The organism is Parabacteroides sp. AF17-28, from assembly GCF_003479205.1.
In the GTDB taxonomy this organism is placed as follows: Bacteria; Bacteroidota; Bacteroidia; order Bacteroidales; family Tannerellaceae; genus Parabacteroides; species Parabacteroides acidifaciens.
The window spans coordinates 1-51,787 of the sequence record NZ_QUGV01000011.1; the positions used below are offsets into that span (position 1 = coordinate 1).

The window sequence follows — 51,787 nt, forward strand, 5'->3', positions numbered from 1 at the left end:
TTGAGCAAAAATAATTATTTTTTGCTTTCTCCACAACTTTTCGGGGTGAGCCAAAATAATAGGATTTGATGAGAAAAACCACCGAAAATGCACAAAAAAAGCAGTCACATTTTACTGTAACTGCTTGATTTTCAGTGGAGCCACCAGGAATCGAACCGGGGACACAAGGATTTTCAGTCCTTTGCTCTACCAACTGAGCTATGGCACCGTTGTTTTGTTTAACGGGTGCAAAGGTAAACATTATTTGTTACAGTCCAAATTATTTGATGAAAAATATTCAAAGAAATTGGAGATTGGGTGGTGGGGCGAAAAAAATCACGACAGAAATGAAAAAAAACAGCAAAAGTATTTGTCGTTTAAAAATTAGTTGTACCTTTGCAGCCGTAATCAAAAACGGGATGTAGCACAGTTGGCTAGCGCGCCACGTTCGGGACGTGGAGGTCGGAAGTTCGAGTCTTCTCATCCCGACTACAAAAGAGGATATATCGAAAGATATGTCCTCTTTTTTTATTCATTTATCCCGGTAGTCAGTATCTTTACCGGAACATTCAAAAATCTTTACCCGGACATTCAAAAAACAGACATCATATGAAAATTACACAACCCCGTTTGGCAAGTACGCTGCACGAAGATATAGACATACAGGCAGCGTTAAAGAAGAACGACGAAGATTTGACCGAGTATTCTTTCAAGAGCCTGCGCATAGAAGGGCTGAAGAAAGATAATCTTTCGGTACAGTCCTGCGTTTTTGCCAACTGTAGCTTCGGAGAGTGCAGTTTCAGGAAATCACAGTTCAGCGACGTGGTTTTCAAGAACTGTGACCTGTCGAACGTCAACTTTACAGGCTGCGGCTTCCACCGGGTGGAGTTTCTCGGGTGCAAACTAATGGGAACCAATATGGCAGACGGGATATTCAATCATATCACGTTTGACGAATGCCGGGGAGAATATATGAATCTTTCGATGAGCAAGCTGCGCTATATACAATTCGTCCGCTGTAACCTCCGGGGAGCCGGAATAGAAGGATGCCAACTTACAAGTGTCACTTTTGAGGCCTGCAACCTGATCGAGGCCGAGTTCTACCGGACTTCCTTGAAAGGGATCGACCTGTCGGATTCCGAAATATCCGGCATCCGTATCAGCAGCCTTGCCGGTAGCGAACTGCGGGGCGCTTCCGTCTCTTCCTTGCAAGCACTGGATTTGGTGCGGATGTTAGGTGTCGAAATCAAGGACTGACCTCTTCTATCCGGCATACTCCGGATGGCGGTGCAGCCAGGCAACGGCATACGAACAGGTCGCCAACGGCTTCATTCCGTGTTCGATTGCATAATCATAAGCGTATTTCACTAAAGCGGCAGCCACTCCACGGCCTTCAATGGCCGGGGGAACGATTGTGTGGATAATATCCAGTTTATCGCCGGACAGACGATACTGTACAAAGGCCGTTACGCCATCCAACTTCGTTTCGAAACGATTCTTTTCGGGATAATGAGTAATTGTGTAATCCATATTTTTAATTATTTACCGGTTCAAATTCCAATGATAAAGTATCTTCTTTATTCCCTTCCGGAACGGTTTTCTCCGTCGCCTTCTTTTTACCGCGGAAGAAATTCTTCACCTTTGTAAAGAAAGTCGCGACGTGTTTAGCCGCATCCTGTTTCTTTTTGGAGACACCGACCGATTCGATCAGCGGCGGCCTGAGTATCTGCCACAAATAGTTGAAGGTGGAATGATAAGGATCTCTTATTATTGAAACATTCGAATGACGCGGATTGTTATAACCTTTCCTTGTTTTATCCGGATTATCATGTTTTAAGATGCGGTTGACAAGGCTTGTCAGGAACTTCTTGTCCGTCAGTTCCCCGTCCTTCTCCTTCAACAGGGCTGCTTTCAGATCATTATACAGGAAAAGCATCTCTACGGTTGCACCTTTGCTGGATGCTTCCGTGCTGAACGTCATTTCCCGGACATGCCCGCTCTGGACCTCGGCCGAAGCCAAAGGGACAATCAACTCATTCAAGGCCGTCAGGTCAAAACTATCCAGACGGGCATTCAACAGAAAGCGGTCGTTCAACGAATCGACAGGCAATTTCCATGTCGCAGTAAACGCCCCCTGCCCCATCAGCTTGCCGTTGGCATCCAGCCGGATGTATTGGTCCGGACGGGAAACAAGGTTCGTGAAGCCGGAAAACGTACCGTTCATATCCGTAAAGAAGAGCTTGCCGGGCGTCTTCCCCTTCTTTGCCAACTCTTCATAAACAACAGAGAAGTTCTTCACCCCTACCCGTTTGAAATCCAGTTTGACAGGCGCCTTCTGGAGACCGGAATAGATCATTGGAACGATATGCCGGGGACCCGGAATCTGCTGGTTCTTGAAGTTCTGCAACACGGCGTCCGATACTTGCACATCGTCGATCCGGAGCACTTTATCCGTGAAATAAGAAGGCAGATCGATACCGGTCAGGGAAACGCTTCCTACACTCACATCAAACCAATCCGCATGACGCGGCTGCAAATAGGCAAACTCCATCTTCGGGTAGGGAGAGACAAGACGGATATGCTCGACAAGCGCACTCGATTTAGTCAAGTCCACACCGCCCACCTGCAAAGTGTAGAAACCGTTATCTAACGGGAACACTAAGTTACGGGTTGAAAAACGGATATCATCCAGTTTATAGGAACGCCGGCGATTGTCTACCGTCAATCCTTCCACAAACAGGTTCGTCGTATCCAGCTTCTGATGCTGCAACGAATCGCTTTTACCATAATAAGCATACTGTATATTCGCATCGGTCAGGCTGAACCTGTCCAAAGAAATCTCTCCGGCGATCTTTCCCAACGTCGCATACAAATCCACTGGGGCCGCTTTCGCCTTACGGGACAAGGTATCCGGATAACGGCCGGGATAGATATCCGCAACCGGACTTTCCAACCAGATTGTCCCCAACTTCAACGACGTGCTGTCCCAGGAAATACCATCCAACGCTAAACGTCCGAGCGAAGCCGACAGTCCGCCGCCATCCGGTTTGAGCACCCGGATATCGGGCGAATCCACCTGAAACGAAGTCAGCCGTATGTTCCGGTCCGGACGCTCCGGTATGCGTTTCAACCCGCTTATACGGAGTTCGGGAGACGAAAAGCGGACGAATGTTTTTCCCTTCTGCCTGTCCGTTTCCTCGGGAAGCAATTTGATATCCTGCAATTGCAAAACGCCTTTTACAGTTGAGAACTCTCCTTTCCGGATCGAAAGGCGGTATTCTTTTCCCGGCAGGTAATTATCAAAATGGCTGAAACGAAAACCCATATCCTGGTAATCAAAGAACAGCCCTTTGCCCTTCCCCGTCTCCCGGTCCACTAAAATATCCGTGGCAAAGAAGTTAAAGTCGTTCAGTTTGTAAATGACCGGCTCGGCAGCACTTTTGTCTTCCACCGCCACATTCCCGTTATTCAGGCTCACCCGTTTAACGGAAAGATAGCGCAGGAACGGATTCAGAATTGCTTCCACATCCACCCGGCTATTCATAGGGGCCGCTGCTTTCACTTCCTTCTTATGAGAAGAAGGAGCCACCACATAATGAAGAGCCGGCCGATCGACCTTCAACAACCGGGCACTGATCCCTTTGTCATACAGCAAACCGCGAATGCCAACCGTATCGATACTGCCGGACATATAATCATTCCGGCTCCGGACCGACAACGGACGCAAACGGACCTGTTCCAGATTAAAGTCCCCGCTTTCCGTATCCAGTGCCATGCGTTTCACCGTAAACTGATGATTACGGGCTGTCATCATGCCCTCGATATCATTCGCCTCGAACGAAAAGTTGCGTGAATACCAGAGGCCATGCCGGGCTTCCGAGACGGAGTCCACCCGGAAATCGTACGCATGAAAGTCGAAGTTTGCCAGTTTATAAACCTCTACTTTATCTTTTACGGCAAGGGAATATTGCAGCTTCGCCTTCTCGATCCCGATCGTCCCGATGGAAACGGAATGCAGGACCGGAGAGATCACATCATATAGCGACAGGGAATTTACGAGGGAATCTGTTTGCACGGGCTGGCTTTCATCCGCCAGATTAAAGGCCTGTATATCCGAAGACGTAATATCGAACGAGCGTGCAGTCAGGTAGTTCAGTGCATTTTCGCGCCGGAATTGTATCCCCCGCACCTCGACTGCCCTGATCAGGGCATCCAGATAGCTGTCCGGCCGCCGCCGGCTTTTCTCCCACAATTCGCCTTGCGGGGTAAGACGGATATCGGAAATAGAGATAACCGAATCTTCCGTACTCAACAAGATACGCTCCGTTTGCAGGCGGAAGTCATTGTTCGTCAGCAGCGTCTGGGGCTGGTTGGTAATAAAGTCGAAGTTATCGCAATAAAGAAGTTTCCCGCTTTCGGACGAGTTCTCATCCAGCCGGAAACCATACGCATGGAAACTCACATTCGTCAATGCATATATTATAGGTAAGGCGGGATTCTGGACGGAATAGGAAACGCTGGCATTTTCGAGGTTGAGCCTGCGAACCGTTAATTCATTAATATAAGGAGAGATCACCTCATACAAAGTCTTGGCTTTCGGCTCTTTCTTCACCTTCACCTCGGTCCGTGCCGAATAATACGGGCTGAACACCTGTATGTCCGGTTGCCGGATTTCAAACGAATCGAAATGCAACTGTTTGTAACTCCACCGCCAAGTCAGGTTCACCCCTTTAAAGTCAATCATGCCGACCTGTGCCATTACATAGACAGAAGGCAGGCTGTCCTTCTTTTCCCAATTCCGGAAGACTGCCGGTTCGGGAAACAGCTTCACCCCTTCGAGCATCAACTCTCCTTTGAAGAAGCTGATGGAAAGATTATCGAAGGAAAGGGTATAAAAGCCATCCGTCGCCTCCGCCGTCCGGTGAATCAGTTCCTTGCGCAGGTAGCGTTCAAGGCGTTTGGTCAGATGAAGATTCAGCAGGAAGAATCCGGCAGTCAGCAACAACGCGACTCCCAGCATATACCCTATAACTTTCTTCGTCTTCCCCATAAAACTGCAATTTAACTCTGTCTATATAAATCAACAAAATAAACAGAGTTAAGTTGCAAAAGGCTGTAATTACCTTTCAGTCTTCAAACAAGCCTTTTATCTCTTTATCGAAGTCCGATTCGAACAGACGATCCTGAACGATACGATACTTCTCGAACTCTGCTTCGGCATGCATCTTCGCCGCCTCCGCGCTGATATGTCCACCATCGGTCAGAAGCTGGCGATCGTCTAATTGTAGGAAGCGGTCGATATGTGTCGCCCAATCCTCCATCGTCATGGGAATATGCCGTTTAGCGCGGCTTTCCGCCAGGTCAAGAAAAGCATTGACCAGATGCCCCATTTCGTCCAGCTCATTTTCCCGAAGATAGTTCTTTGCAATGCTAACATCGGTCTTCACAATCTTTCCATTCGGGCTGTTTTCCCACGTAGTCAAGCCCATGTGCTCCTTGCCGGCGTCTGCGCGCGACATGATTAACTCGGCCGCCGTATGCCCGTGAATGGCGTAATGCATCTTGTTCTGTACCTTCTTAAAGAACAGACGGGTGGTCGGCGCATCCCTGTTGTAGTCGATGCTGGTCGCATAGATATCGGTCACCTTCTGATAGAAACGCCGTTCGCTCAAACGGATCTCCCGGATCTCGGCCAGCAGATGCTCGAAGTAATCTTCCCCGATAAAAGAACCGTTCTCCATCCGTTTCTTATCCACCACATAGCCGCGAATGGCAAACTGGCGGAGCACGGAAGTACACCATTGCCGAAACTGGGTGGCACGAATAGAGTTGACGCGGTAGCCGACAGAGATGACGGCATCCAGATTATATATATCGACATTACGAGAAACCTGCCGGCTGCCCTCTTGTTGAACTATTAAGTTTTTCTTAATAGTTGCTTCCTGCTGCAATTCACCTTGCTCATAGATATTCTTCAAATGCTGGTTAATAGCAGGAACGGAAACGTCAAACAACGTAGCCATCGCCTTCTGCGTCAACCAAAGCATCTCATCCCGGTAAAGCACCTCCACTCCTTCTTCTTTATTCTGAAGCTGGAATATCAGGAACTCCGCCGTGCTGTTACGGATCTGCAACTTCTTGTTTTTATCTTCATTCTCCATTTTCCGTACTGCTTTCTTTCTGTTTCGCCAGCCCGTATTGTGCGTTCGAGCGATAGCCCAAACGTACGATTTTTCCTTCTTCCCGCAACTCCCCGAGGTCTTTCAAGGCCATATATTTGGAGCAACCGTTCAAGCCACGGCAGGATGAAGACGAGATCGTCTCGTTCGCCTGCAGGTAGTTCAGGATATTCGCTTTCCGCTTGTCGGCGGATAAACCTTTCAGGCGGCTTTTCTCTCCGGAACGCTCCACTTCCATGTGCTTCAATTCCCTACGCAACTCTTTGGCGCAACGGAACACCACTTTGTTAAACTGTACGTGCTTCGGCTTGATGTCCTTCTCCTCCATAAGCGCCGGGCATTTCATCGAGACCGTAAACGTGCCGAGCCCTTCCAACTCGATAATCGCTCCGTGCTTCAAGCCGGTTGCCAGGCGATTCTTCAAGGCTTCCAACATTCCTTTCACGTCAGCCGTACTGAAAGAGCAGCTATCCGATATGTATTCGGCCAGTTCTTCCGTGCGAATGATACGTTGGTTCACTAAACGGGCGTGCAAGGTGGGTTTTCCATTTTTTCCTTCTTCGCCGGGATTTTTAAATAGGCTGTATTGTGCCGTCATCTGCTGTGTTTTTTTGTTTTTCCTGCTTCCTGATTTTGCTCACCCTGCTTCCGTTTACAGGAAGCGTCCATGCAATCCTTGTTCGACCCGGGTCGGACAGCTGTCCGACGGGAGTCAAACAGCTGTTCGACGAGGGTCAAACAACTGTCCGACCTTCGTCGAACAAGGATTATATGAAACTAAATCTATATTACGTCCGAGTGGATGCTATTTTTCATCCCTACTCACGCAAATTTACTGCGCAGCCCACCGCTTCAAAGTCGGGAAGAACTCTTTCATGCCTGCAATCGCCTGTTCTTTTGTGAGGGCAAGGCCTGAACCTTTATTGAACTCGCTTACAAACTCCGCGCAGTGCATGATCATCTCATCCATCGTGCAATCCGAAGTGAAGGCACCGTCCTTATAGCAATAGCAGCAATACTCGTCGTTCTTGCTCCCGTCGCTATTCGTCCCCATCTCTTCGGGGGTTTGCAGTGGCATACCACAACTCTGACAAAACTTCTTTTCCATGACAATTAACTTTAATGGTTTATCTACTTTAATACTTAAAGCCTCTGTTTACGGCCCTGTCCCCAAACATTCTTGTCCCCGCGCTTGACGCGGGGCCGCAAAGGCACAAGCCCTATCAATCAATTCTTTAAACGGCCGGTTCTGATGCGTTCCCGCGTCAAGCGCGGGAACGAGGTTCTTTTGGTTCCCCAAACACCCTTTCCTGGCTCAACAAATATAGACAATCTATATGGACTGCGCGTCATCCAATCTTGCCAAAATATTTGTTTATTCCAGGAATTATCGCGAAAATTGCAAGAGCATTTTGTTACTGCCGGTAAAAACTTACCGCAGTGGCACCCAAGAGAACCGATAAGATTGTAATTTACTAAACAAAAGAATAATGGGAAAAGTAGTTATCAACTCGTATGCAGACTTTGAAAAGCTGGTAGGCCAGCAGATCGGGACATCCGATTATATCGAATTGACACAGGAACGTATCAACCTTTTTGCCGACGCGACGCTGGACCACCAGTGGATTCATGTGGATGCAGAACGCGCCAAAGTGGAAAGTCCGTTTCACAGCACAATTGCGCATGGCTATCTGACATTGTCGCTTCTTCCGCACTTGTGGGACCAGATTATCGAGGTGAATAACCTGAAGATGATGATTAATTACGGTATGGACAAGATGAAGTTCGGCCAGCCTGTCCTGACCGGCCAGAGCATCCGCCTGACCGCCAAGCTCCAGACGTTATCCGACCTCCGCGGGGTCGCCAAGGCAGAGATTAAATTTGCCATCGAAATCAAGGACCAGCCGAAGAAAGCATTAGAAGGCATTGCTATCTTCCTGTACTATTTCAAATAAGCGAACAAGTATATGAATAAATCAAAATGGGCCGCAATAGCCCTTTGTGCAGGTATTGCCTTTTCCTGTTCACCCGGAATATCGGAAGTCAAAGGTGTCATTACCGATGCTACGATGAACACGCTGACGATCGTTTCAGGGGAAGGCGACACCCTGTCTTTCAGCACACTGGACGCCAAAAGAGAAGTAATGGACGGGATTTTGCTCGACGACACGGCGACTGTCTATTTCCAGGGAAAATATAGCTTCGGGATGAGTGCGCAAAAGATTGTTGTCGTACCTAAAGAGAGGAACAAGGTCGGTGGCGACCGGGACGAACATGGTTGCATCGGCTCGGCCGGCTATGAATGGAGCGAAGTATTGCAGGATTGCATCCGTATTTTCGAGAAGGGGACACGGCTGCAAGCGGTCGAGGGCGACCGGTCCGTTTTCATCGTCTTCAGCCCGGACTCTTCCAAAGTAGAATTGTTTTTCTCTTCCGGGGACAGGAGCGAGATATTGGACAGACGCTCGCTTCCGGCCGGCGGATATGCCTGGAACGTAGAAGATGACGACACAAAGAACCTGCGCCTCGTCGACGGACACTGGACGATCAGCCAACGCGGGCAAACGATTTATCGTCAAATCGGCAACGATTTACCCAGCCGGTAAATCCAGCCGGTCGAGAGACGATGCCACAGAGAAGAGGGAGTTTCTTCCAGAAGCACGTCTGTACGAAATTCGCGCAAGATCAGCCAGTCGGCCTGTTTGACCCAATGGGCAAAAGAGGTATTCGGCTGATGAGTCTGGGAAAGGCGGAGCAGAGCATCCAGGTCGAACTGTTCCGAGACGACGCCAGCTCCGGACAGAGTGGCATCGAATGCGTTGCAAGCCTGCTCGATATGCGTCGGAACCATCAGGACCGGTTTGCCTAAATACATGGCTTCGCAGACAGACTCGAAACCGGCAGTCGTGGCATAGGCTTTCGCGCCTGCCATATAGCGGACAAACAGGGTGTCGTTTAATTGGTGGAAGGAAAGGTGGTTATCCACTTTTACTTCGGGGCGGACATCCTTTTTATCCCAGAATATATGCAATTTGACGGCAGGATGGGCCTTGTGCCAGAATCGTATCTCTTCGCTAAACCCACTATTCAGCAGATAGCCATGCAAATAATCCCCGTTTGTCGGCGTCACTTCTAAAACTTCCCTGCGCAAAAGAGGAGGGACAACGACGATGCCTTCGGACGGAACTTCACGCATCTTGCGGAAAGACAGGGCCAGCTTCTTCGCCGCGCCGATAGCTGTGATCCGGGTAAAGAACTTTAACGAGGCAAGCGACAACCGGCTTTCTTTCGGGAAGACGAAATCAGGATGCAGGAATAAATACTGGTGCGCGATGCAGACCATCAGGGCTTTCGGACGGAAGAAGAGATAAGTCAGTCCGGTTAGTAGCTCGTAGAAGTTTACGACGACATCCGCTTCGGTCTCTTTTATCATCCGGTTGATATAGCGGATGCCGGACATATACCGATGTGACCGGAGCACATTATAAATCACGCTCTTAGCCAAATTGACCTGTTTATTCTTTGCGGAAGGCAAGAAGTTGGGGCTTTCAAACAGATAGACAGGAGCTTCAATCTTTTCAAAGAAAAAGTCGGGAAGGCGGCGGACCGGACTTTTGCCTACCAGGACGCCAATAATCTGATGCCCTTCGCCTGTCAGTTTCTGACGAAGAGAAAGCGCCTGGGTCAGATGGCCGCGCCCTTCACCTTGTATGATAAATAGTATTTTCATATTACTTCGGCATAAAGCAGGTTAGAGGATTGTGTTTCTTCCTGTCCATATTCCTCCTTGCTGTAGGAAACGATATTCCATTCTCCCTGCTCATTCTCGATAAGAGCCGTAAGGCTTTCGACCCAGTCGCCGGAGTTCAGATAATGGATATTGCCGTACCATACATTTGCAGCCTGGTGGATATGTCCGCAAATAATACCGTCCAGCTTCTTCACTTCAGCCAGCTTGACCAGTTCTTTCTCAAAGTCGGAGATATAAGAGACGGCGCTTTTCACCCGGTGTTTGACGTGTTGGGAAAGTGAGAAGTAAGGCTTTCCGGCCTTTTCCCTCCGCAGGTTGTATATCCGGTTCAGCCAGAGCAGGAACGTATAACCCATATCGCCGAGCATAGCCAACCAGCGCATATTGGTCGTGATCGTATCGAAAATATCGCCGTGCGTCACTAAGTAACGCTTTCCGTGGCTGTTCAGGATATAATCTTTTACGATAATAAGATTCGAGAATGAGAAAGGAACCAGGTTATCCAGGAAGTCGTCGTGGTTGCCGCGAACGTAAACGATCTCCGTTCCCTGCTTCTCCATCATCTTCATCAGGACTTTAAAGAAATCGGTATGCTGTTGTTTCCAACGGCGTCCCGGCTTTTGAAGTTGCCAGCCGTCGATGATGTCTCCATTCAGTATCAGGCGGTCACAATTGACGTGTTTAAGGAAATTAGTCACTTCTGTAGTCCGGGAATGCTCGGAACCCAGGTGAATGTCCGACAGGACAATAGTTGGATAGTACTTTCTTAGTTTCATGTTGTCTTTATTAACACGATACAAAAAAAGCCACTTCCTGTTACAGCACGACAACAGAGCTATTAAAAAACAATGAAGGCCACTCCTTCACAGGGGCAGCCTTCATACAATTTATAGAAAATCCAAATCAATCTTCCGCCTGAGTTGCCTCGTAAGCTTTTAACAGCTTATCCTGAACATCCGACGGAACCAGTTCATAGCTGGAGAACTTCATCGTAAACGAAGCACGTCCACCTGTGATGGAACTCAAGGATGTCGAGTACGTAGACATCTCTTTCAAAGGCACTTTAGCCAACAGCTTTTCGTAGCCTTTTTCGCTATTCATACCCATGATAATGGCGCGACGTCCCTGTAAATCACTCATCACGTCGCCCAGATAATCAGCCGGCACTGAAACCTCTACATCATACACGGGTTCCAGGATCTTGGGACCGGCTTCTTTAAAGGCAGTGCTGAAAGCATTACGGCCGGCCAGCATGAAGGAAATTTCATTACTGTCTACCGGGTGCATCTTTCCGTCGTAAACGATGATGCGCACGTCACGGGCATACGAACCAGTCAACGGTCCCTGCTCCATACGGGCCATAATACCTTTCAGGATAGCCGGGAGGAAACGGGCATCGATGGCTCCACCGACGATACTGTTTATAAATACTAACTTTCCACCCCAATCCAAATCTACCACTTGCGTATCACGTACGCTGATTTTAAACTCTTGTCCGCCGAAACGATACATATCCGGTGCCGGCATGCCTTCGTAATAAGGCTCGACAATCAGATGTACTTCACCGAACTGGCCTGCACCACCGGATTGTTTCTTGTGACGGTAGTCTGCACGGGCGGCTTTCGTAATCGTTTCACGATACGGGATCTTCGGTTCGAAGAACTCGATCGGCAATTTATCGTTGTTCTCGATTCTCCATTTCAATGTGCGGAGGTGGAATTCTCCCTGACCGGAAATAATCGTCTGTTTCAGTTCTTTGGACTGTTCGATTACCCATGTCGGATCTTCTTCACGCATACGCATCAGGATTTCCATCATCTTTTCCGCATCCGATTCGTTCACCGGCTTGACAGCGCGACGGAACTTCGGTTCGGGATATTTAATGAAGTCGAAACGATAGTCACATCCTTTGCCGTTCAAGGTATTGCCACGGCGTACTTCTTTCAGCTTGACTGTCGCTCCGATATCGCCGGCAACCATTTCCGACACCTCGTTACGGGTCTGTCCGGCAACCGAGAACAACTGTGCGATACGTTCTTTCGAACCACGGTCGGCGTTCAGCAAATCGTCTCCTGCTTTTACTTTACCTGATATCACTTTAAAATAAGAAACCTGGCCGATATGCGGCTCTACGGTCGTTTTGAAGAAGAACAGGCTTGTCGGACCGTTAGAATCCGGTGTTACTTCCACTCCTTCGGTTGTAACCGGGCGCGGCATTTTGTCCGTACACGGAACAACATTACCCAGGAACTCGAGCGTACGGCGCACGCACATATCGCGGCCTGCACACACACAGAATACCGGGAACATTCCACGGATCACCAATCCGGCACGGATACCGGCACGCATATCGTCTTCGCTCAATGTACCTTCTTCAAAGAACTTCTCCATCAACATATCGTCGTGCTCTGCGGCCGACTCTACCAATGCGCGGTGAAGCTCCATCGCTTTATCCATTTCTTCCGTCGGGATGTCCAGTACTTCAGGAACACCGCCTTCGGGTTTCCAGCGATACATCTTCATCTTCAGCACGTCTACGACTGCATTGAAAGATGCTCCCGTAGATACGGGATACTGGATAGGAACAATCTTGCCGCCCCACTGGTCGCGCAATTGAGAGATTGTTCCGTCATAATCAGCCTTGTCGTTATCCAACTGGTTCACCACGAAGATAACCGGCTTATGGAATTGTTCTGTATACCGGAACTGGTTGATTGTTCCGACCTCCACTCCGTACTGTGCGTTCAGCACCATCAGAGCGGTATCTGTCACGTTCAAAGCGGAAACCGCCCCGCCGACAAAATCATCCGAACCCGGACAATCAATAAAATTCAGCTTTCTATCCTGCCATTCTACACTGAAAACGGTCGAGAACACCGAGTAACCATACTCCTTCTCAACCGGGAAATAATCGCTCACAGTGTTTCCGGAATCAACACTTCCGCGACGTTTTATAACTCCACCCTCGTAAAGCATCGCTTCAGCGAGAGTGGTTTTCCCAGAGCCCGAACTTCCCAAGATAGAGATGTTCTTAATTTCGTTTGTTTGGTATACTTTCATGATATCAAGGTATAAATTTGTGTTTAACAATAAAGATTGCTCCCGCAAACCCTTTATTCACGGGACCGCAAATTAGATATTGTAAAGGAGAAAAGCAATTCAAGGCCCGGTGTTTGAGAACTATGTTGTTTAGCAGTTCGAAGATAACAAGCGGAAAGAAAAGGAGATAATAAAAACTTACTCTTAAGAAAAAGGAGAATATGTTTGTCCATATGTTACTTTTAAGTTACCTTTGTCCAAACTAAAAACCATACAACTATGGAAAGATTTAGATCAATAACTGTTTACAAAAACTATTTTGAAGACTTTCTAAGGTCTCAGGACGAGAAAGTCCAAAATAAGATCTATAAAATATTAGAGATCATAGAAATGCAGCAATACATACCTTCGCAATACCTCAAATATATTAAAGGTACGCAAGGTTTATACGAAGCTCGCATTCAATTAGGCAGTAATATATGGAGAGTTTTTTGTTTCTTTGAGAATGACAAGCTCATTATCCTCTTAAACGGATTTCAAAAGAAATCACAAAAGACTCCTACGTCAGAAATAGAAAAAGCAAAACGACTAATGAAGGAATACTTTAAAGAAAGGAGAATGACAGATGGAAAATAACATAAAATCATGGAATGAAATAAAAGATGACGTATTCGGTAAAAAAGGTACGACACGCAGAGACGAGCTCGACAGGGAAGTGGAAACCTTAAAAATAGGGTTGCTACTTAGAGAAGCCCGTTTAAAAAAGACGATGACTCAAGAAGATCTGGCACATATACTAAACAAAAAACGCAGTTATATTTCACGTATAGAAAACGACACAAGCAATATAACCCTCAAAACTCTTTTTGATATCGTTGAAAAAGGATTAGGCGGTAAAATAAAACTAAGTATAGAACTATAAGTGGCAGGTTTATACATTCACATTCCCTTCTGCGCCAAACGGTGCCTGTATTGCGACTTCTTTTCCAACACGGATATGAGGTTCAGGGAGCCGTATGTCGATGCCGTTATCCGGGAAATGGAGCTGCGGCAGGAATACATCGGGCAGGAACCGCTCGAAACGATTTATTTCGGGGGCGGCACGCCTTCGCAACTCCAAGCCGGCGACTTCAAACGGATATTTGATGCAGCCGCCCGACTATTCGATACGACCGGTTGCCGGGAAATCACCCTCGAAGCTAACCCGGACGACATGACACCGGAATATGTAGCCTCTCTCCGCGACCTTCCATTCAACCGCGTCAGCATGGGCGTCCAGAGCTTTCAGGAGAAAGACCTCCGCTTCCTGAACCGCCGCCACGACCGCGAGCAGGCGCTCCGTGCCGTCGATCGCTGCAAAGAGAACGGTATCCGGAATATCAGCATCGACCTGATATACGGCCTGCCGGGACAGACTCCGGACGAATGGGAAAGCAACCTGGACGAAGCCATCCGGTTGGACATCCCGCACATCTCCGCTTACCATTTAATATATGAAGAAGGGACAGCCCTCTACAAACTGCTGGAAGCCGGAAAAGTCACCCCGGCGGAAGAAGAACTGAGCGTATCCCTTTTCTCTACATTAATAAATAAGCTGACCGATGCCGGATACCTCCATTACGAGATTTCCAATTTCGCACGGCCCGGCAGCTTCTCCCGGCACAACAGTTCCTACTGGACAGGCAAGAAATATCTGGGCATCGGCCCCTCCGCCCATTCCTATAACGGGGAAAGCCGGCAGTGGAATGTCTCCTCCCTCCCGCTCTACCTGAAAGCAATCGCCTCCGGTACGCCCGACGTCGAGATAGAAAAGTTGGACCTCAACACCCGGTACAACGATTTCATCATTACCGGACTGCGTACCATGTGGGGCATCCGCCTTAGCGACATTCGGGAGCAGTTCGGAGAAGAAAAACAGGCCTACCTCGAGCACCAGGCCGCCGCTTATCTGCGCCGGGGACTGATTATCCGTGAAAACGACACCCTGACCCTCTCGAAAGAAGGAATCTTCATTTCCGACGGCATCATGAGCGATCTTTTATGGGTATGACGGTATATTGCAGCCAATTGACAAAGCCATTAAATTACACCAAACCGCCTGTTTTTACAACGAACCGGAGGGTTATGCGTACATTTTCTGCACATTTTTACTATTTTTGAGAATAAAATTAACCAACATATTAAACTATTCTCTATATTTGCCCCAACAAAAGACAGTAAGTAGTGCCATATTTATACATGATATCGGGGTGCAACGGGGCAGGAAAAACGACCGCCTCCTTTACAATTCTTCCAGAGATGTTGAAATGTAAGGAGTTTGTCAATTCCGACGAGATTGCCAAGGGGCTTTCCCCTTTTAATTCTGATAGTATCGCGGTAGCCGTAGAAGCCAGTCGGATTATGTATAAGCGTATTAAGGAACTAATCGCCGCAGGCGAAACATTTGCGATGGAAACTACACTGGCCACCCGTTCAGGCGCAAACCTGATCAGGGAAGCACAAAGGGAAGGGTATTATGTGACATTGTTGTATTTCTGGCTGAATACGCCGGATCTGGCAGTGGAACGGGTTAAAATGAGAGTGGCCGCCGGAGGGCATAACATTCCGGAGAGTACTATCCGCAGGCGTTATGAAGCGGGTATACACAATCTCTTTGAACTATATATCCCCATTTGTGACTATTGGATGATTGCAGACAACTCGATGTCGCCGATGGAAGTAATCGCTAAAGGCTTCAAGAGTGATAAAAAAGAGATATATAATTCGGATATTTATACAAAACTTGAGCATCATGAGTGAACAAGAGGTTAGAGAATTTGAAGAGAATATAGTTAAAGGTGCCAACATCGCTTTCCAGCGATTAGTAAACCAGAAAAAGAAAGAAGACGGCGAATTAGTCTTCTCGCGCAACGGATACATCTTCCGTGTAAAGGCAGCTGATTTAGAAAAAGGAATGTTTTAACTATTAATCGAAAAATACAGGGGAGGCTGATGAATATGATTCGTCAGCCTTTTTTGTGCCCGCCCGCTTCCGGTTCCGAATTATATGATTACTTTTGGATGCAGACGAGAAAGTATAATAACAGATATGGAAAACATCAAAGTTACAGGCGCTTACGAAAACAACCTCAAACATATATCATTAGAAATACCCAAGAAGCAGATCACCATCTTCACCGGGGTTTCCGGTTCCGGGAAATCTTCTTTAGTATTGGACACGATCGCGGCCAGCTCACGCCGGGAACTGAACGAAACGTTTCCCAGCTTCGTCCAGCAATACCTGCCCAAATACGGCCGGCCACATGTGGACCGGATAGAGCATCTCCCGGTAGCTATCGTGATAGACCAGAAGAAGCCCGCTCCGAACGCCCGTTCGACGGTCGGGACCTATACGGACATCTATTCGCTGCTCCGCCTGCTGTTCTCGCGGGTCGGCAAACCGTTTGTCGGCTACTCCGACACCTTCTCTTTCAATCATCCGCAGGGACGATGCCCGCGTTGCGACGGATTGGGCGAGGTGCGCGAACTGGACGTCCACAAGCTGGTCGACTTCAACAAATCGCTGAACGATGAAGACACGATCCACTACGTGGCCTTCCACCGTGGCGGATGGAGATGGATCCGTTATGCCTGTAGCGGCCTGTTCGACCTGGACAAAAAGATTAAGGATTACACGCCGGAAGAGCTGCAACTCTTTCTCTATTCCCCGCAAATCCGGCTCAAGAACCCGCCGGCCGACTGGCCGCGTACCGCCAAGTACGAAGGATTAGTCAACCGTATGTACCGGAGTATCATCAATTCCGAAGAAGGAAAGTTGCATCAAAAGCTGCTGGAACCTATGGTGACAATGGGTATCTGCCCGGATTGCGAAGGTACACGACTGAACCGGACAGTACTCTCCTGCCGCATCGGAGGAAAGAATATTGCGGAAGTCACGCGCTTAGCTATTCCCGACATCCTGAACTGGCTGCAGGAAATCGACGACCCGCTGGCCGGCGACCTGAAACAGGCCATCACCAACCGCCTGTCCGCCCTCGAAGAAATCGGCTTAGGATACCTCACACTCGACCGCAATATGGGAACTCTTTCCGGCGGCGAGGCGCAGCGTTGCAAGATCGCCAAGTATATCAACTCCGCCTTATGCGACATGCTGTATGTGCTCGACGAGCCCAGTGTCGGTCTGCATAGCCATGACATCCGCCTGTTGAAAGCCTCCGTGCGGAAACTGCGGGACCACGGTAACACAGTGCTCCTTGTCGAACATCATAAGGAGATGATCCAGATAGCCGACCACATCGTCGACATGGGGCCCGGCTCCGGTATGGACGGCGGTAACATCCTGTATGAAGGCAGTTACGAAGGACTGCTGAAAAGCGGTACGCAGACCGGACTGATGATCGCGGAAAAGTCGCCGTTGAAAGCGGAAAACCGCACCCCTTCCGGTTGGTTTACCCTCGAACATGCAAAGGAACATAACCTGAAAGACCTGACCGTCCGCTTCCCCTTAGGTGTCTTCGCCGTCATAGCAGGTGTAGCCGGTTCGGGGAAAAGCTCCCTGATGGAATGTTTCCGCAACACCTGCGAGGAAGAGGTTATCTACATCAGCCAGAAGAATATCGGAATCAGCCTGCGCTCCACCCCTGCCACCTATATCGGTGTGGCTGACGACATACGCAAACTATTCGCCCGGAAGAGCAAAGCCGGACTTAGCATGTTCACCTTTAACGGAAAAGGAGGCTGTCCGGTATGCGGAGGGAAAGGTGTCATCGTCTCGGACATGGCCTTTATGGATTCGATTGAGACTGTCTGTGAAGCCTGCGGCGGCTTGCGCTATTCACCGGAAGCCCTTCAGTACAAAGTAGACGGACTGAATATCGCCGAAGTGATGGACCTGACCGTACGGAAAGCCTCCCTACGTTTCGCCGGGACCGGGATCGAGCAGAAACTACGCCCCCTGATGCAAGTCGGACTGGGCTACCTGCACCTCAACCAAGCCCTCTCCACCCTCTCCGGCGGAGAATTGCAGCGCGTCAAACTGGCCTCCTACCTGGACAGCAACGGCAAGATATTTATCCTGGACGAACCCACCGACGGCCTTCACGTAAAAGACATCCGCCAGATCATCAGCCTCTTCGATTCGATGGTCGAACAGGGCAACTCCGTCTTCCTGATAGAGCATAACCTGGATGTCCTGAAAGCGGCGGACTACGTCATCGAGTTAGGCCCAGGAGGCGGACAAATGGGCGGTGAACTGCTCTACTCCGGCACTCCCCGGGAGATGCTCTCGTGCAGGCGTTCCATCACTGCCGAATATTTAGAAAAAGAGCTGCCGACCCTCTGAAAAAAACGTCGGCGGCTTTCTCCGAAAACGTAGGCATCGCTTTCGGAAAAGGTAGGCATCGCTTTTGAAAGGAATAGGCATCGCTTCCCGGCAACATCCAAATCTTAAAATCCGCAGACTGCAATGAAAAGATTCGCGGTTTATTGCAGGGGAATGAACAAATCTATACATTTGCTGAAATTCATGCAATATAATATCTTATGAAAGCACTAAAACTCATCGGTCGAATAGTAGCAGTTATTGTCATCCTTATAGGTCTGGCATTTATCGGACTGATCGTTTACGCCAAGTATTTCTATTCTTCCGAGGTGGAAATAGAAAGGCATTACATGTCCGAACTGCCGCTTTCGCCAGATCAGTATCCAGAAGACTTCGCCGAGATCAGCCAAATAGTAAAAAGGAACTACTCCCTCTACGAGTCCAAGCATATCGATATCGATGCCCTTTCCGCCTCCTATGCCGAACGGATCGGGAAGTTATCCACCGGAGAAGAATATGGGAAAACGCTGTGGGAATACTTCGCGGATTTACGCGTCGCACATGCCTATGTTTACTTTAAAGAGTACCGGACAAGGGCTTTCCCGGCTTATATCGACGACACACTTTTCGTGGATAAGCCGGACACGTACCTGCAACGGTCAGGATTCAACGATAAAGACCGGATCATCGCTGTCGACGGGACGCCGATCAAGGAGTGGATGGATCGGAACGAGAAGTATATATCGGCCTCGACACCGGAATACAAACGTTTATTCACAGCCCGCAGCCTCTTCAAAAGCTTCACCGACACGGTAAAGACCTACACCGTTTGCCGCGGATCCGACACACTTAATCTGCAACTCGTCTTGCAGCCCCAAGATAACATTCCGGTTGCCGACCGGCGGAAAACATCCTGGAAAATCCTGAACGACAGCATCGGATATCTGGAAATAAACTCCATGATGAACGGAGTGATGGAGGAGTTCGCTGAAGATTACCCGAAAGTAAGACACCTGCCTTACCTGATTGTCGACGTCCGCCGAAACGGAGGTGGGAACAGCGGTAACGGACGGGACCTTTGCCGCTACCTGATACGAAAGGAACAACCTCACTGTCTGGGACGTCATCCGATGATTCCGATGGAAGATGCTTATCAAGGGAAGATCCTCTTATTGACAAGCACCTTCACCTGTTCCGCCGCCGAAAGTTTCGTTATCGACATGAAGGAGAGCGGCAATGCCCTCCTGATTGGTGAACCGACAGCCGGAGACACAGGTAACAATCCCCGGACGTTCAAAACGTCCCATGGCACCAGCTTCCGTATCCCAACTGCCCGTCCCGACGTTTCCCCGAAAGGTTTTCCGCTGGAGGGAATAGGCATCGAGCCCAATTATATCGTCAAGCAAACGGTATCGGACTACATGGAAGGACGAGACACACAGCTGGAATTTGCCCTGGACTGTATCCGGCAGGGACGCTGCTTATAGCTTCTCCGGCATATACTTCCAGAAGCGGGCGGGCATGTGTTGACGATGGAGCTTCGGGTTAAGGCGTTCCTTTATGGCGATGGATTTGAAGTAGGTTTTCCACATCTGCTGGAACAGTTTTTCGTCGGCATCCATGAGTTCTTCGCTGAGCAGGCCGGAAAGCAGGTGGGCTTCTTTCTCTTCAAAACGCACTTCCGTCGTTTCCTTCAAGTCGTAATAGTAGCCGTACTCACGTTGCAGGTCGTAGATCAGCCAGCACTGGTCGGCAAAGCGGTCCGTCAGGTGGCTAAGCGTAAGTGGCAGGACGTTGTATATTGGTTTGACGGCAGCAAAGAAAGTACCGTCTGCCGCCTTCTGGAAACGCAGGAACTGCATGACACGCAGGCGCTCGTTCGTCACCTTCTTCCAGATTTTAGCGACTTCCAGCACATCGGGATCGCCAAAGTTCAGCTCGATCGTGCGGGGAGCGTCAATCGCTTTCCGGATATAGCGGAAAAGCAGCAGGTCCGCCTCCGGCAATTCGGACAGCCACGTGACGGTTATCACGGACAAGGCTGTCGCAGATATCTTCTTTTGCAACCCTTTCCAGACACGGTCGACCTTGGCATCGTCCGTATAGATTGTCACCGCCTCATCGTAGAACAAGGGAAAAGGCTCCCCCTCCGCCAGCAACAGATCCGGGAAACTGCGGCGGGAATAGGCATCGAAGACGGCAGTGAGCAGCCCTTCGAATGTTTTATCGTACACAAAGATTGTCATGGTTCATCCTGGAATTGAAGGATAAGCTGGCGATCGTCCTTCTTCTTCCGTCCCGCTTTCCGGACAAGGAGTTGGCGGACGGCTTCGGGCGACACTTCGTTGATTGTCCGTATCGGCAGCTCATGGCAGGTGATGAAATACTGGGCTTTCTTCATCACGACACCGATCTTCTTCAATTGTTCCGTCCCTAAGCGGGAATAACGGCGGGAGACAACGATCAGTTTTGCCGACTTCACACCGATACCGGGCACGCGGAGCAGCATCTCGTAGTCCGCCTTATTGATATCGACCGGGAACTGTTCCGGATGACGCAATGCCCAGCCGAGTTTCGGGTCGACCTCTAAGTCCAGGTCGGGATAGGCATCGTTCACGATCTCATCCACCTTGAACTGATAGAAGCGGAGCAGCCAGTCCGCCTGATAAAGACGGTTCTCACGCACCAGCGGCAGTTGTTTCAGGGCCGGCAGCCGGTTGTCATATTCGTTGACGGGGATAAAGCCGGAGTAGTACACGCGCTTCATCGTCGGACGCTGATAGAGGGCGGACGAGAGGCGGAGGATGTCTTTGTCCGAATCAGAAGTGGCACCGACGATCATCTGCGTACTCTGTCCGGCCGGTACAAAACGCGGGGCGTGCCGGAAACGCTTCCGTTCTTCGGCACTCTGCAAAACACCTTGCTGGATGTAGCGCATCGGCTGGAAGACGCTCTGAAAGTCCTTTTCGGGAGCCAGCAAACGGAGGCTTTTCTCGTTCGGGATCTCGATGTTCACACTCATACGGTCGGCGTAGAGGCCGGCTTCGTTCACCAGTTCCTGACTGGCTCCGGGAATACTTTTCAGATGGATATAGCCGTTGAAACGGTAAACCGTCCGCAGGTCTTTCACGACGCGCACCAGGCGTTCCATCGTATAATCGGCATTGCGCACCACTCCCGAACTCAGGAAAAGCCCTTCGATATAGTTACGGCGGTAGAACTCGATGGTGAGATTCACCAACTCGGTAACCGAAAGCGTAGCGCGGGGAATATCGTTACTGCGGCGGTTGATGCAGTAGGCACAGTCGAAGATGCAGTAGTTCGTCAGCATGATCTTCAGGAGCGAGATGCAACGGCCGTCCTCGGCAAAGCTATGGCAAATGCCCCATCCCGCCGCACTTCCTATCGCGCCGCTCTTACTCTTGCGCGACGTTCCGCTGGAAGCGCAAGATACATCGTACTTGGCCGACTCCGCCAGCACTTTCAGTTTATCGAGCACTTTATCATCCATAATTTTCTATTTTCGGGAGGCGACAGCCGGTTTCCTTTCAGGAACAAAAATAAGAATAATCTTTGAAGAGAAGAAGGATTATTTGGATGTTACCATTTAGTTCTTTACGTTTGTCTTAAAAATGAATATGATGAACACCGACTACCTTCAGCTCGTAGAGCTTGCCACCCGGGCGCCCTCGGGACATAACACCCAGCCCTGGCTTTTCCGCATCGGCGAAAAAGAAATTACAATCCTGCCGGACCTGACAAAAGAACTTCCTGTTGTCGACAACGATCGCCGGGAGTTATACATCAGCTTAGGATGCGCCACAGAGAACCTTTGCATAGTAGCCTCGGCCGCCGGTTACCGGACGGAAGCCAGCATAGAAGCACCGGCCGAACAACCTGCCGCCATCCATATCAGCCTTGAGAAGTCGGCAGACGTCCTTCCCTCCCCGCTTTATCCGGGCATAGAGAAACGGCAGACAAACCGGAGCGTCTACAACGGGCAGGCAGTCCCGGAGAAAAGCCTCGAAGCATTGACCGCTATCGCTGCTGAACCGGGCATCTACTTTCACCTTTGGAAGAACGGTACCAAAGAGTTTAACGCCCTGAAAGCACTTATCCTAAAAGGAAACGACAGCCAAATGAATGACCCTGCCTTCAAAGAGGAACTGCAAGTCTGGATGCGTTACAACAAAAAACTTTCGGAAGCGACACGCAACGGACTGAGTTATGCCGTCTTCGGCGCCCCGAACCTGCCGGCATTCCTGTCGAAAGCAATCATGGGTTCATTCCTCAACAGCACTACCCAGAACAAAGGAGACAGGAAGAAGATCGCCTCATCCTCCCACTTAGTTCTTTTCACAATCCCCAACAACACCGTCGAAGAATGGATCGGCTTGGGCAGAACCCTGCAACGCTTCCTGTTGACAGCCACACAGGAAAACATCGCTGCCGCTTTCCTCAACCAGCCTTGCGAGGTAAAAGAGTTAGCGGAGGAGATACGGCAGGAGCTGCCTATTAATAAAGAATATCCGGCATTGTTGTTACGGATCGGGTATGCGAAGGATATGCCTTATTCATTAAGACAGGATATAAAGGAGGTAATAACAGAGGGGAATAAGAAGTAAATGATGATTTATGTGTTACTTTTGGCTTGATCCAAAAGTAACCAAAAGATCAAGGCTTAACCGTCCGGGCTACTTCGGGTAAAGGCTACGCTGTCGCCTGCGAAACTCGCTTCGCTCAAACAGCGCAGGCTCCTGTCGCTTCGCCTTTACTCTCCGCTTGACGCCCGTCCGCTTAGGCCTTTCCGAGAAAGCTCCGCTTTCTTTTGGGATTGCCGACACCGCCTGCTCTTATGCGGCCCCGTGTCAAGCACGGAGACAAGGATAGTTCCCCTGTTCCCACACTCGATGCGGGATCGCAAAGGGACAACCGGTATTACAATCCTCAACAGAGCCGTTAGGCTCTACCTCCGGCCTAAGCTGGTGAGCGTTAAGCGCAGAGACCGCAGTGAGCGTCCGGAGCGTCTGCTGTTTGAGCGAAGCGAGTTTCAGACGCGACAGCGAACGAAGGGAACGAAGTAGCGAAGCAGGTTCGGCCTTGATCTTTTGGTTACTTTTGGATCAAGCCAAAAGTAACAGATAAATCAGCATTTATATCATTCCGGGAATGTATCCAACCGACCAACCATCTTCGACGGATCCACCCATTCGTCAAACTCTTCGGCCGTCAGCAGCCCCGACTCGACAGCAGCCTGTTTCAAGGTTTTATTCTCCTTGAAGGCTTTTTGGGCGATGGAGGCGGCTTTGTAATAACCGATCTTCGGGTTCAGGGCGGTGACCAGCATCAGCGAATCGTCGAGATGCTTCTTTATGTTCTCCTTCACCGGTTCGATACCGACGGCGCAACGGTCGTTAAAGCTAATACAGCCTTCGCCTATCAGCCGGGCACTGTGCAGGAAGTTATAAATAATCATCGGCTTGAACACATTCAGTTCGAACTGCCCGCTCGCACCACCGACCGAGATTGCCACATCGTTTCCCATCACCTGGGCGGCAATCATCGTCAAGGCCTCGCACTGCGTAGGGTTCACTTTTCCCGGCATAATGGAGGAGCCCGGCTCGTTCTCCGGCAGATGAATCTCACCAATACCGGCACGCGGTCCCGAACTCAGCATACGGATGTCATTCGCAATCTTCATCAGGCTGACAGCAACCTGCTTCAAGGCACCATGCACCTCCACGATCGCGTCGTGCGAAGCAAGCGCCTCGAACTTATTCGGCGCCTTCACAAACGGTTGTCCCGTCATCTCCGAAACCCGTTTCGACACGCATTCGTCAAAGTTAGGAGGCGTATTGATACCTGTTCCGACTGCCGTCCCTCCGATCGCCAGTTCCGCCAAATGCGGGAGAGCGTTTTTAATCGCCCGTATGCCATGTTCCAACTGGGAGGCATAACCACTGAACTCCTGGCCCAATGTCAGCGGGGTCGCATCCATAAAGTGCGTACGTCCGATCTTGACGACAGGCATAAAGTCGCGACTTTTCTTCCGGAGCGTCTTGAGCAGTTTCTCCAGGCCGGGAAGGGTGACTTCTTTCACCATGATATAAGCGGCAATGTGCATAGCCGTCGGAAACGTGTCATTCGAAGACTGCGACTTGTTCACATCGTCATTGGGAAGCAGCACCTTTTCCTTATCCGTCAGTTTGCCGCCGTTCAGGACATGGGCCCGGTTGGCAATTACCTCGTTCACGTTCATATTGGTCTGCGTGCCGCTACCGGTTTGCCAGACAACCAACGGGAACTGGTCGTCGAGCTTGCCCGCCAATATCTCGTCGCAGACACGCCCGATCAGTTCGCACTTCTCAGCCGATAAAACGCCCGCGTCCTTGTTTGCCAGAGCCGCCGCCTTCTTCAGGTAAGCGAACCCGCGTATCACCTCGATCGGCATGCGGTTAATATCCCGGGCAATCTTGAAATTGTCCACACTGCGTTGTGTCTGCGCGCCATAATAAGCATCGATGGGGACTTTTACCTCCCCCATCGTGTCTTTCTCTATCCGATATTCCATAAAAAGTTCATTTTAATTGTCTTCTTTATATAGAACCGGACTCAGATTGAATTGTTTATACTCCTTCCTTATATATGAATAAGAAAGGATAAAGAGCAATAACACATGCACATGGTCCGCAGTCCAGTAAACCGCCAACGACATCCCCGGAAAGCCGGACAATAGTAACAGATACCCGACATAGCCGGCAATCGTAACCAACTGGAAAGCAAAAGCCGTCCGGGTATGCCCCGTTCCGATCACCGCATTGCAGTAAATATAACCGGGAATCGCCAGGAAGTAATTCGTCAACATCACCAGATAAGGCCAGAAAGCCCCGTCAACCAAAGACGCCTCGTTCGTATAAATACCCAATACAACAGTAGGAAAGAGCAGAGCCAGCAACACAAACGGCGTCCCGATCCCATAGCTCAACCACATCACTTTCCGGCAGAGCGACATCACCCGCCCCCGTTCTCCGGCCCCGATCAAGTTACTGACCAATGCACTTGTCGTCGTCGCAAACGAGTTCATGATAACAAAGAATATGGTAAAGACATTCCGGATGATGTTGGCAATCGCCAACTGGCTCTCCCCCAAATGTTCGATGACCACAAAGAAATAGAACCAGGGAATCACACAAACAAAAGAGCGCACCATCGTCCACACCGACAAACGGGACAACTGCCGCAAGAGGGCGAAACGAAACACAGGCTTCAGGCCGAACCGCTTCCAGTCCACCTTCTTCCAGACATACACACTAAAGAACAACAGCGAGAATCCCTCCGCCAGCGAAGAGGCGATCGCCGCCCCCGAAATCCCCAATGCCGGAAACCCGAAACGACCGAAGATCAGGATATAGTTGAGCGCCACATTCACCAGTACCATCAACACCGAGTTCACAATCAACACTTTCGTCTTCGTAATCCCGACAAAGAAAGAACGGAACGCCAATACCGGGAATGCAAAGAACAGCCCGTAGTTACGCCACCGGACATAATCGACAACCGCCTGCCAGACAGCATCGGATGCAATCATCCGGCGAAGCAGGAAAGGAGAAAGAAATTCGGACAGCAGGCATAACGCCAATGCCAGCGCCAGCAGGAAATACTGTCCCTGCCAGAACACTTCGCCCGTTTCAGACAGCCGTCCCTCGCCATTCTTCCGTGCGACAAGTACCTGTATGCCCAACCCAAAGCCAAAGCCCAGCATATAAATCGCCAGATAATACATACACGCCAAAGCCGAAGCTCCTAACTCAACCTTGCCTACCCGTCCCAGACACACGGCGTCTGTCATGTTAATCAATTGTTCCATCAGCAGGCTCATCATCACCGGATAGTTGATGAGCCAGATTTGTTTATAAGAAAAGTTCATAATTCAACTTAAAGGATGCGTCCGGACACACCTCCGCAAGGGAAGGCATCCCGACTAATGAATAAATATAATTGCATAGAAATTCGTACCCTGTATATGTATAGGATAGCGTACAAACAGGCAGGAAGTATCTTTGCCTGTTATGTCAGTGTGGAGACGCTATATACAGAGTTGGTGTTTCATAAGTTGAATCAATTCGTTTTACAGTTCACAAGGCAAATGTAAAACTTTTCCGGTAACAATATCCCTCCGGCGGCAGAATTATTACGGTTTATATTTCTCCGCCCATTCGAGGACCGTCGGACTTTTCACCTCTACGCCGTACTCTCGTGCTTTTAATAGAATCCGGTAAGCCAAGAGAGGCTTGTCCGTTTCGGAGGCGTAGCGGAAATAGGCTTCTGCCGCCCGGACGTGGGCCGCATCGGGCATCGGGAACTCACGGGTTTCGGGAATGCCAAAATCCGAAGAAGGGAGCAAGTCCCTTTCTTCGGTTGTCAGTTTATCGCTAAGATGTCTGCTTGTCGTTTTCATAATCGTCTGCGTTTAAATAAAGATGCTATGTAAACAACCAACCCGGCAAAAGGCTCAGCGAATCAGGATAAATCAAGAAAGATTAACTGGCTTACTGTATCGGAATGCAGATTTCCGTCAACAAATCTTCCGGCTCCGTCGTGCACGGGTCGTTCAGGTAACGTTCGTAGCTCGGTTCGTCACGCAGCGTGCAACCCATCTCCGGCAACTTACGGGCATAGATGGTATCGTAGACGGCTTGGAGTTTGTCATACGAGCCTTTATAAATGAAGCTGGCATAACGTCCTGCCGGAATCTGTTTCGCTCCGACTTCCCCCTTTGGCTGAATGGCTTCGGGCATCACCATACAGACATCTGTGCGAAGCTTCTCTTCGGAAGTCACCTTCGGGTCATCGTGATAGATGCAAAGCGGACAAGGGTCGTTCACCGGCAGGTTCTGTTCGCGGGCAAAGGCATAAAGCCTCATCCACGTTCCACCGTAGTCATTCAACTGGTAGTTTCCCATCAGGCGGATATAGATAACATCACGGGCAGGGATTTCCTTCACTTCGGCCTCCAATTGCAGGTCGGGCCATATCTTTTCTGGTCTCATAATCGTGTACTCTTTATTGTTTCTGTATTCGTTAGGTGAAATAGAATAGAACTGCCTGAATGCTTTCGACAGGGAGGAGGGTGCACCGTATCCGATCCGGTAAGCGATATCGCCAATGGACATATCCGTGTAGCGAAGCAGATGAGCTGCAGTCTCAATCCGTTTCCGCACAATGAACGCCCCTAACGGCTCTCCCAGGAACGCACTCATCACCCGATGAAAATGATACGGGGATAAATGCGACATTTCGGCCAGCCGATTCAGGTCAATCTCGTCCCCTAAGTGATTATTGATATATTCGACCACCAGGTTCACCCGTTTCAGATACTCTTCTCTTGTCGTAGTTCTTTGTTGCATATTCTTTTCTGTTTTACTTCGCAAAGGTAACCAGCCTCCTGCCGGGGCACTTTTCCAATCTTGCTAACTTACAAATAATTCACAATTCATCATTCATAATTAAAGAAGAATGTTAGCTTTGCAAGCAGAATCAAACTATATCATTATGACTTACATACATTTAAACAGCTGCTCGTTCCGCATCGAAAGAATGGCTCCTGAAGAATATAAAGACGGAGGGAGAAACCTCGTCATCCGCTACCGTTACACCAGCGGAGAGTTCGGAGAGATGCTGCTGGCCCATACCGGAAAAGGAATTTGCTATGCCGCCTTCGATGACGACCGCAAGCAGGCCATAGGCGAATTGCAAGCGATTTTCCCAAATGCTACTTACCGGGAAGAGACGGGAGAAGGGAAAGAAGAATGCGCCTCCGGCCCGATTCCTTTACATGTAAAGGGGACTGATTTCCAGATACAGGTCTGGGAAGAATTGCTTAAGGTTCCCGCCGGAACACTCACCACCTATTCCACCATCGCCAACCATATCGGAAAGCCGAAAGCCTGCCGTGCAGTCGGTTCGGCAGTAGGAGCCAACCCAGTCTCTTTGTTTATACCGTGCCATAGAGTCATACGTTCCACCGGAGAATACGGAGAATATCATTGGGGAAGCGAAAGAAAGAGGAAGATGATTGAGTGGGAAAAGTAGAGACGGACGGATGTCCGTCTTTACCAACCAGAACATTGACAAATGTCTTTCATATCTTCATTTATTTGTGTTGCAGAGATGCACGGCCGTACATCTCTACGGGATCAACGCCAGCCATTCCTTTACCGCATCGACCAGCACCTGGTTCTCGGCAGTGGTCTGGGTAGAGACACGGATATAGGTTTCATCGAGGCCACGGAAGTTGGAGGCGTCGCGGATCAGTATGCCGTGGTTCTCCCACAAATACTGTTTCAATGCGGCGGCAGTACCTTTCTTCAGGCGGACCAGGAAGAAGGTGGTGGAAGTGGGTTGCACTTCGAGGCCGTCCAATTTATTCAACTGATAGATTAGTTCGGCTGTCTCGCGCTGCCATTTACGGATCGGCAGGGTGAACTGCGCTGGGTGGATCAGGATATATTTGCTTGCCTCGATAGCAATCGCATTGACCGACCAGGGAATGATGTATTTATTAATCTCTTCCGTCTTCTCGGGAGAGGCGATCAAGTAACCGATGCGCAGCCCCGGAATGTTGTAGGCTTTCGAGATGGACTGCACCAGGATCAGGTTCGGATGATTCTTGACATCCGAAGGCTTCAGCATATCTTCCGTCGTAAAGGCGACATATGCCTGGTCGATGATAAAAGTAGTCTGTCGGTTGGCAGCGATCAGAGCCAGCAGTTCGGTACGGTGTATCAGCTTGCCGTCCGGATTGTTCGGGTTGCATATCCAGCAGAAATCCTGTCCTTCGAGCGAGAGTTCGGACAGGTCGTCCGATGTCGGGAAGAAGCTGATCTCATGTCCGTGCAGGCGGCAGGCATCTTCATATTCGGAGAAAGAGGGGATCGCAATCATCGACTTCCCCCCCTTCCAGGCTTGCGCCAGGAGATAGAAAGCCGTGATCGAGCCGTTTGTTACGACAATATTATTCTCTTTCATCTCATACCGGCGGGCCAGTAACCGCTTCAGGGTGCCGGCATCCGGTTCCGGATAGCGTGTCAGTTTATCAAACTGCTCATTCAAATGATCTTTGAGCTTTTCCAGGTTAGCACCATGCCAGACGTTTGAACTGAAGTTTATCTTTACTTCGTTCTGCGAATTATAGAAATCATCACCGTGTCCGAATAGCATACAATATCTGTTTTTAGTAAATAATTATCGTGTAATAGAGAGGCAAAGATACGACTTTTGTTTTATTTCCCTCCATTGATTGCTTTATAGATAGCATCCTGTATGCGCGTCCGTATTTCCAGCGAGCTTAGTTTGTTGTTGGCCCGTGTCGGGTTCACGCGGTTGGACAGGAAGATATAGAGCAGGTTGTTGTCCGGATCGGCCCAGAAGCAGGTGCCGGTAAAACCGGTATGTCCGTAGACGGAGGCCGGCGCCAGACTGCCGCATGGCGAACCTTTGCCCGCACCGGGGGCTGGTTTGTCGAAACCGAGACCACGACGGCAGGTCGGACTTTTGCTTTGCGTGAAGAGGCGGGCGGTCTCCGGGGAGAGGTATTGTTCGCCACCATAAGTTCCCTGGTTCAGGTAAAGTTGCAGGACTTTCGCCAGATCGTCCGCATTGGAGAACAACCCGGCATTTCCGGAAACGCCTCCCTGGAAAGCGGCCGCCTCGTCGTGCACATAACCGCGAAGGAGCTGACGACGGATAAACCGGTCGTTTTCCGTCGGGACAATGCAGGCCGTGTCCATAACGTGCAGCGGATTGTAAGTCGTATGCCAGGCGCCAAGACGACTAAAGAACTGGTCGTGCAACAAGCGGTCCATCGGCTGTCCGGTCTGCTTTTCAACCATCATCTTCAGGAGGATGAAGTTGATGCAGCTATATTTATACTTACCCCGCACCCCCAGACGGGAGTCTTTTATTTCCTGAATGATGGTGTCTTTAAAGGAATCGTGCAGATACATACCGCGGGCAATTTCTGTCGTAAAGCCCGGTTTCTTCTTATCGGAAACAAGGTCGGGCAGGAAAGAGAAATCGTTGCGGACATACGTCTTGGCATCGAAGCGGACCGGATGCGTGGCATTCTTTGCACCGCTGTAGAGGCTGCCTTTGTAGCTGTCCTTGTCGATCGCTTTCAAGTAGAAATTAATCGTAGGTGTCAGGCCGGACTGATGATAGAGCAGTTCCTTAATAAGCAGATTCTTCTTGTCGGAGTCTTTCAGTTCGGGGACGAAATCGGAAATCTTATTGTTCAGAGTGAACTTTTTTTCATCGTAAGCCTTCATGACTGCCAGAAGCGTTCCGGCAGCTTTGGAGGAAGAGGCCAGGTCGTAGACCGAGTTTTCTTCAACCGGTTGTTTCCCGTCGTAACTGAAATAGCCGAACGATTTATCATAAATAATCATCCCGTCTTTGGCAACTAAGACCTGGCAACCAGGAAAGGCTTTCTGCTCCAGTCCGTCCTCCACAATCGAGGCGATGACATCGAGGCGCTCGGGACTGGCGCCTACCTCTTCCGGCTCATGATAACCGAGGCGCGTCTTTCCGGTAAAGATACCCGTACCGGCCTGGTATAAGGTCGGGATAGAGACCGGTAGTTTTCCTTTGGCTGCAATACCGCCAAAGATTACTTGCGCAGCGTATTCCTGGGCGAGCGGCGTCCCTTCGTAAGCCATCACCACAGCTTTGGCTTTCAGAATGGAGGCTTTATATTCTTTACAGAAATAAGGCAAAGTGAAGAAGGCATAGACCAACTCTTTCTTCCCGGCCAACTGGCGCAAGGCAAGGCTTTCCGGGATACGCACCGTGTGGACGCCACAGATAATCACATCGTATTTCTCCAGTTTCCTATACACGTTCTGCACCTGCTGCGCCGTCGCATTCCTGCCGATACTGAAACAAGCGACCGAGTCATAGCGGGAGAGCATCTTCTGGAACTCGTTGCCGGTGTCATCTCCGATAGAGAGGGCGGCAATCTTCTTCTTGTCCAACTGTTTCAGTGGCACGATATCTCCTTCATTCTTCATAAGCGTGATCGCCTCGGCATTCAGCTTTGCAGCCAGCCAGGCGGCATGGGGCGTGTTCAGGCGAGCGGACAAGCCTTTCGTGTCGACGGGACGGTAGTTGTTCAGTCCGGCGATATATTTGTATTGCAAAATCTTGATGATCTTTGCTTCCACCTCTTCCCTATCCAGAATACCCTCTTCCAGCGCATCCTTGACTGCAGCGAAATCGTTGATCGGAGCGGCAGGAGCCAACAGGATATCGTTTCCGGCAAGAAGAGCCATGACGGACGGGTTATCAGATTTGCGGGTGGAGGCGCCTTTCATCGCTAACGCATCGGTGAAGCAAAGTCCCCGGAATCCTAAATCTTTTTGCAGCAGGTCTGTGACAACTGCACGCGACATGGAGACAGGTTTATTGCGAGCCTTATCCAGCGCCGGGACATACAGATGCCCGGTCATTACGCCTGCATAGCCATCATAGATATAGCGTTTGAAAGGGAGCAGCTCGACACTGTCCAGTCGCGCCCGGTCGTGGTGGACGGCAGGCAGGGTGTAATGGGAATCCTCGTTCGTATCGCCATGGCCGGGAAAGTGTTTGGAGACGGAGATAATCCCCTGCCCTTCCAGTCCGCGGGCATAAGCAAGTCCTTTGTCTGCAACCGCATTCGGATTCTCGCCGAAAGAGCGCAGGCCGATTACCGGATTATCGGTATTGCTGTTCACATCCATATCCGGGGCGAAGTTGATATGGATGCCCATCTCCTTGCATTGGCGGGCCACCTCTTTCCCGTATTCGGTTATCAGGCTGTTGTCTTCGATAGCGCCCAACATCATGTTCTTTGGAAAACGTGTCGTACCGGAGAGGCGCATCGACAGCCCCCACTCGCCGTCCAGCGAGACCAACATCGGGATGCGGGAGGCTTTTTGCAGACGGTTGGTCACCTCGGCCTGTGTCACCGGATCGCCTTTGTGAAACAGGATACCGCCTATCTTAACTTCATTGACATACCGCATCAGCCGCTGCATATTGCGGGTGTCGGACTTCGGATTGGCGATCACCATAAAGAGCTGTCCGATACGTTCGTCGTAGCTCATAGCATCAAAGACAGAGTCTACCCAATGGTTCATCTTCGCCTGGTCCGCAGCCCGGTAAAGGTTCGGTGTCGTCTGCGCCAGAGCGGATAAAAACGTGACACAACTAAACAGGAGGATATATATTTTCTTCATCTTAACTTCCTTACTTCATCAAATATTAAACAAATCCCGAGAATAATGCACACCAAAAGTAAGAATTTTACCCTGATATTTCCTACCTTTGGGCTGTTTACTAATTATTTTTTAATTCAAATTCTATCAAACCATGCAGAGAAGACACTTTATGAAACTGACCGGCCTGTTGGCCACTCTCCCGGCGATCAACGGAATAGCCGCGACCACAGAAAAAACCGCTTCCTCAAAGAAGCAGATCTACGAATGGCGCATCTACACACTGGAAGGAGACGGAGGCGGACTGGATGCCTTTTTCCGCGACACGTTGATCCCGGCTTATAACCGGAAGAACATCAAAGCCGGCGCTTTCGCCCCTTACAAGAAGGAGGAGAAGGAACGCCGCCTGCTGTTGTTCGTCTATCCCGACATCGACACCTATTATAAGGTAAAGAAGGATATATGGAAAGACACCACGTTCCGGAAAGCCGCCCAACCTTTCTTCGATCAGACGGCTCCCAAGCCAGCCTACTTCAACTTCGAAAGCTACCTTTGCGAAGCATTCGACAAAATCCCGACGATGCGAATGCCGGACAAGAACCGGACGCTCCTGGAACTGCGCACTTACCACAGCCCGAACGAAGAGGCAAACCAGCGAAAAATAGCCATGTTCAACAACGATGAGATCGATATATTCGACAAAGTAGGCGTCAACTCCGTCTGCTACGGCGAGATAATGGCCGGACCGATTATGCCGGCGATCATGTACCTCACCTGGTATAAGGACGAACCGACACGCGCAGAAGCCTGGAACAAGTTCGGCAAACATCCCGACTGGCAACGGATCAAGGATATGCCCGAATATGCCTACACGGCAACCCGGAACACCAGCCTGTTCCTTTCGCCATTGCCCTATTCGCAAATATAAATAATATGCCAATGGGATAATGTGCTAATGTGCCAATTTAAGAATTAATATATCATACCATGAAGCAAAGATTGTCCATCCTGTTACTTTTAGCATTCAGCCTGCTCGGCCTGCACGCACAGAATGCAGAAGAAGCCAACTACGACGAAAGCAAGATTCCGCCGTACACCCTGCCAGCCCTGCTGGAAACAGCAAGCGGCCAGAAAGTTACCACCTCGCAACAATGGGAGCAGACCAGGCGTCCCGAACTGCTTTCCATCTTTGCCGAACAGGTCTATGGCAAGATGCCGGCAGACAAAGTGGAAGTCTCCTATAAAAAGCTGGACGACAACCACAGCGCCCTCGACGGCAGTGCCACCCGCAAACAGATCGAGATCACGTTCAGCCGCAACGGTGTCGAACGGAAAGCCCTACTGCTAATGTACCTGCCGAATCATGTCAAGACCAAGGCCCCGGTCTTCCTGCACTTCAACTTCCAGGGGAACCAGACAATCTCGGCAGATCCGGAGATCATCCCTTCGCAATATTCCAAAGAAGCCCGGGGCAACCAAGCCTCCCGCTGGCCGTTGCAGAAGATTATCGATGCCGGTTACGGCCTTGCCACCGTCCATTATTTCGACTTCTTCCCCGACGATAAAGACAAGCATGCGGAAAGCATCCTCGCCCTCTTCGGCTACAAACCCGGCGATGATATCCCGGCAGACGGCGGACAGGCCATTGCCGCTTGGGCCTGGGGAAACAGCCGTGTGATGGATTATTTGGAAACAGACTGGCAGGTGGACGCTTCCAAAGTGATCCTTATGGGCCATTCCCGTTTGGGGAAAGCCTCACTCTGGGCCGGTGCTTTAGATACGCGTTTCGCCATCGTCGTCGCCAACGAATCCGGTTGCGGCGGTGCAGCCTTGTCCAGACGGCAGGTAGGCGAGACGGTCAACCGCATCAACAACGTATTCCCGCACTGGTTCTGCAAGAACTTCCGCCGGTATAACAAGAAAGAGAACGACCTGCCAATCGACCAGCACGAACTGCTCACCCTCATCGCTCCCCGCCCGCTTTATGTGGCAAGTGCCGAAGGCGATCGCTGGTCCGATCCAAAAGGGGAATTCCTTTCCGCCTCATACGCCGGAGATGTTTACAAACTCTACGGCATGAAAGGTCTGGAGACAACCACCCTTCCGCCCGTCAACACTTCGATCGGTGACCGCGTCGCCTACCACATCCGCACCGGTGTGCACGACGTGACGGATTTCGACTGGGAGAACTACATCCGGTTTGCGGATAAGTGGTTGAAATGAATAATAACTCCGAACGGAAATCCAATTGTATCCGAACATAATTGGATTTCCATTCGGATTCATTTGTCTATGCCGATTATAATCCGTACTTTTGGAGACATCTTAAAAGACAACACATAATGACTGAACATAAAACATATCCAGAACCGGAAGAAAGCCACTTCAAAGTGGAAGAACCTATCGTTTCCTACAATCATAGAGGAATGCAATCCCAAGTCGATTATGATATAGATTTGGAGCGCGCCATCACTGCGGATGAATTAATCAACCGCCTTCGTCCCCGTATCAAAGCCCTATTTGATTAATGGTTGTATTATTCTTACCAGAAGTAGAGAACTACTTGGTTGAATTAATCGAAATACTTTATCAGAAACAGTATTTTGGTTTTTACGAGTCTGCTATGGATTACGTGGAAGACTTGATTCAAGACATTAAAGGCAGCCTTCCCTTTCAATTAAAGAAGAAAGCTCCGGCTCATTTTGATCGTTATGGGAAGGAGTTGTATTACGTCAGCTACAGGAAAAATCATAACACACGATGGTATGTATTCTTTTCGATTCACAATGAGACTTATTTAGTCCGTTACATAGCCAACAACCATACGTGCTCTCAATACTTGTAGTTTATCTAAAATAAACAATCCGGATTCTTTGCGTATCAAATAATTATTTCGTTACTTTGCATCCGCTTTGCGTAATCTCTGTCGGGACAAGGTTGCCCGTTACATTGCGTTTCATTAATAAATACAATTAAAAAGCTATAAAACAATGGATTTAATTAAGGTTGTAAACGAAGCGTTTGCTACAAAGAAGGAATATCCTTCATTCAAGAGTGGTGACACTATTACAGTAGCTTACCGTATCAAAGAAGGTAACAAGGAACGTATCCAGCAGTACAGAGGTGTTGTAATCCGCATCTCAGGTCACGGCGACAAGAAACGCTTCACTGTTCGTAAGATGTCTGAAAACGTAGGTGTAGAACGTATTTTCCCGATCGAATCTCCGTTTATCGAAAGCATCACTGTAAACAAATTTGGTAAAGTACGTCGCGCCAAGCTGTATTATCTGCGTGCTCTTACCGGAAAGAAAGCAAGAATCAAAGAAAGAAGAGTGTAATCTCTCTGGTTCGATTGCCATACGAAAAAGCCGTCCGATTCATTTCGGGCGGCTTTTTTGTTGTGCCTGTCCGTTCCGGATGCGATGCCTGTCGCTTTGCGGACGGACAGGCATCGGATTCGTAAACCGTCCACCCCTAAAAGTATTTATAAAATGTAAAGAGCAGGAACAAAGCTACGGCAGGCGTTGTTTGTCTGGAAACTCAAAAAGATGATTCTATGAATTACGGTATTAGCGTTCTGTTCAGGGCTATTCCCCTGCTTATGGGCCTGTTTTGTTTTGGTTACGGGCTGTTCATCACGTCGTATGGGACAGGCCCAAACCGCTTTTTGGCTGGTCCGGTCGTGTTCTCGTTGGGGATGATTTGCATTGCTCTTTTCTCGACAGCCGCCACTATCATACGGCAGATTATCGGGACTTTCGGGACGGTGAGCAAGTATGTGCTTCCCGGAGTAGGCTATCTGTCGGCAGCCCTGACGATTATCGGAGGAATCCGGTTGCTGCATGTTTCGACGGACACGGCTTCGTTTGTGGCAGGGCATGTTATCTGCGGTGTCGGACTTATCACCGCTTGTGTGGCTACAACCGCGACCTCATCCACCCGCTTTACGATGATAACCGTCAACGCCCGGAAGAGCGACCACGAGCCACCACCCAAAGCCTTCACACGCACACAGGGGCTGACGCTGATCTCCATTGCCCTCATCATCTCGGTCGTCGCCTGGGTATGGGCGTTCGTGCTGCTTGCCAAGAGCGGACTGCATCCGAAGTATTTCGTGGCGGGACACGTCATGATCGGGCTCGCCTCGATTTGTACCTGCCTGATTACACTGGTCGCCACCATCGCCCGGCAGATACGGAACATCTTCTCCGCCTCCGAACGAAGGATATGGCCGGTGCTGGTCCTGATCATGGGAAGCCTGTGTGTCATCTGGGGATTGATCCTGATATTGGGTACGGCCGACAGGGGACTCGCTTCGACCGGCTACATCATGATTGGATTGGGACTGGTCTGCTACAGTATTTCCAGCAAAGTGATCCTGTTGTCGAAGATATGGCGGCATGAGTTCAAGCTGTCCAACCGCATCCCGCTGATTCCTATTTTTACGGCGTTAGGTTGCCTCTTCCTGGCAGCATTCCTGTTCGAAATGGGGACGGTTCACGGATACTATTTTGTGCCGGCACGTGTGTTGGCGGGATTGGGAGGTATCTGTTTCACGCTCTTCTCCATTGTCAGTATCCTGGAGAGCGGGACTTCTTCCAAATAAGGCTACCGGCTGTTAAGCGTTTGATCGTTATCCTTTAGCCTTTTCTTCGGTATATGTTAGGCCGTTGGTTACTATTCGTAAGTCGTCCGCTTGGTGGCGAACGATCGTCCGCCGCCCAGTGAACGATCGTCCAGCGGCAAGCGAACGATCGTTCGACGCCAAGCGGACGACTTATAGATTACGATGAAAGGGATAATATAATAGGGGGAATGAGTTAATGGATAGGGATAAGTTTGTTTACCTAATATGATACTATAATTCATTTATCAAGTCTTCTAATGTTTTTGCTCTTTTCCTGCAACACCTGCGTTCTTGCATTTCTTTCAACCCAACAGCAATTCCAGCAAGGATTTCTTCCTTACTGATATATCCGGCTCCCTCTTCGGTGGACGCGGTTGTCTTTGTCTTTATTTTGCGGTTAAGCTTTGCCATATAGTTTTTTAGCGGTTAAAGATGTCTTTATCGTTTACTATTTTAGCAAACAACGTAATCGTTGAGGATCTTGGCGAGTGTCCCAAACAAATGCGATACGGATATAATTATTCTCTATGGTATAATATAATTTCCAATGACGCTTTACAATATATCTGTAAGCTGTTTGCCTATTGTCAATCATTTCATATTGCCCTACACCAGGAGATATTAAAAGATATCTTGCTTCATCCTTTATCGTCTGCACAATTTCCAAAGCTTTCTTCCGTCCTGTTTCCGGCAAATAGAATTGATAAATATCCTGCAAATTTTGTTTTGCTATCGGAGCCCACTTTATTACCATGCCTCCATCTCCTTGTCCAATTCTTCAGACGTAATGCACAATCCTGCTGCATCATCTTTTTCAGCCTGTGCCATCAAGTCTTCCAGTAAATCTATAGGCATAGAGTAAGATGCCTTTTCACTCTTTAGCCGTTGAAAAAAGGTTTGCATCTTACGAACCATATCTTCGCTATCTATTTCTGTGAGGATTTGACGAGCCAGAGTTGCTTTCATCGCTTCTAATTCTATCATAGTCATATTTATACTCCTTTCTTTTGAGTTACAGAAGCAAAGATATGAAATAAATCTTTTCCTGCAACACATCAAAGGCTTATAACATCCGGCAAGGCATCCCTCTACAACTTAACCTTATAGAACAACTCGCTCAGCGTATAAGTAACCGTGAAACCCGTTATCCCCCGCTTCAGCGCATTGCCGCTGAGGTCGACACGGTCGTAGAAGAAGGCGGTATGGAGGCGGCCGTTCATCAGCGGGAAGCCGAGGCCGGCACTGACGCGCCAGGAGATGCCGGACTGTCCTCTGACATGCATATAATAAGGAGACGACAGTCCGAAGCCGATCTTATAATCCATCCTTTGCCAGATGCTCGATGAGCTGTAGCCATCCGGATAATAACAGGCGCCGGCACGCAATTCATGCGAGTCGTGGAACGTGACACGCGTGTCCGCCGAAGTCAGCGAACTGTACTGCCGGTACATATAGTCGAGTGCATACGTCATCTTTTTATACTCCACGGAAGCGCCTGCCCCGATATACTGCGGCAAGGTCTGGCTGACCTTCTTCATATTGGAAGAAGCCGAGGTGGAATTATCCGTTATCGTCTTGGTCTTCTCCAGACGCATTGTTTGGGGCAGGCCGTAGACGGCACCAAGCGTCAGGTTCAGTTCGCGACCGAGACGGCGGGAGTACTGCACGCCGAAATCGGCCGTGAAAGACTGCCCGAAGAGTTTCTGTGAAATCGCCATCGTGCTCTGCGTCTCCGCCTGTGTCATATTCCCGAAGATATAGCCAAGATTGACTCCGACCGATAGCGAGGGCAACACCAGGAAAGCATTCGAGAGGTAGACCTTCGAGAGGCCGCCGTCGCCGGAGAACACACTCGTATAGTAAGAGCCGGGAGAACCTTCCAACTCCTGCGTGCTCTGGAAATAATAGCCGACCGAACTGTAAGGCGTCAGTCCCGCCGCCATATACCAGCGGGGAATGATGCGGCCAGCCATCGCAAAGCGGGAGAAGTTACCCGTAAAAGCCTGGTTATCGTCTCCCTTCGAACGGTACGCCTCCCACTTGGCAAAGGCAGAGACTTCCACCAGCAAGCGGCACGTATCGATGGCAGTCAGGGCGGCAGGATTATCCATATTGAGAAGCATCTTCCCCCGCATACCGGTCGAAACGCCTCCCATAGCCGTATTGGAGCCATACAGTCCGGTCGTAATCTCCCCGATCCCGAACATCGAATAGGGCGAGGAAGTCATCACATTCTGGGCTGCGGCAGAAAGGGGAAGCATCAGGCCAAGCAGCCATCCGTATTTAGTAACTCTCATATATTTTATAAGTTAGTTGTAAGACAATGGGAGAACGTCCCTCCTGATCGCTGAAAGTCAGGTTGCGGAATGTCTGGGTATAATCGTCCTCGCCGAAGACAAGTTGCAGGCTGTGCTTATACTTCCCGAAAGCGCCTAACTCCTCTTGCATGAAGGTACTGACGTCAAAGTAGTAATACGTGTTCTCCGGGAAACTCTCGTCCTTGACCAGCGTCCCGCTCTGTACTTCGGTGCCTAAATAGTCGGTGACGGCATCCGTCACTACGTTGTTCTCGTCTACGATATACAGGAAAAGGCTGTCGGGAAGAGGGTTGAACTCAGACCAGGAACCCGGCTCGGGATAGATCTTCAGATAGGCCGATTCGATCGAGATGCGTTCGCCCTGTTGCAGGATCTCGTTCAGGTGGGGAAAGCCAAGCCGGCTGTACCAGCCGATTCCTCCGAAGAGCACGCCCCGGTTATCCAGTTCGGAGGAAGCGACTTCGAGGTTCTTAAGCGGCAGGCTTTCCATAGCCGTCCCCGTCCGGTCGTGGTCGACATGGTAGAACTGCGTCTCGGTGTTCGGATAGATCACACACTCTGCTTCCTGCGCGATTGCATCTTCTATACGATAGCGCAGGATCAGGGCGGAAGCCGTGTCGCCCACACTGAAGGAGACGATATTCCGACATACGTTGAGGTCGGGAATAACGACCAGCCCTTTGAAGTAATCCCCGAAACGGTCGCCCGACAGGCCGTCGTCGCGGCTGTGCAACCTTGTGAGCATATCTTCGCCCAAGTCGTCCGGCAGACGGATTTCCAACCGTTCGCAGTCACCCGGCTTCGGCTTGAAGGTGCAGGTGGCAATCGGCTCCGGATCATAGGCGAAAGAGCTGTTGTTATAAAGGTAGTCGTTGTCGTTCAGGATGACCTTCTCTAAAAGGCGGTGTACGGTAAGCCGCATCGGTTGCGCCGTGTCGCCGATCGAATAGCCGCCGTATGAGAGGGCCAGCACAAGGGAATCCAACCGTACAACCTCGTCCGCCTCCGTCGTATAGGAAGGAGACGAATAAGGCAGATAGGCACTGGCGGAGACTGTTCCCCAGAGCGAATGGGTGTACTGTCCCACTAAGGCAAGCCCCTGTCCGGTCGTCTCTAACGAATCGATTATGGTGGAACTCACCGTGACGGTACAACTGTCCACCAGCACATTCCGGAAAACACTGTCCACTAGGTTGTCCCCGTAACTATTATTCTCGTCATAACAGGAAAAGAGAGCGCTGCACAGCAGAAGCAGTCCAAAAGGAATCAGATTCTTATTCATACATATACGATATATTTCGGCTTGCAAAGAACTTCAATCCGGTTTTGTCCTGCAAGAATAACCTGCCAACGGCCGGTTTCTTTCAATAAAAGGCTGCAGTTCGCCTGCCAATGTCTTTCAGCGGGTGAAAAAGGCATTTACCTCCCTGATCCGTCCGTTCACCGGACAAGAACGCCTGTTCGTCGATTTCATTTGCGGGAAAAGGGAAAGCCTCGTTCTTTTGCAACGGTAAACAACAAAAGAACACGTTTAAGAATGACACACAAAAGATTATTTGCTCTCTTGATAGCTCTGCTCCCCGTCTTCGTCTCTTCTTGCAGCGATGACGATGACGACGATCTGATCGGTAACTGGGTACGCACCTCCGACTTCGACGGGCTTGCCCGCGGGGAAGCCTCCTGCTTCTCCATCGGCAATAAAGGATACCTGGTCTGCGGATATGACGGTAGCAAAAGCAATGCGCGACTGGGCGACCTGTGGGAATACGATATGACAACGGACGCCTGGACGCAGAAAGCCGGCTTCCCCGGCACCGCCCGCAGTAACGCAACCGCCTTCGCGATCGACGGCAAAGGCTATTTCGGTACCGGCTACGACGGCGAAAACAAGCTGAACGACTTCTGGGAATACGATCCGGCAACCAATACCTGGACACAAAAGGCCGACTTTCCAGGCGTAGGACGATACAGCGCCGTCTCCTTCGGAGTCTCCGGTAAAGGATACATCGGCGCCGGATACGACGGCAACTACCTGAAAGACTTCTACTCCTTCGACCCTGCCAACAACACCTGGACACAGATTATCAGTATCGGGGGAAGCAAGCGCATGGGCGCTTCCAGCTTCGTGATCGACAATATCGCCTATGTATGCGGCGGCGTCAACAACGGCGAATATATCAGCGACTTCTGGAAGTTCGACCCGTCGACAGGACAATGGACACAACTTCGCGACATAGCCAACACTTCGGATGAAGACTATGACGACGATTATAGTATTGTACGCATGAACGCCAGCACCTTCGTTATCGACGGCGCAGCCTATCTGACCTGCGGGGAAAGCGGAAACGTCCGAAACGACACATGGAAGTATAATCCTTCTACCGACCTGTGGGAAGAGGTGCATGCCTTCAAAGGTTCGGCGCGTACAGTAGCAGTCTCTTTCTCCAACGGGACAAGAGGCTTTATAGCAACGGGCAAAAGCGGTACTTACCGGTTCGACGACATCTGGGAACTGCATCCATACGATTATGATCCCGATGACGAATGATGATGAAACGATTATACATTCACTCTCTGATTAGGTAAAATTTTTTGACACATGAAAAAAGGCCCACCAGTGATTGGCAGGCCTTTTTGTTATTATATACCTTCTTTCCGTAGGTTACTTCTTGTAAGTCTTATAGCCATAAACAGCCAGGTCGCCCAGCTCTTCTTCGATACGGAGCAACTGGTTGTATTTCGCCATACGGTCGGAACGGCTCAGAGAACCGGTCTTGATCTGTCCGCTGTTGGTAGCCACGGCAATATCGGCGATCGTTGCATCTTCCGTCTCACCGGAACGGTGGGAAGTGACAGAGGTGTAGCCGTTGCGGTGTGCCATCTCGATAGCATCCAGTGTCTCAGACAGCGTACCGATCTGGTTCACCTTGATCAGGATAGAGTTGGCACAGCCTTCTTCGATACCCTTCTTCAGGAACTCAACGTTTGTAACAAACAAGTCGTCGCCCACCAACTGGCATTTACTGCCCAACGCTTCTGTCAGCATCTTCCAGCCAGCCCAGTCGTTTTCGTCCATACCGTCCTCGATAGAGTCGATCGGATACTTGGCAACCAGTTCGGAGAGGTAAGCCACCTGCTGTTGGGCCGTACGTTTAGCGCCCTTGTCACCTTCGAATTTCGTATAGTCATATACGCCGTCGTGATAGAATTCGGAAGAGGCGCAATCCATCGCGATCGTCACATCCTTGCCCGGTTCGTATCCGGCGGCTTTGATAGCGGCCATAATGGAGTTCAGGGCATCTTCCGTGCCGTCCAATGCAGGAGCAAAACCTCCTTCATCCCCTACGGCAGTACTCAAGCCACGATCGTGGAGCACCTTCTTCAAGACATGGAACACTTCGGCTCCCATACGCAAACCTTCGCGGAAGCAGCAAGCTCCCACCGGACGGATCATAAATTCCTGAAATGCGATCGGCGCGTCGGAATGTGAGCCGCCATTGATAATATTCATCATCGGGACAGGCAGCACGTATGCATTCGTTCCGCCGATATAGCGGTAAAGGGGCTGATCCAGATAGTTGGCTGCCGCTTTGGCTACCGCTAATGAAACGCCCAGCATGGCGTTGGCGCCCAGATTGGACTTGGTCTTCGTACCGTCCAGTTCAATCAGTTTATGGTCGATCTCACGCTGGTTCAGGGCACACATACCTAAGATGGCGGGAGCAATTATGTTGTTTACATTATCGACAGCTTTCAGAACGCCTTTGCCACCATAACGTTTCTTGTCGCCATCGCGAAGCTCGATCGCTTCGTTTTCACCGGTAGAAGCTCCGGAGGGAACAGCCGCACGGCCAAAAGCGCCGGAAGCCAAATGCACATCTACTTCAACAGTCGGGTTACCACGTGAATCAAGGATCTCTCGTCCTATTACTTTTACAATTTCCATACTTTTACTTTTTGAGTTTTATCTTTTGTACAAATATAACAGGAGAATACGAAGGTTTGTTGGAAAAAAGAGATCGAATTTATCTATATACCGTTCAACTTTTTGCCACTTGCATTGTTATGTTTATACGATAGGGTTTCTAAATGTACCATGATGAAAAGATTGTTATCCATATTATCCATTCTTCTCCTGTTCACCGTAGGACAAGGAATCATGGCTACGACAGAAGACTCCGCCGACAGGCAAACCATCGTGACGGAAAAAGACAATGCCCATTCCTTCCAGGAGAAAGTCAAACATTTTGAATTATGCAAAAGTCCGAATGCCGCCCTATGCCTCACCAACCGTGTACAACAAACGACCGAATACAGCGAACGTCTTTTAAAAACGACTACCCGCCTGCTTGAGCTATCGTTACAAAAAGAACAAAACGCCCTCAATAAGATATCCGAAATAACATCAATCACTCACACCTTAAAATGCTCTTCCCTTCGTATACGGGCAGGCCACTGGGTCTACGTCTTACGAAAAATTATTATTTGATAGTACATACTGTCGGTTTTTAGTAGCTGAGAGTAATCGTCTCCCCTCTTGGAGAGGGGATCAAAGAGTGTGTATTTTCACATGCGCAGACAATACCGCACTCTCCGCCTTTCTCAAGAGGGGAATGGTTGGATACAGCCGCTAAACAGCCATACATGCATCAGCTTTATCACAAAATCACATTTACTGTCAAATAATACAAGAGTATGGAAACGAAGAAATCAAATAACAAGAAGTCATATAACGGCATTTCCGCAGCCATCGTCATCCTGGCGTGCTTCATCATAGCCGTTTGTTTTTACAAGTTCGTGCTGGGCAACCCGGCAAACTTCATGGATAACAATCCTGCCAACCATCCGCTGCCCGGAAACTATTTCGGAACTGTCTACAAAGGCGGATACATTGTCCCGCTCGTGATCACCCTGTTGCTTACCGTGATCACCCTGAGTATCGAGCGCATGATCGCCATCAGCCGTTCAAAAGGGAAAAAGAACCTGGTCAACTTCGTACAGGCAATCAAGAAATACCTCGAAGCCGGCAACCTCGAAGCCGCCCATAAACTGTGCAGCGAACAGAAAGGCTCCGTCGCCAATGTCGTCAACGCCGCCCTGTCGCGCTATAGCGATGTGGAGAGCACGACAGAGCAGACCAAAGAGCAAAAAATAGCCATTATCCAGAAAGAGATAGAAGAGAGCACCGCCCTCGAACTGCCTTCAATGGAACAGAATCTCCCGGTCATCGCCACGATCTCTACGTTAGGAACCCTGTTTGGACTGCTGGGCACCGTATTGGGCATGATCCGTTCGTTCGCCGCCTTGGCCAATGCCGGATCGCCCGACTCCGTTGCCCTGTCGACAGGTATTTCAGAAGCCCTGGTCAACACCGCATTAGGCATTGCCACCGGTGCACTGGCCATCATCTCATACAACTACTTCACCAGTAAAATAGATAATATTACCTATGCCATTGATGAAATCGGTTTCTCCATCGTACAGACGTTTGCCGCTAAACACTGAGCCGTATGCCTAAGCTGATAGTAAAACGCAAAAGCACATTCATCGACATGACGGCGATGAGTGATGTCACCGTGCTGCTGCTTACTTTCTTCATGCTGACGTCTACCTTTATCCAGAAAGAACCGGTGGTCGTTTCCACCCCTTCGTCCGTCTCCGAGATCAAGATACCGGAAACGAACATTCTTTCCATCCTGGTAGACCCCGACGGGAAAGTATTCATGAGCCTGGACAAGCAAGAAGACAAGGCGAACGTCCTGAAATTATTGGGAAAAGATTTCGGCATCCGTTTCACAGACAAAGAAATCTACAACTTCAGCCTGCAACCTTCCTTCGGCGTCCCTATCCAGAACATGCAGGAGTATCTCAACATGCCGTCCGACGAACAGGACCGGCTGATGAAAGACTACGGTATCCCCACCGACAGCATCAACAACCAGTTCAAACTCTGGGTGCAGCATGCACGCGAAGTGAACCGCGACCTGGTCATCGCCATCAAGGCCGACCAAGACACTCCTTACCCGAAGATTAAGAACATTATGAACACATTGCAGGACCTTCGAGAGAACCGGTATAATTTGATTACCACACTCAAGAACATGCCCGACAATGTCTAACAACGACACAAGTCATGGCAGAAGTAAATACAGATAAAAACAAAGACGACGGCAAGAAATGCAAACAGAAGAAGATGACCGTCCGCGTAGATTTTACGCCTATGGTGGACATGAACATGTTGCTGATCACCTTCTTCATGCTCTGCACCTCGCTCAGCAAGCCGCAGACAATGGAGATCAGCATGCCGTCGAAAGACCAGGTGACAGAAGCCGAACAGACGAAAGTGAAAGCCTCCAAGGCCATCACCCTGTTACTTGGCGAAGACAATAAGATATACTACTATTTCGGTGAACCGGACTACGAGCACGTCGAATCCCTGAAACAGACCGACTACTCGCCCACCGGACTGCGCGACATCCTGTTAGCACGCAACTTCGATGTCGTCCAAAAGATGAAAGAACTCAAGCTGAAGAAACTGGACAAAGAGATTTCCGAAGACGAGTTCAAGAAACAGGCCTCCGAGATAAAAGGTTCCAAAGACGCCCCTGTCGTCCTGATCAAGGCGACCGACGACGCTTCCTACCGGAACCTGGTAGACGCTCTGGACGAAATGCAGATATGCAATATCGGCAAATACGCAATCGTGGACATCACGGATGGAGATAAATTTCTGGTCGACAACCTGAAGAGCGACGGAGAGCTGACGAAGCAGATTGCCCGGTCCAACCCTAAAAAATGACGGTCATGCTAAAGAATATAAATCTGAATTCACCGGAATGGTGCGAGCTGGTCTTCACCGGGAAGAACAAGGAATACGGAGCTTACGAATTGCGTAAAGATTCTTCCTCCCGGCATATCCGCGCCCTGCTGATCGTCGCAGCCGGAGCCATTCTGATCATGGTGTTGCCGGCCATCATCAAGTCGGTCATACCGCAACATGCGAAGGAGCAGGTGTTGGAAGTAACCACCCTCTCCGACCTGAAAATGGAAACGAAAGTACCGGAAGAGAACGTTATCCGTAACCTCGAAGCGCCCCCTCCTCCCAAACTGAAGAGCACCATTAAGTTCACCCCTCCCGTCATCAAAGCGGACAAGGAAGTGAACGATAACGAAGAGATCAAGACACAGGAAGAACTGACCACCTCGAAGATGGCTATTTCGGTAGCCGACGTACAGGGGACAGACAGCGAAGATGCGATCGACATCGCCGACCTGAAAGACAACAAAGAGGTCATCCAGGAGGAAGCGAAGCCCTACACCGCCGTCGAACAGATGCCTGAATATCCCGGCGGCACGACCGAGCTGCTGAAATACATCTCCGGACATCTGAAATATCCGGTCTTGGCGGCCGAACAGGGGATACAGGGAAGCGTAACGATCCGCTTCGTAGTCAGTCCAACCGGCGAAGTGACGGATGTGGAAATACTCCGTAAACTGGACCCTTCATGCGACAAAGAGGCAATACGTGTGATCAAGTCGCTCCCCAAATGGATGCCAGGCAAGCAGAACGGCAGGGCTGTCCCTGTCTATTTCACGGTTCCGGTTCGTTTCAAATTACAATAATTATGGAGGTAAAGTGTTAAGATGAAACAGAATATTATCATATCGCTCTTAATAGCCTCGTCTCTGGTTGCGTGCAACTCCAGGAAAGAGACGGAACCCGACGACACTCCGACAAGCGGCGTGATAGCCGTCGCGTCGGACGAATCTCTGGCACCGATCCTGCAAGAAGAGGTCGCCGTATTCGAAAGCATCTACAAAGAAGCGGGAATCGTTCCCCTATTCTCCGGCGAGACGGAGACGATCAACCGGCTGTTGCACGACAGTACCTGGCTGGCCGTTACCACCCGGCAACTGACCGGAGAGGAAACAGACTTTATGAACCGGAAAAAGTTGTACCCGAAAGCCATCCGGATCGCGACCGATGCAATCGCACTGATCGTCAACAGGCAAAATGCCGATTCGTTGATCGGTATTCCCACCCTGAAAGAGATCCTGACCGGTAAGATACGGAACTGGAACGAGCTATCGCCCGGAAATCCGGCGACCCGGATCGAAGTGGTGTTCGACAACCCCAATTCGAGCACCGTACGGTATGCAATCGACTCTATTTGCGGCGGTGAGAAACTAAGCGCACACCTACAAGCGGCACAGAGCAACCGGGCCGTCCTCGACTACGTTTCCAAGACACCCGGAGCGCTCGGCGTCATCGGGGTTAACTGGATCAGTAATCCGTCCGACTCCACTTGCATGAGCTTTATCGACAATATTCGCGTGATGGCCGTCAGCCGTTACCGGAAGGCAACTCCGACAAACAGCTTCAAGCCTTACCAGGCCTATATCGCATTAGGCGATTATCCGATGACACGGCCAGTCTACCTGATCCTTTCCGAACCCCGGACAGGATTGGCTTCTGGCTTCACCTCTTTTGTCTCGAGCGATCGCGGACAGCGGATCATCCTGAAATCCGGTCTGCTCCCAGTAACACAGCCGGTCCGGATCGTGAATATAACGAATTAGTTACCAACACTAAACAATTAATTATTATGAGACGCAACATCTATATCCAGATCATCAGCCTGCTGGCAACCATTGCCTATGCAGACAACAATCCCGGCATCGACTTCTACCAAGCCGGTGAACCGGATATTGCCAGAAAACTGTTTGAGAAACAGCTGGACAATTCCCCTGTGGAAAAAGCGATTGCCTTCTATTATTTGGGCGAGATCGCCTACAACGCCGGACAATTGCCGGAAGCGCAAAACTACTATAAACAGGGTTGGGAAGCCAACCCCGAATATACCCTGAATAAAGTAGGCGAAGGAAAGCTCCTGCTGAAGACAGACAAATCCGCCGCCGTAAAAGCCTTCGACGCTGCCATCAAAGTAAACAAAAAGGATGCGGACACCTACGTCGCCATCGCCTCTGCCTATGCAGCAAACGGTATGGCGACAGAAGCCGCCGCCTCTCTCGAGAATGCCCGCAAATACAATCCGAACGCCCCTTCCCTCTATTTGTACGAAGGCGACCGCCTGCTGTCCGAGAACAAACCGGGTGACGCCGCCGGCAAATACGAGCAGGCAATCCATTTCGATCCCGACTGCCGGATCGCCTATCTCAAATATGCCGAGGTCTACCAGAGCGTAACCCCTGCCCTTTCGGTGGAAATGCTGCAAAAGGTGCTGGCAAGCCATCCGGATTATTTGCTTGCCCAACGTACCTTAGGGAATATCTATTCGCAGGAGGGCGCCTATGCGAAAGCGATCGACGCCTACAGCCGCTACATGGCCGGTGGCCTCTATTCTATCGACAACCTGGTCCATTACGCCTCCGCCCTCTTCTTCAACAAACAGTACGACGAAGCGGCCCGGGCGATAGCCGAAGGAAAGGCCATCGACCCAGACAATTTCCTGCTGAAACGTCTTAGCTTCTATAACGCCTGCGAAACCGGCAACTACCGGGAGGGCCTGGACGAAGCGACTGCCTTCTTCAATATCCCGGACGGCAAATTCATCTGGCAGGATTACCTGTACTATGGCCGCCTGCTAAACAAGTCCGAACAGTATGAACAGTCGTTAGTCGCCTTACAAAAAGCGCAAGCGCTTTGCAATAGCGATACACATCCCGAGATCTATAAGGATATCGCCGATGCCAACTTGAACAAAGGAGACGACAAGGCCGCCATCCTGGCTTACACAAAATACATCGAACAGGCGGGTGAAGCGGCAGAGGCCTCCGACTTCTACCAATTGGGGAAATATTATTACGGGGCCGCCGTCAAAGACAGTACGCTTGCAACCGGCTACCTGACAAAAGCCGACAGCCTTTTCGCGATCGTCAAGGAACGGGTTCCGTCGAGCCACCTGGGGCTCTTGTGGCAGGCACGCACCAACTCGCTGATGGACCCGGAAACAGAAAAGGGGCAAGCTAAACCGTACTACGAATCATGTATTCCCCTCCTCGAAAAGGATAAGGACAAATACCAAAAAGAGTTGTCCGAATGTTACCGCTACTTAGGTTACTACTATTACCTCAAGCAAGACATGGACAGCTCCCGGACATACTGGAACAAAATCCTCGACATCGACCCCGGCAACAAGACTGCCCTCGAAGCGCTGAAGAATATTAAATAAGCCCCCAAATAAAAAGAGCTGACAAACTTTTTACAGCCAAGACAACACAACTTTGAGAAAAAACAATTATCTTTGTCTAAATAACATTAGAATAGGAGAATAGAATATGGATACAAGTCTGAAACTGGAAGCTGATAAAGCGGAATTAGCTCGTGCCATACTTTCCATTGAAAACGATGATATTCTTGAAATGGTTAAACATCGCCTGTATGGTTTGTTGAATCTAAAAAAAAGACAAGCAACTATAGAGACAGACAAGGATGCCGCATTGCATCGCCTGGCCGGTATTTGGAAAGATAATCCGGAAGTTGAGAAGATAAGTGAGGCTATTAAACAAGGTCGTCAGAATAATACAACACGGCATATAGTATCCTTTGACGAATGAAACCAAACAGAAAACTGGATTAAGCGTTAAACTACAAGAAGTTTTTTACAATGATACACAACGAAGCTCCCGCAATCAAAAGACTGCGGGAGCTTGTTTTTTGTCTGCCTTCGGTCTTCGCAGAGGGAGGGACAGATGAACTTTTTTACTGTAATTTCGATTACTTTAGTATTAATATCCACCGCTTGTTCGCCCTCACGGGGTAGTTGGACGTTTCTACAGGACAGAGACAACAAGGGCCGTCCGTCCGGGAAATGCCGCACGAGTGAATCTTAGAATTATTTGATTATTATAACACAGACCCTGCCCCCTCTCGAAGAGGGAACAGAGAATGCTTATTTTGTTATTATCTTATCATCTATTACTTAACGATAGCTTTTACAGCATCTTCGCCTTCGATAGCTACAACTACTACACCGGCAGGAGCAGCGATTACAGCGTCGCTTGAAGTGATTACTGTGTTAGCAATTGTCTGGCCAAGGATGTTGCTTACAACAACTTTCTTACCCTGTGCACCAATTACCTGAACGCCACCGTTAACAGCGATAACTTTCACTTCAGATACTTCAACACCTTCGTTGGCTGTCGGAGCAGAAGTAGTAGTCAGTTTGATTAACTGTGCAGTATTTTTATCATCTCTACCATCAGTCAAGCAAAGAACATCGTTGTAAGTAGCCAGGAAACCAGCATTGTTTTCTACGATATATTCACCATCAACATCTGTGTACTGGATCTTGAACTGGAACTGTTTTACATCGCCACCTTTGCCTTTGTAACCTACGCTATCAGCTTTCACCAATTTCTCATTCATATAGTTAACCAGCAGAGAGTCGCTTGTGGCTTCACGTTTTGCAGGAACAAACGCAAGACGAATCAAGCCGTTAGCTGCTTTGTAGCCTTCCACATCTGCAGAGTCAGTCATTACACGCAAGAAGTTACCTTCCAATTCAGAACCTTCGCCAGCTTTAGCGCCTGACAGGATGAAGTAAGAAGGTTGTGTTGCATCAATCTTAGCTGTATCAACATACAGAGCGAAGTCTGTCTTTTCATAAGCAGCTTTCAGTTCGCCTTCCTTGCGGAACATACCGAAGCCCTGAGCATCAGCTGCCAACATGTCGCCACGCAGGTTTTCGATGTTATAGTGGCCCTTAGCATCCAATACATATTCCGGAGCTTTTTCTACCTGTACGGCAAATGCGTTGTTGTTCAGGTTCAAGCCTACTGCTTCCAGAACTTCGTTTGTAGAGTTTACATTGTACTTAGCCTTACCATTGACCAGGATATATTCACCCTTGTTTTCTGTTTCTTTCAAGAAGAAAGCATCTGCGGCAGCAGCACCAACTTCACTTGTTACAGAAGTCAAAGCCAATTTACCGGTAGAACCGTTTTTAACTACAACAAACTTCTTGTCTTTAGTATAGATCTTATAAGCCTGGTTGTAAAGAGTCTTAACGCCATCAACTTCGGCTGCATCTGCTACTTTACCAAAGCCTGTAGCTACGAGCTTGAACAGCTTGCCTTCTCCTGTTGTAGCAACTACAGCAGAGTCTGCTTTCATATTGATGCTACGACCTTCCAGAATACCTGATACATAATCCAAAGAGAATGCATAGTTAGTCAAAGAATCAGCAGTGATATAAGACCAGCCCATTGTTGAATCTTTCAAGTTTACATCTTCCATCACTTTGATTTCGAATGTATCTGTCAGGTTTGTATAAACATCAGCCTTACCTTCTACTGAATA

Annotated in this window: 50 protein-coding genes and 2 tRNA genes; 27 read left to right on the forward strand and 25 right to left on the reverse strand. The window is 49.6% G+C overall.

From position 1 onward, the window contains the following. Positions 1-135 precede the first annotated feature (135 nt). Positions 136-208: transfer RNA gene (locus DWW90_RS09585), tRNA-Phe, on the reverse strand. Positions 209-394: 186 nt separating this feature from the next. Here DWW90_RS09585 and DWW90_RS09590 point away from each other — a divergent pair. Next, positions 395-468: transfer RNA gene (locus DWW90_RS09590), tRNA-Pro, on the forward strand. Positions 469-588: 120 nt separating this feature from the next. Then, positions 589-1,236 carry a pentapeptide repeat-containing protein gene (locus DWW90_RS09595; RefSeq protein WP_122344832.1) on the forward strand — a complete coding sequence of 216 codons (648 nt, stop codon included), beginning with the start codon at positions 589-591 and terminating at the stop codon, positions 1,234-1,236. Positions 1,237-1,242: 6 nt separating this feature from the next. Here the strand turns inward: DWW90_RS09595 and DWW90_RS09600 are convergent, their stop codons facing one another. The 5 genes from DWW90_RS09600 to DWW90_RS09620 form a co-directional block, all read right to left on the reverse strand. After that, positions 1,243-1,509, reverse strand: a complete 267-nt coding sequence (locus tag DWW90_RS09600) for a GNAT family N-acetyltransferase (protein ID WP_115498046.1) — start codon at positions 1,507-1,509, stop codon at positions 1,243-1,245. Between the two features lie 4 nt (positions 1,510-1,513). Next, on the reverse strand, positions 1,514-5,029 hold the full coding sequence (locus DWW90_RS09605) for a DUF748 domain-containing protein (protein ID WP_122344833.1): 3,516 nt from the start codon (positions 5,027-5,029) through the stop codon (positions 1,514-1,516). A gap of 76 nt (positions 5,030-5,105) precedes the next feature. Further along, entirely contained in the window at positions 5,106-6,140 is a 1,035-nt protein-coding gene (locus tag DWW90_RS09610) for a virulence RhuM family protein (protein ID WP_122344834.1), read from the reverse strand. Then, positions 6,130-6,756 (reverse strand): HU family DNA-binding protein, encoded by a 627-nt coding sequence (locus tag DWW90_RS09615; protein WP_122344835.1) that lies wholly within the window; start codon positions 6,754-6,756, stop codon positions 6,130-6,132. The genes DWW90_RS09610 and DWW90_RS09615 overlap by 11 nt, the downstream gene beginning before the upstream one ends. Positions 6,757-6,990: 234 nt before the next feature. Beyond that, positions 6,991-7,266, reverse strand: a complete 276-nt coding sequence (locus DWW90_RS09620) for a zinc ribbon domain-containing protein (protein WP_115498042.1) — start codon at positions 7,264-7,266, stop codon at positions 6,991-6,993. Between the two features lie 382 nt (positions 7,267-7,648). Between DWW90_RS09620 and DWW90_RS09625 the strand changes: the two genes are divergently transcribed. Next, positions 7,649-8,113: a MaoC family dehydratase gene (locus tag DWW90_RS09625; RefSeq protein WP_115498041.1), complete on the forward strand. Its 465-nt coding sequence runs from the start codon at positions 7,649-7,651 to the stop codon at positions 8,111-8,113. Between the two features lie 12 nt (positions 8,114-8,125). Beyond that, positions 8,126-8,764 carry a hypothetical protein gene (locus tag DWW90_RS09630; RefSeq protein WP_122344836.1) on the forward strand — a complete coding sequence of 213 codons (639 nt, stop codon included), beginning with the start codon at positions 8,126-8,128 and terminating at the stop codon, positions 8,762-8,764. On the opposite strand, the gene DWW90_RS09635 is transcribed toward DWW90_RS09630, so the two are convergent. The 3 genes from DWW90_RS09635 to DWW90_RS09645 all read right to left on the reverse strand — a co-directional run bounded on the left by DWW90_RS09635 (position 8,734) and on the right by DWW90_RS09645 (position 12,969). Further along, positions 8,734-9,888, reverse strand: a complete 1,155-nt coding sequence (locus DWW90_RS09635; protein ID WP_122344837.1) for a glycosyltransferase family protein — start codon at positions 9,886-9,888, stop codon at positions 8,734-8,736. The two genes, DWW90_RS09630 and DWW90_RS09635, sit on opposite strands and share 31 nt — an antisense overlap. Then, complete coding sequence (locus tag DWW90_RS09640) at positions 9,885-10,685, reverse strand: UDP-2,3-diacylglucosamine diphosphatase (RefSeq protein WP_122344838.1); 801 nt, start codon at positions 10,683-10,685, stop codon at positions 9,885-9,887. Before DWW90_RS09640 ends, DWW90_RS09635 begins: the two co-directional genes overlap by 4 nt. 127 nt (positions 10,686-10,812) lie before the next feature. After that, entirely contained in the window at positions 10,813-12,969 is a 2,157-nt protein-coding gene (locus DWW90_RS09645; RefSeq protein WP_122344839.1) for a translation factor GTPase family protein, read from the reverse strand. A gap of 258 nt (positions 12,970-13,227) precedes the next feature. Between DWW90_RS09645 and DWW90_RS09650 the strand changes: the two genes are divergently transcribed. From DWW90_RS09650 to DWW90_RS09680, 7 genes are all read left to right on the forward strand, one after another. Next, entirely contained in the window at positions 13,228-13,584 is a 357-nt protein-coding gene (locus DWW90_RS09650) for a type II toxin-antitoxin system RelE/ParE family toxin (protein ID WP_115498036.1), read from the forward strand. Continuing rightward, positions 13,574-13,870, forward strand: coding sequence for a helix-turn-helix domain-containing protein (locus tag DWW90_RS09655; protein ID WP_122344840.1), 297 nt, complete (start codon positions 13,574-13,576; stop codon positions 13,868-13,870). Before DWW90_RS09650 ends, DWW90_RS09655 begins: the two co-directional genes overlap by 11 nt. Continuing rightward, on the forward strand, positions 13,871-14,998 hold the full coding sequence (gene hemW, locus DWW90_RS09660; RefSeq protein WP_122344841.1) for a radical SAM family heme chaperone HemW: 1,128 nt from the start codon (positions 13,871-13,873) through the stop codon (positions 14,996-14,998). A 173-nt stretch (positions 14,999-15,171) separates the two neighbouring features. Continuing rightward, positions 15,172-15,747: a zeta toxin family protein gene (locus DWW90_RS09670; RefSeq protein ID WP_233547697.1), complete on the forward strand. Its 576-nt coding sequence runs from the start codon at positions 15,172-15,174 to the stop codon at positions 15,745-15,747. Beyond that, on the forward strand, positions 15,740-15,910 hold the full coding sequence (locus DWW90_RS20635) for a hypothetical protein (RefSeq protein WP_005637232.1): 171 nt from the start codon (positions 15,740-15,742) through the stop codon (positions 15,908-15,910). The genes DWW90_RS09670 and DWW90_RS20635 overlap by 8 nt, the downstream gene beginning before the upstream one ends. A 126-nt stretch (positions 15,911-16,036) precedes the next feature. Continuing rightward, positions 16,037-18,289 carry an excinuclease ABC subunit UvrA gene (locus DWW90_RS09675; RefSeq protein ID WP_199662189.1) on the forward strand — a complete coding sequence of 751 codons (2,253 nt, stop codon included), beginning with the start codon at positions 16,037-16,039 and terminating at the stop codon, positions 18,287-18,289. Positions 18,290-18,489: 200 nt separating this feature from the next. Next, positions 18,490-19,755 (forward strand): S41 family peptidase, encoded by a 1,266-nt coding sequence (locus DWW90_RS09680; RefSeq protein WP_122344843.1) that lies wholly within the window; start codon positions 18,490-18,492, stop codon positions 19,753-19,755. Here DWW90_RS09680 and DWW90_RS09685 read toward each other — a convergent pair. Both DWW90_RS09685 and DWW90_RS09690 read right to left on the reverse strand, forming a co-directional pair. Beyond that, the gene (locus tag DWW90_RS09685) at positions 19,750-20,514 is read right to left on the reverse strand and encodes a TIGR03915 family putative DNA repair protein (RefSeq protein ID WP_122332924.1); all 765 of its coding nucleotides are present in this window, start codon (positions 20,512-20,514) and stop codon (positions 19,750-19,752) included. The two genes, DWW90_RS09680 and DWW90_RS09685, sit on opposite strands and share 6 nt — an antisense overlap. After that, positions 20,511-21,779: a putative DNA modification/repair radical SAM protein gene (locus tag DWW90_RS09690; protein ID WP_122344844.1), complete on the reverse strand. Its 1,269-nt coding sequence runs from the start codon at positions 21,777-21,779 to the stop codon at positions 20,511-20,513. Before DWW90_RS09690 ends, DWW90_RS09685 begins: the two co-directional genes overlap by 4 nt. A gap of 127 nt (positions 21,780-21,906) precedes the next feature. Here DWW90_RS09690 and DWW90_RS09695 point away from each other — a divergent pair, with 127 nt between their 5' ends. Beyond that, positions 21,907-22,893 (forward strand): nitroreductase, encoded by a 987-nt coding sequence (locus DWW90_RS09695; protein WP_233547699.1) that lies wholly within the window; start codon positions 21,907-21,909, stop codon positions 22,891-22,893. 533 nt (positions 22,894-23,426) lie between these two features. Here the strand turns inward: DWW90_RS09695 and fumC are convergent. The 4 genes from fumC to DWW90_RS09725 form a co-directional block, all read right to left on the reverse strand. Continuing rightward, a complete protein-coding gene (gene fumC / locus DWW90_RS09705; protein WP_122344846.1) occupies positions 23,427-24,839 on the reverse strand; it encodes a class II fumarate hydratase in 1,413 nt (470 codons plus the stop codon). A gap of 12 nt (positions 24,840-24,851) precedes the next feature. After that, complete coding sequence (locus tag DWW90_RS09710; RefSeq protein ID WP_122344847.1) at positions 24,852-26,195, reverse strand: MATE family efflux transporter; 1,344 nt, start codon at positions 26,193-26,195, stop codon at positions 24,852-24,854. Positions 26,196-26,459: 264 nt separating this feature from the next. Continuing rightward, positions 26,460-26,726 (reverse strand): hypothetical protein, encoded by a 267-nt coding sequence (locus DWW90_RS09720; protein WP_115498025.1) that lies wholly within the window; start codon positions 26,724-26,726, stop codon positions 26,460-26,462. Positions 26,727-26,817: 91 nt separating this feature from the next. Further along, the gene (locus tag DWW90_RS09725) at positions 26,818-27,675 is read right to left on the reverse strand and encodes a GyrI-like domain-containing protein (protein WP_122344848.1); all 858 of its coding nucleotides are present in this window, start codon (positions 27,673-27,675) and stop codon (positions 26,818-26,820) included. A gap of 145 nt (positions 27,676-27,820) precedes the next feature. Here DWW90_RS09725 and DWW90_RS09730 point away from each other — a divergent pair, with 145 nt between their 5' ends. After that, positions 27,821-28,360, forward strand: a complete 540-nt coding sequence (locus tag DWW90_RS09730; protein ID WP_122344849.1) for a methylated-DNA--[protein]-cysteine S-methyltransferase — start codon at positions 27,821-27,823, stop codon at positions 28,358-28,360. Positions 28,361-28,456: 96 nt separating this feature from the next. Here DWW90_RS09730 and DWW90_RS09735 read toward each other — a convergent pair whose 3' ends face one another. Together DWW90_RS09735 and DWW90_RS09740 are read right to left on the reverse strand one after the other, a co-directional pair. After that, a complete protein-coding gene (locus DWW90_RS09735; RefSeq protein ID WP_122344850.1) occupies positions 28,457-29,488 on the reverse strand; it encodes an aminotransferase class I/II-fold pyridoxal phosphate-dependent enzyme in 1,032 nt (343 codons plus the stop codon). A 62-nt stretch (positions 29,489-29,550) separates the two neighbouring features. Beyond that, positions 29,551-32,541, reverse strand: a complete 2,991-nt coding sequence (locus DWW90_RS09740; protein ID WP_122344851.1) for a glycoside hydrolase family 3 N-terminal domain-containing protein — start codon at positions 32,539-32,541, stop codon at positions 29,551-29,553. 133 nt (positions 32,542-32,674) lie between these two features. On the opposite strand from DWW90_RS09740, the gene DWW90_RS09745 reads away from it, so the two are divergent. From DWW90_RS09745 to DWW90_RS09770, 5 genes are all read left to right on the forward strand, one after another. Next, a complete protein-coding gene (locus DWW90_RS09745; RefSeq protein WP_122344852.1) occupies positions 32,675-33,448 on the forward strand; it encodes an NIPSNAP family protein in 774 nt (257 codons plus the stop codon). A gap of 59 nt (positions 33,449-33,507) precedes the next feature. Continuing rightward, positions 33,508-34,743, forward strand: coding sequence for an acetylxylan esterase (locus tag DWW90_RS09750; RefSeq protein ID WP_122344853.1), 1,236 nt, complete (start codon positions 33,508-33,510; stop codon positions 34,741-34,743). 119 nt (positions 34,744-34,862) lie between these two features. After that, positions 34,863-35,048: a hypothetical protein gene (locus DWW90_RS09755; RefSeq protein WP_122332934.1), complete on the forward strand. Its 186-nt coding sequence runs from the start codon at positions 34,863-34,865 to the stop codon at positions 35,046-35,048. A 462-nt stretch (positions 35,049-35,510) separates the two neighbouring features. Next, positions 35,511-35,858 carry a 50S ribosomal protein L19 gene (gene rplS, locus DWW90_RS09765; protein ID WP_115498015.1) on the forward strand — a complete coding sequence of 116 codons (348 nt, stop codon included), beginning with the start codon at positions 35,511-35,513 and terminating at the stop codon, positions 35,856-35,858. A 218-nt stretch (positions 35,859-36,076) separates the two neighbouring features. Further along, positions 36,077-37,126 (forward strand): DUF2776 domain-containing protein, encoded by a 1,050-nt coding sequence (locus tag DWW90_RS09770; RefSeq protein ID WP_122344855.1) that lies wholly within the window; start codon positions 36,077-36,079, stop codon positions 37,124-37,126. A gap of 71 nt (positions 37,127-37,197) precedes the next feature. Here the strand turns inward: DWW90_RS09770 and DWW90_RS20390 are convergent, their stop codons facing one another. From DWW90_RS20390 to DWW90_RS09795, 6 genes are all read right to left on the reverse strand, one after another. After that, a complete protein-coding gene (locus DWW90_RS20390) occupies positions 37,198-37,389 on the reverse strand; it encodes a hypothetical protein (protein ID WP_147382418.1) in 192 nt (63 codons plus the stop codon). After that, the gene (locus DWW90_RS20765) at positions 37,379-37,558 is read right to left on the reverse strand and encodes a hypothetical protein (protein ID WP_233547700.1); all 180 of its coding nucleotides are present in this window, start codon (positions 37,556-37,558) and stop codon (positions 37,379-37,381) included. The genes DWW90_RS20390 and DWW90_RS20765 overlap by 11 nt, the downstream gene beginning before the upstream one ends. Before the next feature lie 37 nt (positions 37,559-37,595). Beyond that, positions 37,596-37,901: a type II toxin-antitoxin system RelE/ParE family toxin gene (locus tag DWW90_RS09780; RefSeq protein ID WP_122344856.1), complete on the reverse strand. Its 306-nt coding sequence runs from the start codon at positions 37,899-37,901 to the stop codon at positions 37,596-37,598. Continuing rightward, positions 37,895-38,131 (reverse strand): hypothetical protein, encoded by a 237-nt coding sequence (locus DWW90_RS09785; RefSeq protein ID WP_147382419.1) that lies wholly within the window; start codon positions 38,129-38,131, stop codon positions 37,895-37,897. Before DWW90_RS09785 ends, DWW90_RS09780 begins: the two co-directional genes overlap by 7 nt. Positions 38,132-38,235: 104 nt before the next feature. After that, the gene (locus tag DWW90_RS09790; protein WP_122344858.1) at positions 38,236-39,444 is read right to left on the reverse strand and encodes a hypothetical protein; all 1,209 of its coding nucleotides are present in this window, start codon (positions 39,442-39,444) and stop codon (positions 38,236-38,238) included. Beyond that, positions 39,431-40,747, reverse strand: a complete 1,317-nt coding sequence (locus tag DWW90_RS09795; RefSeq protein WP_122344859.1) for a DUF4270 family protein — start codon at positions 40,745-40,747, stop codon at positions 39,431-39,433. The genes DWW90_RS09790 and DWW90_RS09795 overlap by 14 nt, the downstream gene beginning before the upstream one ends. Positions 40,748-41,002: 255 nt before the next feature. On the opposite strand from DWW90_RS09795, the gene DWW90_RS09800 reads away from it, so the two are divergent. Beyond that, positions 41,003-42,013 carry a kelch repeat-containing protein gene (locus tag DWW90_RS09800; RefSeq protein ID WP_122344860.1) on the forward strand — a complete coding sequence of 337 codons (1,011 nt, stop codon included), beginning with the start codon at positions 41,003-41,005 and terminating at the stop codon, positions 42,011-42,013. A gap of 114 nt (positions 42,014-42,127) precedes the next feature. On the opposite strand, the gene eno is transcribed toward DWW90_RS09800, so the two are convergent. Next, the gene (gene eno, locus DWW90_RS09805) at positions 42,128-43,411 is read right to left on the reverse strand and encodes a phosphopyruvate hydratase (RefSeq protein ID WP_122344861.1); all 1,284 of its coding nucleotides are present in this window, start codon (positions 43,409-43,411) and stop codon (positions 42,128-42,130) included. A gap of 150 nt (positions 43,412-43,561) precedes the next feature. Between eno and DWW90_RS09810 the strand changes: the two genes are divergently transcribed. From DWW90_RS09810 to DWW90_RS09845, 8 genes are all read left to right on the forward strand, one after another. Beyond that, positions 43,562-43,954: a hypothetical protein gene (locus tag DWW90_RS09810; RefSeq protein WP_122344862.1), complete on the forward strand. Its 393-nt coding sequence runs from the start codon at positions 43,562-43,564 to the stop codon at positions 43,952-43,954. Between the two features lie 206 nt (positions 43,955-44,160). After that, entirely contained in the window at positions 44,161-44,970 is an 810-nt protein-coding gene (locus DWW90_RS09815) for a MotA/TolQ/ExbB proton channel family protein (protein ID WP_115498008.1), read from the forward strand. A 5-nt stretch (positions 44,971-44,975) separates the two neighbouring features. After that, positions 44,976-45,584 carry a biopolymer transporter ExbD gene (locus DWW90_RS09820; RefSeq protein WP_122344863.1) on the forward strand — a complete coding sequence of 203 codons (609 nt, stop codon included), beginning with the start codon at positions 44,976-44,978 and terminating at the stop codon, positions 45,582-45,584. A gap of 14 nt (positions 45,585-45,598) precedes the next feature. Then, positions 45,599-46,264 carry a biopolymer transporter ExbD gene (locus DWW90_RS09825; RefSeq protein WP_122344864.1) on the forward strand — a complete coding sequence of 222 codons (666 nt, stop codon included), beginning with the start codon at positions 45,599-45,601 and terminating at the stop codon, positions 46,262-46,264. A 5-nt stretch (positions 46,265-46,269) separates the two neighbouring features. After that, positions 46,270-47,088, forward strand: coding sequence for an energy transducer TonB (locus DWW90_RS09830; protein WP_122344913.1), 819 nt, complete (start codon positions 46,270-46,272; stop codon positions 47,086-47,088). Between the two features lie 21 nt (positions 47,089-47,109). Further along, a complete protein-coding gene (locus DWW90_RS09835) occupies positions 47,110-48,045 on the forward strand; it encodes a PstS family phosphate ABC transporter substrate-binding protein (RefSeq protein WP_122344865.1) in 936 nt (311 codons plus the stop codon). A 26-nt stretch (positions 48,046-48,071) separates the two neighbouring features. Further along, complete coding sequence (locus tag DWW90_RS09840; protein WP_122344866.1) at positions 48,072-49,658, forward strand: tetratricopeptide repeat protein; 1,587 nt, start codon at positions 48,072-48,074, stop codon at positions 49,656-49,658. 106 nt (positions 49,659-49,764) lie between these two features. Then, complete coding sequence (locus DWW90_RS09845; protein WP_122344867.1) at positions 49,765-50,043, forward strand: hypothetical protein; 279 nt, start codon at positions 49,765-49,767, stop codon at positions 50,041-50,043. A gap of 361 nt (positions 50,044-50,404) precedes the next feature. Here the strand turns inward: DWW90_RS09845 and DWW90_RS09850 are convergent. Further along, on the reverse strand, positions 50,405-51,787 hold a 1,383-nt coding region (locus DWW90_RS09850), incomplete at its 5' end, for a DUF6383 domain-containing protein (protein WP_233547701.1).

What these genes read in the sequence shown, in the direction of transcription:
- DWW90_RS09595 (WP_122344832.1), top strand. Translation starts at nt 589, where the DNA reads ATGAAAATTACACAACCCCGTTTGGCAAGTACGCTGCACGAAGATATA.
- DWW90_RS09600 (WP_115498046.1), bottom strand. Translation starts at nt 1,509, where the DNA reads ATGGATTACACAATTACTCATTATCCCGAAAAGAATCGTTTCGAAACG.
- DWW90_RS09605 (WP_122344833.1), bottom strand. Translation starts at nt 5,029, where the DNA reads ATGGGGAAGACGAAGAAAGTTATAGGGTATATGCTGGGAGTCGCGTTG.
- DWW90_RS09610 (WP_122344834.1), bottom strand. Translation starts at nt 6,140, where the DNA reads ATGGAGAATGAAGATAAAAACAAGAAGTTGCAGATCCGTAACAGCACG.
- DWW90_RS09615 (WP_122344835.1), bottom strand. Translation starts at nt 6,756, where the DNA reads ATGACGGCACAATACAGCCTATTTAAAAATCCCGGCGAAGAAGGAAAA.
- DWW90_RS09620 (WP_115498042.1), bottom strand. Translation starts at nt 7,266, where the DNA reads ATGGAAAAGAAGTTTTGTCAGAGTTGTGGTATGCCACTGCAAACCCCC.
- DWW90_RS09625 (WP_115498041.1), top strand. Translation starts at nt 7,649, where the DNA reads ATGGGAAAAGTAGTTATCAACTCGTATGCAGACTTTGAAAAGCTGGTA.
- DWW90_RS09630 (WP_122344836.1), top strand. Translation starts at nt 8,126, where the DNA reads ATGAATAAATCAAAATGGGCCGCAATAGCCCTTTGTGCAGGTATTGCC.
- DWW90_RS09635 (WP_122344837.1), bottom strand. Translation starts at nt 9,888, where the DNA reads ATGAAAATACTATTTATCATACAAGGTGAAGGGCGCGGCCATCTGACC.
- DWW90_RS09640 (WP_122344838.1), bottom strand. Translation starts at nt 10,685, where the DNA reads ATGAAACTAAGAAAGTACTATCCAACTATTGTCCTGTCGGACATTCAC.
- DWW90_RS09645 (WP_122344839.1), bottom strand. Translation starts at nt 12,969, where the DNA reads ATGAAAGTATACCAAACAAACGAAATTAAGAACATCTCTATCTTGGGA.
- DWW90_RS09650 (WP_115498036.1), top strand. Translation starts at nt 13,228, where the DNA reads ATGGAAAGATTTAGATCAATAACTGTTTACAAAAACTATTTTGAAGAC.
- DWW90_RS09655 (WP_122344840.1), top strand. Translation starts at nt 13,574, where the DNA reads ATGGAAAATAACATAAAATCATGGAATGAAATAAAAGATGACGTATTC.
- DWW90_RS20635 (WP_005637232.1), top strand. Translation starts at nt 15,740, where the DNA reads ATGAGTGAACAAGAGGTTAGAGAATTTGAAGAGAATATAGTTAAAGGT.
- DWW90_RS09675 (WP_199662189.1), top strand. Translation starts at nt 16,037, where the DNA reads ATGGAAAACATCAAAGTTACAGGCGCTTACGAAAACAACCTCAAACAT.
- DWW90_RS09680 (WP_122344843.1), top strand. Translation starts at nt 18,490, where the DNA reads ATGAAAGCACTAAAACTCATCGGTCGAATAGTAGCAGTTATTGTCATC.
- DWW90_RS09685 (WP_122332924.1), bottom strand. Translation starts at nt 20,514, where the DNA reads ATGACAATCTTTGTGTACGATAAAACATTCGAAGGGCTGCTCACTGCC.
- DWW90_RS09690 (WP_122344844.1), bottom strand. Translation starts at nt 21,779, where the DNA reads ATGGATGATAAAGTGCTCGATAAACTGAAAGTGCTGGCGGAGTCGGCC.
- DWW90_RS09695 (WP_233547699.1), top strand. Translation starts at nt 21,907, where the DNA reads ATGATGAACACCGACTACCTTCAGCTCGTAGAGCTTGCCACCCGGGCG.
- fumC (WP_122344846.1), bottom strand. Translation starts at nt 24,839, where the DNA reads ATGGAATATCGGATAGAGAAAGACACGATGGGGGAGGTAAAAGTCCCC.
- DWW90_RS09710 (WP_122344847.1), bottom strand. Translation starts at nt 26,195, where the DNA reads ATGAACTTTTCTTATAAACAAATCTGGCTCATCAACTATCCGGTGATG.
- DWW90_RS09720 (WP_115498025.1), bottom strand. Translation starts at nt 26,726, where the DNA reads ATGAAAACGACAAGCAGACATCTTAGCGATAAACTGACAACCGAAGAA.
- DWW90_RS09725 (WP_122344848.1), bottom strand. Translation starts at nt 27,675, where the DNA reads ATGCAACAAAGAACTACGACAAGAGAAGAGTATCTGAAACGGGTGAAC.
- DWW90_RS09730 (WP_122344849.1), top strand. Translation starts at nt 27,821, where the DNA reads ATGACTTACATACATTTAAACAGCTGCTCGTTCCGCATCGAAAGAATG.
- DWW90_RS09735 (WP_122344850.1), bottom strand. Translation starts at nt 29,488, where the DNA reads ATGCTATTCGGACACGGTGATGATTTCTATAATTCGCAGAACGAAGTA.
- DWW90_RS09740 (WP_122344851.1), bottom strand. Translation starts at nt 32,541, where the DNA reads ATGAAGAAAATATATATCCTCCTGTTTAGTTGTGTCACGTTTTTATCC.
- DWW90_RS09745 (WP_122344852.1), top strand. Translation starts at nt 32,675, where the DNA reads ATGCAGAGAAGACACTTTATGAAACTGACCGGCCTGTTGGCCACTCTC.
- DWW90_RS09750 (WP_122344853.1), top strand. Translation starts at nt 33,508, where the DNA reads ATGAAGCAAAGATTGTCCATCCTGTTACTTTTAGCATTCAGCCTGCTC.
- DWW90_RS09755 (WP_122332934.1), top strand. Translation starts at nt 34,863, where the DNA reads ATGACTGAACATAAAACATATCCAGAACCGGAAGAAAGCCACTTCAAA.
- rplS (WP_115498015.1), top strand. Translation starts at nt 35,511, where the DNA reads ATGGATTTAATTAAGGTTGTAAACGAAGCGTTTGCTACAAAGAAGGAA.
- DWW90_RS09770 (WP_122344855.1), top strand. Translation starts at nt 36,077, where the DNA reads ATGAATTACGGTATTAGCGTTCTGTTCAGGGCTATTCCCCTGCTTATG.
- DWW90_RS20390 (WP_147382418.1), bottom strand. Translation starts at nt 37,389, where the DNA reads ATGAATTATAGTATCATATTAGGTAAACAAACTTATCCCTATCCATTA.
- DWW90_RS20765 (WP_233547700.1), bottom strand. Translation starts at nt 37,558, where the DNA reads ATGGCAAAGCTTAACCGCAAAATAAAGACAAAGACAACCGCGTCCACC.
- DWW90_RS09780 (WP_122344856.1), bottom strand. Translation starts at nt 37,901, where the DNA reads ATGGTAATAAAGTGGGCTCCGATAGCAAAACAAAATTTGCAGGATATT.
- DWW90_RS09785 (WP_147382419.1), bottom strand. Translation starts at nt 38,131, where the DNA reads ATGATAGAATTAGAAGCGATGAAAGCAACTCTGGCTCGTCAAATCCTC.
- DWW90_RS09790 (WP_122344858.1), bottom strand. Translation starts at nt 39,444, where the DNA reads ATGAGAGTTACTAAATACGGATGGCTGCTTGGCCTGATGCTTCCCCTT.
- DWW90_RS09795 (WP_122344859.1), bottom strand. Translation starts at nt 40,747, where the DNA reads ATGAATAAGAATCTGATTCCTTTTGGACTGCTTCTGCTGTGCAGCGCT.
- DWW90_RS09800 (WP_122344860.1), top strand. Translation starts at nt 41,003, where the DNA reads ATGACACACAAAAGATTATTTGCTCTCTTGATAGCTCTGCTCCCCGTC.
- eno (WP_122344861.1), bottom strand. Translation starts at nt 43,411, where the DNA reads ATGGAAATTGTAAAAGTAATAGGACGAGAGATCCTTGATTCACGTGGT.
- DWW90_RS09810 (WP_122344862.1), top strand. Translation starts at nt 43,562, where the DNA reads ATGATGAAAAGATTGTTATCCATATTATCCATTCTTCTCCTGTTCACC.
- DWW90_RS09815 (WP_115498008.1), top strand. Translation starts at nt 44,161, where the DNA reads ATGGAAACGAAGAAATCAAATAACAAGAAGTCATATAACGGCATTTCC.
- DWW90_RS09820 (WP_122344863.1), top strand. Translation starts at nt 44,976, where the DNA reads ATGCCTAAGCTGATAGTAAAACGCAAAAGCACATTCATCGACATGACG.
- DWW90_RS09825 (WP_122344864.1), top strand. Translation starts at nt 45,599, where the DNA reads ATGGCAGAAGTAAATACAGATAAAAACAAAGACGACGGCAAGAAATGC.
- DWW90_RS09830 (WP_122344913.1), top strand. Translation starts at nt 46,270, where the DNA reads ATGCTAAAGAATATAAATCTGAATTCACCGGAATGGTGCGAGCTGGTC.
- DWW90_RS09835 (WP_122344865.1), top strand. Translation starts at nt 47,110, where the DNA reads ATGAAACAGAATATTATCATATCGCTCTTAATAGCCTCGTCTCTGGTT.
- DWW90_RS09840 (WP_122344866.1), top strand. Translation starts at nt 48,072, where the DNA reads ATGAGACGCAACATCTATATCCAGATCATCAGCCTGCTGGCAACCATT.
- DWW90_RS09845 (WP_122344867.1), top strand. Translation starts at nt 49,765, where the DNA reads ATGGATACAAGTCTGAAACTGGAAGCTGATAAAGCGGAATTAGCTCGT.